The 56890-nt window shown below is 66.9% G+C and carries 51 protein-coding genes and 2 tRNA genes (1 of these 53 cut by a window edge); 37 read left to right on the top strand and 16 right to left on the bottom strand.

Going from position 1 to position 56890, the window contains the following annotated elements:
- From ATO11_RS21975 to ATO11_RS00210, 10 genes are all read left to right on the top strand, one after another.
- A protein-coding gene (locus tag ATO11_RS21975; RefSeq protein WP_165586905.1) for an SH3 domain-containing protein crosses the window boundary here: on the top strand, nucleotides 1-287 show its final stretch. 859 nt of this gene lie to the left of the window's left edge; only the last 287 of its 1146 coding nucleotides appear in the window; the start codon falls outside the window, past its left edge; its stop codon occupies nucleotides 285-287.
- An 80-nt stretch (nucleotides 288-367) separates the two neighbouring features.
- A tRNA-Gly gene (locus ATO11_RS00250) sits at nucleotides 368-442 on the top strand.
- Nucleotides 443-639: 197 nt separating this feature from the next.
- Nucleotides 640-1224, top strand: a complete 585-nt coding sequence (locus ATO11_RS00245) for an ANTAR domain-containing response regulator (protein WP_050528838.1) — start codon at nucleotides 640-642, stop codon at nucleotides 1222-1224.
- Nucleotides 1221-2390 carry an ABC transporter substrate-binding protein gene (locus ATO11_RS00240; RefSeq protein WP_050528837.1) on the top strand — a complete coding sequence of 390 codons (1170 nt, stop codon included), beginning with the start codon at nucleotides 1221-1223 and terminating at the stop codon, nucleotides 2388-2390. Before ATO11_RS00245 ends, ATO11_RS00240 begins: the two co-directional genes overlap by 4 nt.
- A gap of 268 nt (nucleotides 2391-2658) precedes the next feature.
- Nucleotides 2659-4026 (top strand): CmpA/NrtA family ABC transporter substrate-binding protein, encoded by a 1368-nt coding sequence (locus tag ATO11_RS00235; RefSeq protein WP_050528836.1) that lies wholly within the window; start codon nucleotides 2659-2661, stop codon nucleotides 4024-4026.
- Between the two features lie 136 nt (nucleotides 4027-4162).
- Complete coding sequence (locus ATO11_RS00230; protein WP_050528835.1) at nucleotides 4163-5239, top strand: ABC transporter permease; 1077 nt, start codon at nucleotides 4163-4165, stop codon at nucleotides 5237-5239.
- 5 nt (nucleotides 5240-5244) lie between these two features.
- Nucleotides 5245-6948: an ABC transporter ATP-binding protein gene (locus ATO11_RS00225; RefSeq protein WP_050528834.1), complete on the top strand. Its 1704-nt coding sequence runs from the start codon at nucleotides 5245-5247 to the stop codon at nucleotides 6946-6948.
- Between the two features lie 4 nt (nucleotides 6949-6952).
- On the top strand, nucleotides 6953-9385 hold the full coding sequence (nirB, locus tag ATO11_RS00220) for a nitrite reductase large subunit NirB (protein ID WP_050528833.1): 2433 nt from the start codon (nucleotides 6953-6955) through the stop codon (nucleotides 9383-9385).
- Complete coding sequence (nirD, locus tag ATO11_RS00215; protein ID WP_050528832.1) at nucleotides 9382-9711, top strand: nitrite reductase small subunit NirD; 330 nt, start codon at nucleotides 9382-9384, stop codon at nucleotides 9709-9711. Before nirB ends, nirD begins: the two co-directional genes overlap by 4 nt.
- Complete coding sequence (locus tag ATO11_RS00210; protein WP_050528831.1) at nucleotides 9711-12341, top strand: nitrate reductase; 2631 nt, start codon at nucleotides 9711-9713, stop codon at nucleotides 12339-12341. The genes nirD and ATO11_RS00210 overlap by 1 nt, the downstream gene beginning before the upstream one ends.
- Before the next feature lie 15 nt (nucleotides 12342-12356).
- On the opposite strand, the gene ATO11_RS00205 is transcribed toward ATO11_RS00210, so the two are convergent.
- Nucleotides 12357-14714, bottom strand: a complete 2358-nt coding sequence (locus ATO11_RS00205) for a TRAP transporter permease (RefSeq protein ID WP_050528830.1) — start codon at nucleotides 14712-14714, stop codon at nucleotides 12357-12359.
- An 89-nt stretch (nucleotides 14715-14803) separates the two neighbouring features.
- Entirely contained in the window at nucleotides 14804-15856 is a 1053-nt protein-coding gene (locus tag ATO11_RS00200; RefSeq protein ID WP_050528829.1) for a TAXI family TRAP transporter solute-binding subunit, read from the bottom strand.
- A 378-nt stretch (nucleotides 15857-16234) separates the two neighbouring features.
- Between ATO11_RS00200 and ATO11_RS22450 the strand changes: the two genes are divergently transcribed.
- The 5 genes from ATO11_RS22450 to ATO11_RS00180 are packed head-to-tail and all read left to right on the top strand — an operon-like array spanning nucleotide 16235 to nucleotide 20820.
- Entirely contained in the window at nucleotides 16235-16360 is a 126-nt protein-coding gene (locus ATO11_RS22450) for a hypothetical protein (RefSeq protein ID WP_278044272.1), read from the top strand.
- 2 nt (nucleotides 16361-16362) lie between these two features.
- Nucleotides 16363-17292 (top strand): 3,5-dioxohexanoate:acetyl-CoA acetone transferase, encoded by a 930-nt coding sequence (kce, locus tag ATO11_RS00195; RefSeq protein ID WP_050528828.1) that lies wholly within the window; start codon nucleotides 16363-16365, stop codon nucleotides 17290-17292.
- A 1-nt stretch (nucleotide 17293) separates the two neighbouring features.
- Entirely contained in the window at nucleotides 17294-18103 is an 810-nt protein-coding gene (locus ATO11_RS00190; RefSeq protein ID WP_050528827.1) for a glutathione S-transferase family protein, read from the top strand.
- Entirely contained in the window at nucleotides 18100-19719 is a 1620-nt protein-coding gene (locus ATO11_RS00185; protein ID WP_050528826.1) for an alkaline phosphatase family protein, read from the top strand. The genes ATO11_RS00190 and ATO11_RS00185 overlap by 4 nt, the downstream gene beginning before the upstream one ends.
- A 57-nt stretch (nucleotides 19720-19776) precedes the next feature.
- Entirely contained in the window at nucleotides 19777-20820 is a 1044-nt protein-coding gene (locus ATO11_RS00180; protein WP_050528825.1) for a TAXI family TRAP transporter solute-binding subunit, read from the top strand.
- 202 nt (nucleotides 20821-21022) lie between these two features.
- Here the strand turns inward: ATO11_RS00180 and ATO11_RS00175 are convergent, their stop codons facing one another.
- From ATO11_RS00175 to ATO11_RS00165, 3 genes are all read right to left on the bottom strand, one after another.
- Nucleotides 21023-22066, bottom strand: a complete 1044-nt coding sequence (locus ATO11_RS00175; protein WP_050528824.1) for a quaternary amine ABC transporter ATP-binding protein — start codon at nucleotides 22064-22066, stop codon at nucleotides 21023-21025.
- Nucleotides 22067-22069: 3 nt separating this feature from the next.
- Entirely contained in the window at nucleotides 22070-23101 is a 1032-nt protein-coding gene (locus ATO11_RS00170) for an ABC transporter permease (RefSeq protein ID WP_050528823.1), read from the bottom strand.
- 63 nt (nucleotides 23102-23164) lie between these two features.
- Nucleotides 23165-24130, bottom strand: coding sequence for a glycine betaine ABC transporter substrate-binding protein (locus tag ATO11_RS00165; RefSeq protein ID WP_082176066.1), 966 nt, complete (start codon nucleotides 24128-24130; stop codon nucleotides 23165-23167).
- 227 nt (nucleotides 24131-24357) lie between these two features.
- Here ATO11_RS00165 and ATO11_RS00160 point away from each other — a divergent pair, with 227 nt between their 5' ends.
- Nucleotides 24358-25512 carry an aromatic ring-hydroxylating oxygenase subunit alpha gene (locus tag ATO11_RS00160; RefSeq protein WP_050528821.1) on the top strand — a complete coding sequence of 385 codons (1155 nt, stop codon included), beginning with the start codon at nucleotides 24358-24360 and terminating at the stop codon, nucleotides 25510-25512.
- Nucleotides 25509-26411 (top strand): alpha/beta hydrolase, encoded by a 903-nt coding sequence (locus tag ATO11_RS00155; protein ID WP_050528820.1) that lies wholly within the window; start codon nucleotides 25509-25511, stop codon nucleotides 26409-26411. The genes ATO11_RS00160 and ATO11_RS00155 overlap by 4 nt, the downstream gene beginning before the upstream one ends.
- Before the next feature lie 36 nt (nucleotides 26412-26447).
- Here ATO11_RS00155 and ATO11_RS00150 read toward each other — a convergent pair.
- A tRNA-Ser gene (locus ATO11_RS00150) sits at nucleotides 26448-26537 on the bottom strand.
- A gap of 226 nt (nucleotides 26538-26763) precedes the next feature.
- On the opposite strand from ATO11_RS00150, the gene ATO11_RS00145 reads away from it, so the two are divergent.
- The 8 genes from ATO11_RS00145 (at nucleotide 26764) to ATO11_RS00110 (ending at nucleotide 34268) form a co-directional block, all read left to right on the top strand.
- On the top strand, nucleotides 26764-27666 hold the full coding sequence (locus tag ATO11_RS00145; protein WP_082176065.1) for an SPOR domain-containing protein: 903 nt from the start codon (nucleotides 26764-26766) through the stop codon (nucleotides 27664-27666).
- A gap of 70 nt (nucleotides 27667-27736) precedes the next feature.
- Nucleotides 27737-28795 (top strand): D-alanyl-D-alanine carboxypeptidase, encoded by a 1059-nt coding sequence (locus ATO11_RS00140; protein ID WP_050528818.1) that lies wholly within the window; start codon nucleotides 27737-27739, stop codon nucleotides 28793-28795.
- An 11-nt stretch (nucleotides 28796-28806) separates the two neighbouring features.
- Nucleotides 28807-29976, top strand: a complete 1170-nt coding sequence (locus ATO11_RS00135; RefSeq protein ID WP_050528817.1) for a D-alanyl-D-alanine carboxypeptidase family protein — start codon at nucleotides 28807-28809, stop codon at nucleotides 29974-29976.
- Nucleotides 29973-30602: a dTMP kinase gene (gene tmk, locus ATO11_RS00130; RefSeq protein WP_207382924.1), complete on the top strand. Its 630-nt coding sequence runs from the start codon at nucleotides 29973-29975 to the stop codon at nucleotides 30600-30602. Before ATO11_RS00135 ends, tmk begins: the two co-directional genes overlap by 4 nt.
- A 7-nt stretch (nucleotides 30603-30609) precedes the next feature.
- Nucleotides 30610-31734 carry a DNA polymerase III subunit delta' gene (locus tag ATO11_RS00125; RefSeq protein WP_050528815.1) on the top strand — a complete coding sequence of 375 codons (1125 nt, stop codon included), beginning with the start codon at nucleotides 30610-30612 and terminating at the stop codon, nucleotides 31732-31734.
- Nucleotides 31731-32534, top strand: a complete 804-nt coding sequence (locus ATO11_RS00120; RefSeq protein WP_050528814.1) for a TatD family hydrolase — start codon at nucleotides 31731-31733, stop codon at nucleotides 32532-32534. The genes ATO11_RS00125 and ATO11_RS00120 overlap by 4 nt, the downstream gene beginning before the upstream one ends.
- On the top strand, nucleotides 32534-33334 hold the full coding sequence (locus ATO11_RS00115; RefSeq protein WP_050528813.1) for an MBL fold metallo-hydrolase: 801 nt from the start codon (nucleotides 32534-32536) through the stop codon (nucleotides 33332-33334). The genes ATO11_RS00120 and ATO11_RS00115 overlap by 1 nt, the downstream gene beginning before the upstream one ends.
- Before the next feature lie 4 nt (nucleotides 33335-33338).
- Nucleotides 33339-34268 (top strand): AEC family transporter, encoded by a 930-nt coding sequence (locus ATO11_RS00110; RefSeq protein WP_050528812.1) that lies wholly within the window; start codon nucleotides 33339-33341, stop codon nucleotides 34266-34268.
- Here ATO11_RS00110 and ATO11_RS00105 read toward each other — a convergent pair.
- Nucleotides 34265-34753, bottom strand: a complete 489-nt coding sequence (locus ATO11_RS00105) for a hypothetical protein (protein ID WP_050528811.1) — start codon at nucleotides 34751-34753, stop codon at nucleotides 34265-34267. The two genes, ATO11_RS00110 and ATO11_RS00105, sit on opposite strands and share 4 nt — an antisense overlap.
- Nucleotides 34754-34854: 101 nt before the next feature.
- Between ATO11_RS00105 and ATO11_RS00100 the strand changes: the two genes are divergently transcribed.
- On the top strand, nucleotides 34855-35859 hold the full coding sequence (locus ATO11_RS00100; protein WP_050528810.1) for a hypothetical protein: 1005 nt from the start codon (nucleotides 34855-34857) through the stop codon (nucleotides 35857-35859).
- 617 nt (nucleotides 35860-36476) lie between these two features.
- Here ATO11_RS00100 and ATO11_RS21080 read toward each other — a convergent pair.
- Both ATO11_RS21080 and ATO11_RS00095 read right to left on the bottom strand, forming a co-directional pair.
- Nucleotides 36477-36626 (bottom strand): DUF2256 domain-containing protein, encoded by a 150-nt coding sequence (locus ATO11_RS21080; protein ID WP_082176063.1) that lies wholly within the window; start codon nucleotides 36624-36626, stop codon nucleotides 36477-36479.
- Nucleotides 36623-38122, bottom strand: coding sequence for an FAD-binding domain-containing protein (locus ATO11_RS00095; RefSeq protein ID WP_050528809.1), 1500 nt, complete (start codon nucleotides 38120-38122; stop codon nucleotides 36623-36625). The genes ATO11_RS21080 and ATO11_RS00095 overlap by 4 nt, the downstream gene beginning before the upstream one ends.
- 77 nt (nucleotides 38123-38199) lie before the next feature.
- On the opposite strand from ATO11_RS00095, the gene pepN reads away from it, so the two are divergent.
- The 6 genes from pepN to gatB all read left to right on the top strand — a co-directional run bounded on the left by pepN (nucleotide 38200) and on the right by gatB (nucleotide 46025).
- Complete coding sequence (pepN, locus tag ATO11_RS00090; protein ID WP_050528808.1) at nucleotides 38200-40755, top strand: aminopeptidase N; 2556 nt, start codon at nucleotides 38200-38202, stop codon at nucleotides 40753-40755.
- A 4-nt stretch (nucleotides 40756-40759) separates the two neighbouring features.
- Nucleotides 40760-41506 carry an SDR family oxidoreductase gene (locus tag ATO11_RS00085; RefSeq protein WP_050528807.1) on the top strand — a complete coding sequence of 249 codons (747 nt, stop codon included), beginning with the start codon at nucleotides 40760-40762 and terminating at the stop codon, nucleotides 41504-41506.
- Nucleotides 41503-41946, top strand: coding sequence for a hypothetical protein (locus tag ATO11_RS00080; RefSeq protein WP_050528806.1), 444 nt, complete (start codon nucleotides 41503-41505; stop codon nucleotides 41944-41946). Before ATO11_RS00085 ends, ATO11_RS00080 begins: the two co-directional genes overlap by 4 nt.
- A 108-nt stretch (nucleotides 41947-42054) precedes the next feature.
- Complete coding sequence (locus ATO11_RS00075; RefSeq protein ID WP_050528805.1) at nucleotides 42055-42942, top strand: 1-acyl-sn-glycerol-3-phosphate acyltransferase; 888 nt, start codon at nucleotides 42055-42057, stop codon at nucleotides 42940-42942.
- Nucleotides 42943-43161: 219 nt separating this feature from the next.
- Nucleotides 43162-44442, top strand: coding sequence for a hypothetical protein (locus ATO11_RS00070; protein WP_134643041.1), 1281 nt, complete (start codon nucleotides 43162-43164; stop codon nucleotides 44440-44442).
- A 71-nt stretch (nucleotides 44443-44513) separates the two neighbouring features.
- Nucleotides 44514-46025, top strand: coding sequence for an Asp-tRNA(Asn)/Glu-tRNA(Gln) amidotransferase subunit GatB (gene gatB, locus ATO11_RS00065; protein WP_050528803.1), 1512 nt, complete (start codon nucleotides 44514-44516; stop codon nucleotides 46023-46025).
- Nucleotides 46026-46196: 171 nt separating this feature from the next.
- Here the strand turns inward: gatB and cobT are convergent, their stop codons facing one another.
- Nucleotides 46197-48074 carry a cobaltochelatase subunit CobT gene (gene cobT / locus ATO11_RS00060; protein WP_050528802.1) on the bottom strand — a complete coding sequence of 626 codons (1878 nt, stop codon included), beginning with the start codon at nucleotides 48072-48074 and terminating at the stop codon, nucleotides 46197-46199.
- On the bottom strand, nucleotides 48071-48802 hold the full coding sequence (locus ATO11_RS00055) for an aspartate/glutamate racemase family protein (protein ID WP_341271321.1): 732 nt from the start codon (nucleotides 48800-48802) through the stop codon (nucleotides 48071-48073). Before ATO11_RS00055 ends, cobT begins: the two co-directional genes overlap by 4 nt.
- A 163-nt stretch (nucleotides 48803-48965) precedes the next feature.
- On the opposite strand from ATO11_RS00055, the gene ATO11_RS00050 reads away from it, so the two are divergent.
- Nucleotides 48966-49373 carry a hypothetical protein gene (locus tag ATO11_RS00050; RefSeq protein ID WP_050528800.1) on the top strand — a complete coding sequence of 136 codons (408 nt, stop codon included), beginning with the start codon at nucleotides 48966-48968 and terminating at the stop codon, nucleotides 49371-49373.
- Between the two features lie 12 nt (nucleotides 49374-49385).
- Here the strand turns inward: ATO11_RS00050 and ATO11_RS00045 are convergent, their stop codons facing one another.
- A complete protein-coding gene (locus tag ATO11_RS00045; RefSeq protein ID WP_050528799.1) occupies nucleotides 49386-49742 on the bottom strand; it encodes a hypothetical protein in 357 nt (118 codons plus the stop codon).
- A 5-nt stretch (nucleotides 49743-49747) separates the two neighbouring features.
- Nucleotides 49748-50734 carry a cobaltochelatase subunit CobS gene (gene cobS, locus ATO11_RS00040; RefSeq protein ID WP_050528798.1) on the bottom strand — a complete coding sequence of 329 codons (987 nt, stop codon included), beginning with the start codon at nucleotides 50732-50734 and terminating at the stop codon, nucleotides 49748-49750.
- Nucleotides 50735-50881: 147 nt separating this feature from the next.
- Here cobS and ATO11_RS00035 point away from each other — a divergent pair, with 147 nt between their 5' ends.
- A complete protein-coding gene (locus ATO11_RS00035) occupies nucleotides 50882-51433 on the top strand; it encodes a sigma-70 family RNA polymerase sigma factor (RefSeq protein WP_050528797.1) in 552 nt (183 codons plus the stop codon).
- The gene (locus ATO11_RS00030; protein ID WP_050528796.1) at nucleotides 51430-52134 is read left to right on the top strand and encodes an anti-sigma factor; all 705 of its coding nucleotides are present in this window, start codon (nucleotides 51430-51432) and stop codon (nucleotides 52132-52134) included. The genes ATO11_RS00035 and ATO11_RS00030 overlap by 4 nt, the downstream gene beginning before the upstream one ends.
- Nucleotides 52135-52152: 18 nt before the next feature.
- On the opposite strand, the gene ATO11_RS00025 is transcribed toward ATO11_RS00030, so the two are convergent.
- Nucleotides 52153-52785: a J domain-containing protein gene (locus ATO11_RS00025; RefSeq protein ID WP_050528795.1), complete on the bottom strand. Its 633-nt coding sequence runs from the start codon at nucleotides 52783-52785 to the stop codon at nucleotides 52153-52155.
- Nucleotides 52786-52858: 73 nt separating this feature from the next.
- On the opposite strand from ATO11_RS00025, the gene ATO11_RS00020 reads away from it, so the two are divergent.
- Complete coding sequence (locus tag ATO11_RS00020) at nucleotides 52859-53119, top strand: BolA family protein (RefSeq protein ID WP_050528794.1); 261 nt, start codon at nucleotides 52859-52861, stop codon at nucleotides 53117-53119.
- Between the two features lie 325 nt (nucleotides 53120-53444).
- A complete protein-coding gene (locus ATO11_RS00015) occupies nucleotides 53445-53762 on the top strand; it encodes a YciI family protein (protein WP_050528793.1) in 318 nt (105 codons plus the stop codon).
- A gap of 292 nt (nucleotides 53763-54054) precedes the next feature.
- Here the strand turns inward: ATO11_RS00015 and ATO11_RS00010 are convergent, their stop codons facing one another.
- Nucleotides 54055-56154 (bottom strand): tetratricopeptide repeat protein, encoded by a 2100-nt coding sequence (locus ATO11_RS00010; protein WP_050528792.1) that lies wholly within the window; start codon nucleotides 56152-56154, stop codon nucleotides 54055-54057.
- Nucleotides 56155-56156: 2 nt separating this feature from the next.
- On the bottom strand, nucleotides 56157-56801 hold the full coding sequence (locus ATO11_RS21760; RefSeq protein WP_131721693.1) for a hypothetical protein: 645 nt from the start codon (nucleotides 56799-56801) through the stop codon (nucleotides 56157-56159).
- Nucleotides 56802-56890: the final 89 nt, after the last annotated feature.

Raw genomic sequence — 56890 nt, 5'->3', positions numbered from 1 at the left:
CGCTGCCCGAACGCGCGGCGCGACCGGCGCGCGCCCGCCCCGTCCTCGCGGACCGGGCGGCAGACAGCCCGGCGATCATCCCCGCCACCATCAACGGGGACCGCGTTTACGTGCGCCCCGCGCCCAGCCTGTCGGCCACGCCGCTGACGCAGGTGAACCGCGACACTGCCGTGCTTGTCTTCGGCCAGTGGGGCCGCTGGGTACGCGCGCGCGTGATGGCACCGGACGGCCCGACCGACGGCTGGGTCTGGGACAGCTACGTCACCCCGACACCCCCGCCCGACTGATCCGGAAATTGCGCAAGCGGGGGCGATTTTGCGCTTGCAGCCTGCGCGCGTTCCTTCTATTTCGTGCCGTACCCAAGGACGCGGGCGTAGCTCAGGGGTAGAGCATTACCTTGCCAAGGTAAGGGTCGTGAGTTCGAATCTCATCGCCCGCTCCAACTTCCCTCGCGGGAAGACAGACATGACGGGGCCGCTGCCGGGAAACCGGCGCGGCCCCGCGTCGTTTCCGGGACACGCTCCGCGCGCCCCTCGGACTGGTCAAAAATCAGGCACATCACCGCGCCTTTTGCCGCAAGTCGCGCCCGTGACGCGCGCCGGGTTTGCAGCCCATGCCGCGTTGCGGCATGGCTCGGACATGGGCGAGACGCTGACCATAGTCGTGGTGGAGGAAGATCGCGACCGCGCCATCGCGATCGTGGACGCGCTGAAGGACAGTTGCGCCTGCGAGGTATTCGTCATCGGCAATGCCAGCGGGCTGGCCCGCCGGATCGCCGCCCACGCCCCCGACATCGTGCTGATCGACGTCGACAACCCGACCCGCGACATGATGGAGGAACTGACGCTTGCCTCCGGCCCGATGGAGAGGCCCGTGGCCATGTTCGTGTCCGGCGCGGCGGGCGGACTGGCGCAGGCCGCGATCGAGGCGGGCGTGTCGGCCTATGTCGTTGACGGCCTAGCCCCCGAACGCATCAAGCCGGTGATGGACACCGCCATCGCGCGCTTTGCCATGGTCCGCCAAATGCGCAACGAACTGGCCGAAACCCGCCGCGCGCTGGAAGAGCGCAAGGTGATCGACCGCGCCAAGGGCCTGTTGATGAAAGCGCGCGGGATCGACGAGGACGCGGCCTATGCCCTGTTGCGCCGCACCGCGATGGACCAGGGCCGCCGCGTCGCCGATGTGGCCGAGGCGCTGGTGACCGCGTCGGGGCTTTTGGGATGAGGCTCGTCAGCCTGCCCACGGCCTACATGCCGCTAGTCGATGCCGCGCCGCTGATCCTTGCGCAGGAAATGGGGTTCGCGCAGTCCGAAGGCATCGCGCTTGATCTTGTGCCCGCGCCCTCTTGGTCCTCGGTCCGCGACATGCTCGCCTTTGGCCGGGTGGATGCCGCGCACATGCTGTCGCCCGTCCCCGTGGCGATGGCGATGGGGCTGGGCGGGGTCGCGACCTCGCTTGCGGCCGTGTCGGTCCTGTCGGTCAACGGCAACGTCGTGGGCGTGGGCCGCCCGCTGGAAGAGCGGTTGCGCGCGGCGGGCCACCCGTTCGATTTCGCCGACCCCAAGGCTGCAGCCTCGGCGCTGGCCGCCGTGCGCGACCGGCCCATCGTGTTCGGCGTGCCGTTCCCCTTCTCGATGCATGTCGCCCTGCTGGATTACTGGAGCCGCGCCACCGCGCTTGGCGCGGACGGCATCGTCATCCGTACCGTGCCCCCGCCCCTGATGGCCAGCGCGCTGGCGGCGGGCGATGTGGATGCGTTCTGCGTGGGCGAACCGTGGGGGTCGGTCGCAGTGGAACAGGGCGCGGGCGCGCTTTTGCTGCCGGGCACGGCGATCTGGCAATTCGCGCCGGAAAAGGTGCTCGCCGTGCGCACCGACTGGGCCGAAACCGAACCCGACCTTTTGGGCCGCCTGATGCGCGCGGTCTGGCGCGCGGGGCGCTGGCTCGCTGATCCGGACGCGCGCGCCACGGCCGGAGAGGTCCTGTCGCGCAAGGCCTACCTTGACGTCTCTCCCGAACTGATCGACCGGGCGCTGTCGGGGCACCTGACCCTGTCCTCGCGCGGCGAGAACCGGCAGGTGGCGCGGTTCATCGAGTTTCACCACGGCACCGCCACCTTCCCGTGGCGCAGCCAGGCGAAATGGATCGCGGCCCAGATGGCCGCCCTGCACGGCGCCGACCCGACCCGGACCACCGGCGCGGCGCGCGTGTTCCGCGCCGACCTGCACCGCATGCACCTCGGCGCGGCGGGCATCGACATGCCGGGCGCGTCCGAGAAGGTCGAAGGCTCGATTCGCCGCGCGACGCCCGTTGCCTCGGCGGAAGGCGACCTCACGCTCTTGCCCGACGCGTTCTTCGATGGCCGCATATTCGACCCGGCCCGCGCCTGAACGCCCAAAACCTGTGCAAACCGGGGGACGACGCGTCATGAACCCGCCGTTTCCGCGATTTTCCGGTTCACCGACCCGCCCGCCGCGCACATGATCCAACCACCGGCCCGCAATGGCGTGGGTCGCCCGAATTCCTCCCATCGAATGGGTTCTCCCGAGCAAGGTCGCTCACTTTCCGCCGAAACCTCCGGCGGGACGTGCGTGGCCTTTTTCGTTTTGCACCCGGCGGACCTCCTCCCCGCCGGCCGCCAAGAAAGGAAAGACGACCATGAAACCCACTCTCCTGAGCCTCGCGCTCGGCACGGCGCTGGCAGGGCCCGCCTTCGCGGAACTGCTCGACCTCGAAAAGGACGAACTGACCTTCGGCTTCATCAAGCTGACCGACATGGCGCCGCTCGCCGTGGCCTACGAACAGGGCTATTTCCTCGACGAGGGCCTTTTCGTCACGCTCGAGGCACAGGCGAACTGGAAGGTCCTGCTCGACGGCGTGATCGACGGCCAGCTTGACGGCGCGCACATGCTGGCGGGCCAGCCGCTGGCCGCGACGATCGGCTTCGGGACCGAGGCGCACATCATCACGCCCTTCTCGATGGACCTGAACGGCAACGGCATCACCGTGTCGAACGAGATCTGGGAAAAGATGCTGCCGCATATCCCGAAGATGGATGACGGCCGCCCGCAGCACCCGATCTCCGCCGAGGCGCTGGCGCCCGTGGTCGAGGAATACAATGCCGCCGGCAAGCCCTTCAACATGGGCATGGTCTTCCCCGTCTCGACCCACAATTACGAACTGCGCTACTGGCTGGCCGCCGGTGGGCTGGAGCCGGGCTTCTACAGCCCCGAAAACGTGACCGGCCAGATCGGCGCGGACGTGTTCCTGTCGGTCACCCCCCCGCCGCAGATGCCCGCCACTTTGGAAGCGGGCACCATCTATGGCTACTGCGTGGGTGAGCCTTGGAACCAGCAGGCGGTATTCAAGGGCATCGGCGTGCCGGTCATCACCGACTACCAGCTGTGGAAGAACAACCCCGAAAAGGTGTTCGGCATCACCAACGAGTTCGCCGAGAAATACCCCAACACCACGCTCGCGGTGACCAAGGCGCTGATCCGGGCCGCGATCTGGCTGGATGAAAACGACAACGCCAACCGCCCCGCCGCCGTGGAAATCCTCAGCCGCCCCGAATACGTGGGCGCGGATTACGAGGTGATCGCCAACTCGATGACCGGCTTCTTCGAGTTCGAGAAGGGCGACAAGCGCGACATTCCCGACTTCAACGTGTTCTTCCGCTACAACGCGACCTATCCGTTCTACTCCGACGCGATCTGGTACCTGACCCAGATGCGCCGCTGGGGCCAGATCCCCGAGGCCAAGTCGGACGAGTGGTTCCACGACGTGGCCAAGGACGTCTACAAGCCCGAGATCTACCTCAAGGCCGCGCGTCTGCTGGTGGATGAGGGCCTCGCCAACGAAGCCGACTTCCCGTGGGACAGCGACGGCTACAAGGCCGCCACCCCCGCCGAGGACATCATCGACGGCATCCCCTACGACGGTCGCTTCCCCAACGCGTATCTCGAAAGCCTGCCGATCGGCCTGAAGGGCCAGCAGATCGTCGTCGGCAACGAGGTCCAGGGCTGATCCTGCAAGGGGGTCGGCTGAGGATCAGCCGACCTACGACAGCCCCGCACAGATGTAGGTCGGCTGCTCGCCAGCCGACCTCCCCCCGAAACACGCGGCACGCGCCGCGAGGCATCTCACAGGACGCGATCCAACCATGACCGCCATCGACCCCTCGGCCATCGACGCCGCCGCCCGCGAAGAGCGCAAGGCCCGCCTCTTCACCCGCATCAACAAGGCCGACCGCTGGTTCCAGGTGCTGGGGCTCAGCTGGGTCACGCCGGTCCTGAAAGCCGCCGCCGGGGACAACCCGCGCGCGCAGGCGGGCGAAATCTGGCGCCTCCTCGGCGTGCCGATCCTCGCCATCGTTGGCTTCCTCGCCCTGTGGGCTACGCTCGCGCCCACCGTGCAGACCTCGCTCGGCGCGATCCCCGGCCCGGCGCAGGTCTGGGCCGAGGCGGTGAACCTGCATGAGGACGCGGTCGCCAAGGGCGAATCCCGCGCCAAGTTCGAAGCACAAGTTGCCAAGCTGAACGAACGCCGCATCGCGCAAGGGAAAGAGCCGGTCGAACGCGCCTATACCGGCGCACCCAGCTATTACGCGCAGATCTGGACCTCGATCAAAACGGTGTTCTTCGGCTTCCTGATCGCCTCGGTCGTGGCCATCCCGCTGGGCATCGCCGCAGGCCTCTCGCCCACCGCCAATGCCGCGCTGAACCCGATCATCCAGATCTTCAAACCGGTCTCGCCGCTGGCATGGCTGCCGATCGTGACGATGGTCGTCTCCGCCGTCTACGTCACGCAGGACGGGTGGTTCGCCAAGTCGTTCCTGACCTCGGCCATCACCGTCACGCTCTGCTCGCTCTGGCCGACGCTGATCAACACCGCGCTGGGTGTGGCGTCCATCGACAAGGACCTCGTGAACGTCTCGAAAGTGCTCAAGATGAACACCTGGACCAAGATCACCAAGCTGGTCCTGCCCTCCGCGCTGCCGCTCATCTTCACCGGTCTGCGCCTGTCGCTGGGCGTCGGCTGGATGGTGCTGATCGCGGCCGAGATGCTGGCGCAGAACCCCGGCCTCGGCAAGTTCGTCTGGGACGAGTTCCAGAACGGGTCGTCCTCGTCGCTGGCCAAGATCATGGTCGCGGTCCTGACCATCGGGATCATCGGCTTCATGCTGGACCGGCTGATGTACGCCATCCAGTCCCTCTTCACCTTCACCAACCACCGGTAAGCGCCATGGGTATCCTGACACTCGACTCCGTCTCGAAATCCTTCGGCGAAGGCACGGCAAAGACGGACGTTCTGAAGAACATCACGCTGGATGTCGCGGAGGGCGAGTTCCTCGTCCTCCTCGGCTTCTCGGGCACCGGCAAGACGACGCTGATCAACTTGCTGGCCGGGATCGACACGCCCACGACCGGAAAGGCCACCTTCAAGGGAGCCGAAATCACCGGCCCCGGCCCCGAACGCGGCGTGATCTTTCAAAGCTACTCGCTGATGCCGTGGCTGACGGTCACCGGCAACGTGCGCCTCGCCGTCGACAGCGTGTTTCCCAAGATGCCCGCGTCCGAGAAATCGGCGCTGGTCGACAAGTATGTCGCCATGGTGGGCCTCGGCCACGCCGCCTACCGCCGCCCGGCGGAGTTGTCGGGCGGGATGCGGCAACGGGTGAACGTGGCGCGCGCGCTGGCGATGAACCCCGAGGTACTGCTGCTGGACGAGCCGCTCTCGGCCCTCGACGCGCTGACGCGTGCCAACCTCGCCGACGAGATCGAGGCGATCTGGCAGGCCGACCGCAAGACCTGCGTGCTCATCACCAATGACGTGGACGAGGCGATCCTGCTCGCGGACCGCATCATCGCGCTGAACCCCGACGGGACGCTGGGGGAGGAGTTCACCGTCACCATCCCCCGCCCGCGCGACCGCTCCGCGATGAACACCGACGACACGTTCAAGCGCCTGCGCGCCGACGTCACCAAGTACCTGATGGATGTCGGGATCGAGGCCAAGGTCGAAGGCTCCCGCATCCTGCCCGACGTGACCCCGATCCACGGCGTGCCCGCGGCGGTGGTCGAGGCGCAGAAGGGCCTGATCGACAACCGGTTCCTCGACTTCTCGATGCTGCACAAGGTCTACCCGACGCCCAAGGGGCCGCTCACCGTGGTGGAGGATTTCGACCTCAAGATCGACAAGGGAGAGTTCATCTCGCTCATCGGCCATTCGGGCTGCGGCAAGTCCACCGTCCTGACCATGGCGGCGGGGCTGAACGAGATCTCGAAAGGTGCGATCAAGCTCGACGGCCGCCACGTCGAAGGGGCCGATCCCGAACGCGCGGTGGTGTTCCAGTCGCCATCCCTCTTCCCGTGGCTGACCGCCAAGGAAAACGTCAGCGTCGGCGCCGACCGGGTCTATCCCCGCGCCAGCCAGGCCGAACGGCAGGACGTGGTCGAATACTATCTCGAACGCGTGGGGCTGGCCGACGCGATGGACAAGCCCGCAAGCGCGCTGTCGAACGGGATGCAGCAGCGCGTGGGCATCGCCCGCGCCTTCGCCCTGTCGCCCAAGCTCCTGCTGCTCGACGAGCCCTTCGGGATGCTCGACAGCCTGACGCGCTGGGAGCTGCAGGAAGTTCTGATGGAGGTCTGGTCCCGCACCAAGGTGACCGCGATCTGCGTCACCCACGACGTGGACGAGGCGATCCTGCTCGCCGACCGCGTGGTGATGATGACGAACGGGCCGCAGGCCACGATCGGCAAGATCACCCGCGTCGACCTGCCCCGCCCGCGCACCCGCAAGGCGCTGCTCGAACACCCCGATTACTACGCCTACCGGCAGGAGGTGCTCGACTTCCTCGAAGAATACGAACACGGCGCCAAGCCGAAACCGAAACCCACGGCCAACCCGCCCGCGACCGAAGCGGCCGCCGTGGCGGCGGAGTGATCCCATGACACAGAAACTCGTCATCATCGGCGCGGGCATGGCATCGGGCCGGGTGATCGAACACCTGGTCGAGACTGACCCGGACGCCTTCGACATCACGCTCTTCAACGCCGAACCGCGCGGCAACTACAACCGCATCATGCTCAGCCCCGTCCTGTCGGGCGAAAAGACCTATGCCGACATCGTCACCCATGATGACGACTGGTACGTCGCCCACGGCGTGACCTGCCGGTTTGGCGAGGCGGTCACTCGCATCGACCGCGACGCCAAGGTCGTCGAAGGCGCAAACGGCCCCGTCCCTTACGACAAGCTTGTCATCGCGACGGGGTCGGCACCTTTCATCATCCCGGTCGAGGGCAAGGACCTGCCGGGCGTCATCACCTACCGCGACCTCGACGACACCAACGCGATGATCGAGGCCGCCGATGCAGGCGGCAAGGCCGTGGTGATCGGCGGAGGGCTGCTTGGCCTCGAAGCGGCGGCGGGCCTCGCCGAACGCGGCATGGACGTGACCGTCCTGCACCTGATGGGCCACCTGATGGAGCGGCAGCTGGACGAGGCGGCGGGCTATCTCCTGCGCCGCGACCTCGAAAAGCGCGGCATCACGATCCGCACGCAGGCCTCTACCGTCGCGATCCTTGGCGAGGACCGGGTCGAAGGCGTGCTGCTCGAAGACAATACCGGGCTGGAGGCCGACCTCGTGGTCATGGCCGTGGGCATCCGTCCCGAAACCCGGCTCGCCACCGACGCCGCGCTGGACGTGGGGCGCGGGATTTCGGTGTCGGCCCAGATGCAGACCTCGGACCCCGACATCTTTGCCGTGGGCGAGTGTATCGAGTTCGATGGCCACCTCTTCGGCCTTGTCGCGCCGCTTTACGATCAGGCCAAAGTGCTGGCGCAGTCGCTTCTGGACGATGGCGCGGCCTTTGTCGTGAAGGACACGGCGACCAAGCTGAAGGTCACCGGGTGCGATCTGTTCAGCGCAGGCGATTTCGCCGAGGCACCGGGGCGCGAGGATATCGTCCTGCGCGATCCCGGCCGGGGCATCTACAAACGGCTGGTGATCGAGGACGACCGGCTGGTCGGCGCGGTGATGTACGGCGACACCGCCGACGGCAACTGGTTCTTCGGCATGATCAAGGACGGCACCGACATCTCGGAGATGCGGGAGACGCTGATCTTTGGCCCGGCCTATCAGGGGGGCGACACCGCGGACCCTCTCTCAGCCGTTGCAGTCTTGCCGCCTGACGCGGAAATCTGTGGCTGCAACGGCGTTTGCAAGGGCACCATCGTGGACGCCATCGCGGGCGGCGCGACCGACCTTGGCGGGGTGCGCGCCGCGACCAAGGCCAGCGCCTCCTGCGGGACCTGCACGGGGCTGGTGGAGCAATTGCTGCAGGTCACGCTGGGTGACGCGTTCGAAGCGCCCGCCGTGCAGCCGATCTGCGGCTGCTGCGAGTTGACGCATGAAGACGTGCGGCGGCTCATCAAGTCGCGGGAGCTGAAATCGCAGGCCGCCGTCTGGCAGGAGCTTGGGTGGACCACGCCCAACGGCTGCCATGTCTGCCGCCCGGCGGTGAACTTCTACCTGCTGGCCGACTGGCCGCTCGAATACCGCGACGATCCGCAAAGCCGCTTCGTGAACGAACGCAAGCACGCCAACATCCAGAAGGACGGCACCTTCAGCGTCGTGCCGCGCATGTGGGGCGGGATCACCAACCCGACCGAACTGCGCGCCATCGCCGATGCCGCCGACAAGTACAACGTCCCCACCGTCAAGGTGACCGGCGGCCAGCGCATCGACCTCCTCGGCGTCCGGGGGGAGGACCTGCCCTTCATCTGGGCCGACCTGAACAAGGCGGGGCTGGTGTCGGGCCACGCCTATTCCAAGGGCCTGCGCACGGTGAAAACCTGCGTCGGCACCGACCATTGCCGCTTTGGCACGCAGGACAGCACCGGCCTCGGCATCAAGCTGGAACAGGTGCTCTGGGGGTCGTGGACGCCGCACAAGGTCAAGCTCGGCGTCTCGGGCTGCCCGCGCAACTGCGCGGAGGCGACCTGCAAGGATGTGGGCATCGTCTGCGTCGATTCCGGCTACCAGGTGGGCGTGGCGGGCGCGGCGGGCATGGACGTGAAGGAGACCGAACGCCTGTGCGACGTGGTGACCGAGGCAGAGGCCATCGACGTGACCATCGCCTTCGTCCAGCTCTACCGCGAGAATGCCAAGTACCTCGACCGGCCCTACAAATGGGTCGCCAAGGTGGGGCTCGACTGGGTGAAGGAGCGCGTGGTCAACGACCTCGACGAACGCGCGCGCCTGATCGCCGCGTTCGAGTTGTCCCAATCCATCTACCGCCGCGACCCGTGGGCAGAGCACGCCAGGCGCGCGCAGGCCTTCCAGCCGATGGCGGACTTGTCACTGGAGGCCGCGGAATGAGCTGGATCGATATCGGACCCGTGGGCGACATCCCCCTGCGCGGCGCGCGCAAGGTGCGCACCGCGATGGGCTGCGTCGCCGTCTTCCGCACCGGCGAGAACCAGGTCTTCGCCGCGACCGACACCTGCCCGCATCGCGGCGGCCCGCTGTCCGAAGGCATCGTGCACGGCACCGGCGTCACCTGTCCCCTGCACAACTGGGTGTTCGACCTGCAGACCGGGCAGGCGCGCGGAGAGGACGCCGCGATCACCACCTTCCCCGTGCAGGTGCGCGACGGGCGCATCCTGATCGACGGGGCCAAGCTCGCGGCGCGGAGCGCGGCCTGATGGACGGCACCGCCCTGCCAGAAACACGCTCCACCTGCCCCTATTGCGGGGTGGGATGCGGCGTGCTGCTCCGGCCCGACGGGCAAGGCGGTCTAGACGTGCGCGGCGATCCCGACCACCCGTCCAATTTCGGGCGCCTCTGCTCGAAAGGCGCGGCTTTGGGGGAAACGGTCGGGCTGGGCGAGCGACTGCTGACGCCTAAGGTGGGGGGCAAAACCGCGCAATGGGACGACGCGCTGCAAAACGTGGCCGACAGGTTCCGCGACACCATCGCCACCCATGGCCCCGACAGCGTCGCCTTGTACGTCTCGGGCCAGTTGCTGACCGAGGATTACTACGTCGCCAACAAGCTGATGAAGGGCTTCATCGGCTCGGCCAATATCGACACCAATTCCCGGCTCTGCATGGCGTCGTCGGTCGCAGGCCACAAACGCGCCTTCGGGACCGACACGGTGCCCGGCACCTACGAAGACATCGACGCCGCCGACCTCGTCGTCCTCGTGGGTTCGAACCTCGCATGGTGCCACCCGGTGCTTTACCAGCGCCTGCTGGCGGCGCGGAAGGCGCGCGGCACCCGCATCGTCGTGATTGACCCCCGCCGCACGGCAAGCTGCGACGGGGCCGACATGCACCTCGCCCTCGATCCCGGTGCGGATGTCGCCCTGTTCAACCGCCTGCTCGTCGCGCTGGACGACGCGGGCGCGACCGACCCGGACTACCTGCGCCACACCACCGGGCTGGCAGAGGCGCTCGCCGCCGCCCGCGCCGATGCCGCCGCGCCCACGGGCCTGCCCGAGGCGCAGATCGCCGCCTTCTGCGATCTCTTCGCCCGGACCGAGCGGGTCGTGACGCTCTATTCGCAGGGCGTGAACCAGTCGACGCGCGGCGTCGACAAGGTGAACGCGATCCTCAACTGCCACCTCGCCACGGGCCGCATCGGGCGGCCCGGCATGGGGCCGCTGTCCGCCACCGGCCAGCCCAACGCCATGGGCGGGCGCGAGGTGGGCGGGCTGGCCAACATGCTCGCCTGTCACCTCGATCTCGAACACGCCGATCACCGCGCGGCGGTGCGGGAGTTCTGGCAGGCCCCCGCCTTGCCGGATGCTGCCGGGCTGAAAGCGGTCGACATGTTCCGCGCCGTCGGCGACGGGCGGATCCGGGCGCTCTGGATCATCCACACCAACCCCGCCGTCTCCCTGCCCGAGGCCGACGCGGTGCGCGACGCCATCGCCGGCTGTCCCTTCACGGTCGTCAGCGACATCACCGCCCGGACCGACACCGCGCGGCTGGCCGACGTGCTGCTGCCCGCCGCCGCATGGGCGGAAAAGGACGGCACGGTCACCAATTCCGACCGCACGATCAGTCGCCAGCGCCGCGTGCTGGATGCGCCGGGAGAGGCGCGCGCCGATTGGGACATCCTGGCCGAGGTCGGCCGCCGCATGGGCCACGCCCGCGCCTTTGACTATTCCTCCCCGGCCGAGATCTTCCGCGAATACGCCACCCTGTCGGGCGTCGCGGGACAGTTCGGACGGGATTTCGACATCTCGGGCCTCGCGGACCTGACCGACGCGGGCTATGCCACGCTCGCCCCCTGCCGCTGGCCCGTGACGCAAACGCGGCAGGGCGGGCGGTTCTTTGCCGAGGGCGGGTTCTTCCATCCCGACGGCAAGGCGCGGTTGATCCCGGTCACGTGGGCACCGCCCGCCGCCCGCACCGGCCCGCGCTTCCCCTTCCGCCTGAATACCGGGCGGGTGCGCGACCAGTGGCACACCATGACGCGCACGGGCCTCAGCCCGCGCCTGTCCGCGCACCTGGCCGAGCCGTTCCTCGACATCCATCCCGCCGATGCCGCGCGGCTGGGGCTGGCACCGTCGGACCTCGCCCGCGTCACCGCTCCCACGGGCGGCGCGATCCTGCGGGCGCGGATCACCGACGCGGTGCAGCCGGGGCAGGTCTTCGCACCGATGCACTGGACCGGCGAGACCGCGCCGTCGGCCCGGACCTGCGCTTTGATCCCCGCCGCCTGCGACCCGATGTCGGGCCAGCCCGAAAGCAAGGCCGCCGTGGTCGCCGTCTCCCGCTTCGACGCGGCGTGGTACGGCTTTGCCGTCTCCCGCGACGCGATGACACCGGACGCCGCGTACTGGGCCCTGGCGCGCACGACGCAAGGCTTCCGGGCGGAACTGGCAGGCGCGTCGGCGATCACCGACTGGGAGGCCGAGGCGCGGCGATTGTTCGGTGACGCAGAGGCCGAGGTCGCCTCGATCATCGACACCGCGCGCGGACAGGCGCGCATCGCGCTCTTCCGCGACGGGCATCTGACCGGCGCGCTCTTCGCGGCCCCCCGGCCCATGGCCCTGATGCGCGACTACCTCGCCACCCTGCCCGGCACGCCCGCGCCGGGCGTCCTGTCGGGCCGGTCGCCCGCCGACCGCCCCAACCCCGGCCCGGTCCTGTGTTCCTGCTTCTCGGTCGGCACGAACACCATCGCGCGGGCCATCGCGGCAGAGGGGCTGGGATCAGTCGAGCAGGTCGGCGCGGCGCTGGGGGCGGGCACGAATTGCGGCTCCTGCCGGCCCGAGATCGCCGAGATGCTGCGCAAGCTGCAGGTGCGCGAAGCCGCCGAGTAACGGCCCGCGCGCGCCTCACCCCGCCGGTTCGTCCACCGCGCCCGACCGCAGCCGGTGCAGCGCCAGCAGGCCCAGCCCGGCGACAACCGCCGGGGCCCAGACAACCACGCTGCCCGCCATGACCAGCGCCGCCAGCGCCAGACGCGCGATCCATTCCCACGTCGCCAGCGCCACCCGGTCGAACCGCGCCAGCGCGCTCGCCAGCAGCAACAGGGCAAGGAACAGCCGCGCCACCAGCACCGCCAGTTCGGACCAGTTCACCATGCCGTCATGCCCCGGCAGGTAGACCCGCCCGCTGGTGTCGTTGGGGTCGATCACCGCCGCTTCGATCAGCAGAAGCTGCGGGTACATGGCAAAGACGAAGGGGATCACGAACAGCATGATCCCCACCTTCACCGCCGCGAACCCGGTGCGCATTGGGTCCTCCTTGGTGATCGACGCCGCCGCGAAGGCCGCCAGCGCCACGGGCGGCGTGATGGCGGACGCCACGGCGAAGTAGAAGACGAACATGTGCGCGGTGAACACCGCCAGCCCCAGCCCCGCCAGCACCGGCCCCATCAGTAGGGCGACGTTGACGTAAGCGGGCACCGCCGGCATCCCCATGCCCAACAGCACCGCCAGCCCCATCGTCGCCAGAAGCGCGAGGAACTGGAACAGCACCGACCCGTCCTGCCCCAGCCCCAGCGATTTCAGCCAGCTCAGCACGTCGAGAGAGATGAAGATCGGCAGTCCTGTCAGCTTGAGGCAGAAATCGATGATCGAGACGGCAAGGAACATCAGGTAGAGCGTGGAAATCAGCTGCCCCGCATCGGCCAGCGCATCGAACAGCTTGCGCGGGCGGGCGCGCATCGCCGGGTCGACGAACAGCAGGCACATCAGCAAGGCCACCGCCCACCAGCCCGCCGAGCCCGCATCCCCGGCCGAGTTCTGCACCATCTGCAAAAACCACGACAATTCCGTCACCCGGCAGCCGCTTTCGGTGAAGACCCGCTCGGCCCCCAGCAGGCCACCCAGCACCCCGCACCCCACCGCGTCCTTGGTCGTGAGCAGAAGCGCGAGGATCAGGAGGATCGGGCCGAAGATCATGGCGAGGTTCAGAAGGTCCTGACGGCTCAGGTACATCTCGGGCGTCAACTCGCCATAGGCGCGGATCTTCTGCTTCCGCGCCTGGTAGACGACCGACAGGAAGAGGCAGGTGAAATAGGCCAGCGCCGGGATCACGGCGGCAACGATCACCTCGGAATAAGGCACCGCCGTCAGCGCGGCGAGGACGAAGGCCGCGACCCCCATGACCGGCGGCATGATCGACCCGCCGGATGAGGCCGCCGCCTCCATCCCGCCCGCGAAGACCTTTGAAAAGCCGCGCCGGATCATCATCGGGATGGTCAGCACGCCCGTCGACAGCACGTTCACGATGGGCCCGCCCGACACGGTGCCGAACATGGCCGAGGACACGATGGCGGCATGGGCCGGGCCGCCGTTCAGCTTCCGCGTCCAGCGGAAAGCCAGCTTGATGAGCGACTGCCCGCCCGCCGATGCACCGAACAGTGCGCCAAGGATCAGGTAGGGAAAGATCGTGTTCAGGATGATGTCCATGAACCGGCCCAGAAGGCCCGAGGCGTTGTTCACGAGGATGTCGTGCACCCGCGGCCGCCCGTCGATCAGCTGGCGCGGCTCGCCCCCCAGCTTGGTCATCAGGTACTTGTTGATGTCGTCGGCGCCGAACACGTACCAGACCATGACCGTGCCGATGGTATAGCCCGCGACGAGTATCGCGACGAGGACCAGCGGCAGGCCCCAGACCTTGATGTTGTAGCCAAGGAAGATGACGATCGCCGCGCCCATGATGGCGACCAGCCAGCCCTCGGTCGTCGTCACGCATTGCGGGTCATCCACCGTCTTGGGCTCGGGCAGGCCGTACAAAGCCGCCGTCTCCTTTTCGCGCGCGAGGCTTTCGGCGATCAGGCGTTCGCGCTCTCCGGTGATCTGGTCGATCAGGCAGACCGCCTCGATCTCCACAAGGAAGGTCAGGGCAAGCCCGAAGGCCGCGACCAGCAGGGCGATGTCCATGAAAAGGCCGAACCTGCGGCGCGCGGGCGAGCGGTCCTGCCAGTCGCGCCACATCGAATGCTTCAGCACGACGACCAGCATCATCAGGGCGAAGACGCCCGGAAAGAACCATTCGCGCGGGAACTTGCGCAGGATCGCCCAGTCCCACCCGGTGACCCGCGCGACAAGGTCGTCATACCCCGGAATGCCCGGCGTCGCGTTCATCAGGCCCAGCACCACCAGCAACAGCGACGACCAGTAAAGCCAGCCGCGCCGTGGCAGGGGCGGCTTCACCGGTGGGACTTCCGGGGTCTGTTCGGACATCGGCGGCGGTCCTTTCGCGCGATGGCGTGCCGTTGGGCAAGGGGCGGCGTCAGGCGCCGCCCGCCCGTGTCAATGCGTCAGGTCACGGCTCAGGGACGCGCGCAATCCGGCACGGTGTATCCCGCTTCCTCCCATGCCCGGATCGCGCCGGGATGGTATTTCAGCGGCATCGGGCCACACATGCCCGTGGCCGAGGTGTCGGCAATCTCGCCCAGCCCGATATTGCGCATGAAGGGCGCCCTTGCCCGCACCCCTTCGAGGTTGTCGAGCACCGCCTTGGTCAGCCGGTAGGCTAGGTCTTCGTCCATGTCCTTGCGTACGATCTCCCCGCCCACGGTGGCGATCCCGCGGAAGGTGTCGTCCTCGGACACGACGGTTACGCCCTCTGGCTGCACGGCATCGGCGAGCGGCATCTCCACCCGGCCCGATCCGGGTGCCTTCATGTATTTCTGCGCCGCCTCGGATTCGAAGATCGCCCTGGGATAGGACCACATGGTCATCCGGCCCGCCGCCACCGCGCGGGTATGACGCCCGTCGGGGAAGCTCGACGGCAGGATGAAGGCGTCGGCGGTGCCGTCGGTCATCGTCTTGACGCCCTGGTCCCAGTTGACCTGCACGCCGGAATAGCCGTCCCCGTCGTCAAGGCCGGTCGCGATCTTGGCCACGCCCCGCGCATTGGTCAGCGCCGCGCCGCGCGGCGGACCGTTATAGACGGTGGCGCCCGCAAGGTCGTCCCAGCCCTTCACCCTGGAACTGTCATAGGCCGACAGGGTGAAGACGCCGAAGCGGTAGGTGTAAAGCACCGCAAGCCGGTCGGCGAGCTCCGCCCCCGCCTCGGGCCCCAGCTTGGCATAGGGCCCTGCCCCGCGTTGCAGCAGGAACGGCAGGATGAAAGGCGACGCGGTCACGTCGGTCTTGCCCTCGGCGGTGTTCTGCAACGAGTTGGTCAGCGTCTGGCCGGTCGCCACCTGGATGTCGGCCACGCCCGCGGCCGCCGCGAACTCACCCAGCGCCAGCACGGTGTTGCCCGGCACGCCGGTCGCGGCGGCGGTTTCCGCTGTCAGATTGGCTTGCGCCGCCGCCCCGCCCGCACACAGCACGGCGGCCACGGCCAGGCCCGCAAGGCTCTTGGCATAGGTCATTGATCTCTCTCCCTTCGGCGGACCCGTTCGACTGTTCCGTCACGCGGGGCCCGGTCGCGCCTGCCGGCATTTTGCCGGTCTGGTCACGAACCGTAGGGACAGGACCCTCACCTCGCAAGCCCGGCGACCGGCCCGCGGGTCAGGATTTATTGCATCGCACGGCCAAGGAACCGACCGGCAGCCCAAGGTCGACTGTGCAACCTCCAGCCGCCTCCGCATCTCCCCCGATGCCGCGTTCAGCGTGAACGACCGGACTGCCTTCATGGCCTTCACCTTCGTGACCGGCATGATCGGCGCACTCGAAAAAAACCGAACATCGGCACGCTGCGGTTCTTCGCCCCGCGCGAGGTTCTGGCCGATTACGGCACAATTCATTTGATGGAACCGGGCCTTGTTGCCATCGTGGTCATGCTGAAAGCGCCCAAGGGCGTCTGGGGCCTGATCCGCGACCGGTTCGACCTGGACCTGTTCCCCCTCAGCCACCGCGTGCGCAGGAAGGACTGACCATGGCCAAGCAAAAGACGATCATCACCTGCGCCGTGACGGGCGGCATCCACACGCCCACCATGTCCGACCACCTGCCCTATACCCATGACGATATCGCGCGGCAGGCGATCGAGGCGGCAGAGGCAGGCGCGGCAATCCTGCACCTGCACACCCGCGACAACAAAACCGGCCAGCCGGTGGTGGAACCCGAGGCTTATGCCGGCATCCTCGCCCGCGTGAAGCAATCGACCGATGCGGTGGTGAACATCACCACCGGCGGCAGCCCGCGCATGCTGATCGAGGACCGCATCAAGGCGGCAGAGACGTTCAGCCCCGAAATGTGCAGCCTCAACATGGGCTCGATGAATTTCGCCTTCCACCCGCTCGCCGACCGCTACGACAGCTTCAAGTTCGACTGGGAGGAGGAATACATCCGCGGGTCCGAGGCCAACATCTTCCGCAACACCTTCGCCGACATCCGCCTCGCCGCCGACCGGCTGAGGCCGCACAACGTGAAATTCGAACACGAGTGTTACGATGTCGGCCACCTCTACAACCTGAAATTCCTGATGGATCAGGGCATGTTCAAGGCGCCGGTCTTTTTGCAGTTCGTCATGGGCATCCTTGGCGGGATCGGCGCGGATATCGACAACCTCGTCTTCATGAAACGCACCGCCGACCGGCTGTTCGGCGACCAGTACCGCTGGTCCGTCCTCGGCGCGGGCGCGGCGCAGATGGGGCTGGCCACGGCGGCGACCCAGATGGGGGGGCACGTGCGTGTGGGGCTGGAGGATTCGCTCTTCATCCGGCGCGGGGAGCTTGCCACCTCGAACGCCCAGCAGGTCGAGAAGATCCGCCGCGTGATCGAGGACCTCGGCGCCGAAGTCGCCACGCCGGACGAGGCGCGCGAAATCCTCGACCTCAAGGGCGGCGACAGGGTGCAGTTCTGACATGCCGCAGATCACGCCACAGGATCCCGGCATCGCGGGCCTTTCGGGCCGGCACCTGTGGCACGCGCCCATGTCCTCGTGCTCCCAGCGCGTGCGCATCGCGCTGGCCGAAACGGGCGCGGACTGGCACAGCCACGTCATCAACCTTGGCCGCGACGAACATGCCAGCGCCGCCTACCAGGCGATCCACCCGCAAGGCCTTGTGCCCGCCTATGCCGAGGATGGCCGCCTGTTCATCGACAGCGTCGACATCATCGCCGAGGTCGCGCCGGACCTGGCGACCGACGGGATCGAGGACCTTCTGTCACTCGCCGATGCCGCGCAGGCCGACCTGAAACTGCTCAGCCACGAATTCCTCTTCCGCGCCCGCCCCGCACCGACCCCGGAAAAGGCCGAGGCGTTCCAGAAAGACCACCGCAACGCCACCCTCACCCGGTTCAAACGCGACTGGGCGGCGGGGTTCGCGCCCGAGCGGATCAACGCCGCCGTCGCCCGCACCGATGCAGGGTTCTGGACGCTGGAGGAACGCCTCTCCGACGGGCGCAGCTTCCTTGGTGGCGAAACGTTCTCCCTCGCCGACATCGCGTGGATGCCCAACCTGCACCGGATGCGCCTGATGGACTGGCCGTTTGGCCGCTACGCCCACCTGCCCGCATGGTTCGAACGCGTGACACGGCGCGAAAGCTTCACCTCGGGCCTGATGGACTGGCAGCCCGAAGGCGAACCCGCCCTCTTTGCCGCCTACACCGCCGAACGGCGCGCGGCGGGCAGCGACGTCACCTCGGTCCCGCATTTCCGGGGGCTTGGATGAACGTCCTCTGGATCATGTCCGACCAACTGCGCTGGGATTACCTCGGCTGCTATGGTGCGACGCATATCGACACGCCGAACCTCGACTGGCTGGCCAGCCGGGGCGTGCGGTTCGACCGCGCCTACGTGCAATCGCCGATCTGCGGGCCAAGCCGCATGTCGTTCTATACCGGGCGCTACGTGCGCAGCCATGGGGCTACGTGGAACGGCTTCCCCCTGCGCGTGGGCGAGCCGACGCTGGGCGACCACCTGCGGGAGGCGGGCGTGACCTGCGGCCTTGTCGGCAAGACCCACATGACGGCGGATATCGAGGGCATGCGCCGGCTGGGCATCGACCCCGCCAGCCCCACGGGCCGGTGTATCGCCGAAGGCGGGTTCGAGGTGTTCGTGCGCGACGACGGCACCAACCACAGCGCCTATCCCTCCCGCCACGCTGCCGATTACGACGCCTACCTGCGCGCCCACGGCATGGACGGCGACAACCCGTGGGAGGAATGGGCCAACACCGCCATCGACCCCGCCACGGGGGAGATGCGATCCGGCTGGGCGCTGGAGAACTCCCACCTGCCCGCCCGCGTGCCCAAGGAACATTCCGAAACCGCGTGGCTCACCACCCGCGGGATCGAGTATATCGAGGCGCAGGGCGACGCGCCGTGGCTCTGCCATCTCAGCTATATCAAGCCGCACTGGCCCTACCTTGCGCCTGCGCCCTACCACGCGATGTACGGCCCCGACGACATCCCGCCGCCCGTCCGCAGCGCGGCGGAACGCGAGACCGACCACCCGCTGATGCGGGCATGGCTGGGCGCGGCTTACGCGCAATCCTTCTCGCGCGACGCGGTGCGCGACCGGGTGGTGCCGGCCTATATGGGCCTCGTGAAAGAACTCGACGACCAGCTGGGGCGGCTGTTTGACCACCTGCGCGACAGCGGGCGGATGGACGACACGATGATCGTCTTCTGCTCGGACCACGGCGACAACCTCGGCGATCACTGGCTGGGGGAGAAGGACCTCTTCTACGACTGCTCCGCCCGCATCCCGCTGATCGTCGTTGACCCACGGGACGCCGCCGACACGACGCGCGGCACCGCCTGCGAGGCGCCGGTCGAAGGGATCGACCTGCCCGCGACCTTCCTCGACGCCTTCGGCATCGCGCCGAAACCGCATATCCTGGAAGGCCGCTCGCTGATGCCGTGGTTGCACGGGGAGGTGCCCGAATGGCGCGACTACGCCGTATCGGAGTACGACTATGCCACGCGAGAGGCGCGGACCGCGCTGGGGATCGACCAGCGCGATGCACGCCTCACCATGATCTTCGACGGACGCTGGAAATACATCCATTCCGAAGGCCACCGCCCGATGCTCTTCGACCTTGAAACCGACCCGGACGAACTGACCGACCTCGGCGGCGATCCGGCCCACGGCGACCAGATCGCGCGGCTGCGCGAGGCGCATTTCGACTGGGCCCGCCAGCACCATTCCCGCACCACCCTGCCCGCCGAACGGATCGAGGCGATGGCGCGCGGCAAGGAACCGCCGGGCATCTTCATCGGCCACTGGAACCGGTCAGAGGCCGAAGCCGAAGGCCGCCCGCTGCCCGACCACGTGACAGGATAGCAAAGGACAAAACAGGACCGGACCAACCGGACCGCAGACCAACCAAGGGAGGAACACATGAAAAACACACTGATCGCGGGCGCCATTGCCGCCCTGCTGGCCGCCACCGCGCAGGCCCAGACCGTGCTGACGGCGGAAACCGCCTCACCCAACACCGCGCCCGGCGTTTCGGTGATCTCGCTGTCCGAGGTCGCCTCGAAAGCCGGGATCGCCGACATCCAGGTCGCCACCGGCCAGACGCTGACCAACTCGGTCCAGAACGTCGCCGAGGGCAAGACCGACATCGCCGCCGCGCCCTTCATCCTGCCCTTCCTGCTGGCCCGCGCCGTCGGGCCCTATGGCAAGCTGACCAAGGAAGAAGGGGCGGAACTCGTCTCGAACCTCGCGGTACTCTATACCTACCGGATCTCGGTACAGGGGCTTTACGCCTTCGATTCCAGCGGCGTGAAAGGCTGGGACGACCTTGAAGGGCGCACCATCTACAACGGCCCGCCGCGCGGCGCGGCGCTGACGAATGCGCGCCTTCTGATCAAGCTGAACACCGGCATGGACGAAGGCGACGGCTATGACGGCGTTCAGGTGACATGGGGACAGGCGGTCAAGACGATCACCGATGGCTCGGCCGACGCCTTCGTGCTGCCCATGGCCTTCCCCGACGGGCGGATCACCGCCGCGCTCGCCTCGGGCGACATGACGATCTGGTCGGTGCCCAAGGCGACCTATGACAGCGAGGCGTTCCAGAACGTGGGCAAGCTGCCCGGCACCGTGCCGGTCACGCTGCCCATTGCCGACATGGGCTATGCCGAGGGCACCGTGACCATCGTGTCCGAAGACGACATGTTCCGCGGCCCCGGCACCGTGGGCGGCGAGGTCGTGAACAAGTCGATGGATTTCGACATGGCCAAGGCGCTGACGGCGGCCTTCATCGCGGGCCTCGACGACGTCTACCGCGCCAAGGCGCCGTTCATGCCCAACGCATGGCACGGCGAGACCGACATCGCCTTCACCGACATGTGCGGCGCCAACCCGGTCAAGTACCACCCCGGCGCCGTCGCCGCGTGGGAGGAAGCGGGCTACACCATCCCGGATTGCGCCAAATAAGCGCATCGCCGGGGCCGTCCCGACACGGCCCCGGCGCACGGCACAGAGACGCGTCCATATCGACAACCGGCGCAGGATCGAGGTGCCGCGCGACCACGTGCAAGGGCGCGCATTCGAGGCCCGCTCGAAATACCTCAAGCGCCCCGATCATTACACTGCGATGGTGGACAACCCGACAGCCACGCTGGCCGGAAATAACGGCCTAGCGCGCGGCGGTCCGGTCGGTGCTGCGCACGCGCGGCACCAGCGCCTTGACCAGCGTCTGCATGTTGACCTGCCCCAGTACCGCGCCGTCCTCGACCACGCGGTAGACATGGTTTGTGTCGCCATCCGACTGCGCGATCAGCCGTTCGAGGTTGCTGTCCGGTGACACGTCGCCGTCGAACGTATCGCGGTCGACCGGCTCCATGATCGACCGGACGCGCAGCACGCGGGCGCGGTTGATGTCGCTCACGAAGTCCTCGATATACGGGTCCGCCGGGGCCAGCAGGATACCCTGCGGCTCGCCCTGCTGCACCACCGCGCCATCCTTCAGGATCACGAGGTGATCGGCCAGCTTCAGCGCCTCGTCGAGGTCGTGGGTGATGAAGACGATGGTCTTCTGCAATTCCTTCTGCAATTCCAGCAGCAGGTCCTGCATGTCAGACCGGATCAGCGGGTCGAGCGCCGAAAAGGCCTCGTCCATCAGCATGATGTCGGTGTTGGCCGTCAGCGCCCGCGCGATGCCCACGCGCTGCTGCATGCCGCCTGACAATTGCGCGGGGTATTGCTGTTCGTTCCCGGCAAGCCCCACCCGCGCCAGCCAGCGCTTGGCATCTTCCGTCGTGCGCGCCGGGTCGTGCCCCTGCACCGACAAGGGCATCTCGGCGTTCTGCTGCACCGTCCGGTGCGGCAAGAGCGCGAATTTCTGGAACACCATCGACATGCGCTTCTGCCGCATCGCGCGCAGCTCCGCCGGGCCAAGGCGCATCACGTCCTGCCCGTCGATCAGGATCTCCCCGGCGGTCGGTTCGATCAGCCGGTTGAGGTGGCGGATCAGCGTCGACTTGCCCGACCCCGACAGCCCCATGATGACCGTGATCTCGCCCGCCGCCATGTCGACATTGATATCGCGCAGGCCCAGCACGTGACCGTGCCGGTCCAGCAGCGTGGCCTTGTCCATGCCGTTCTCGACAAGCGGCACCATCTCGGCCCCGCGGGGGCCGAAGATCTTGTAAAGGTTCCGGATCGCGACCTTGGCACTCATGTCTCAGTGCCCGCGCTGCTGGTCGACGCGGGCCAGCGCCGCCTTCGACACCCGGTCAAGGATCACGGCCAGCAGCACGATCCCCAGCCCCGCGACGATCCCCACACCCAGTTCAAGGTTGCGGATGCCTCGCAGGACCAGCACGCCCAGCCCCGGCGCCGACACGAGCGAGGCGATGACGACCATCGCAAGGCTCATCATGATCGTCTGGTTCACGCCGGCCATGATGTTCGGCAGCGCCAGCGGCAACTCCACCCGGCTCAGCTTCTGCCACGCGTTCATGCCGAAGGCATTCGCGGCCTCCACCACGTCCTTGTCGACAAGGCGGATGCCCAGGTCGGTCAGCCGGATCACCGGCACGATGGCATAGAGGATGATCGCGATCCCGTAGAGTTTCGATTCCGTGACCGAGAACAGGAAGATCAGCGGGATCAGGTAGACGAAGGTCGGCAGCGTCTGCAACAGATCGAGGATCGGCACGATCAGCCGCTGCGCGGTGTTCGATTTCGACATGCCGATGCCTATGGGCACCCCGAACAGCACCGACAGCCCGGTACAGACGAACACGATGGCGAGCGTCTGCATCGCCACGTCGTAATGGTCGATCACCGCGAAGAAGACGAGCACCGCCGCCACGAAGGCCGTCACCGCCTTCGACCGGCTGACGAGGTAGGACAAGAGCAGCAGCGCCGGGATCATGATCCACCACGGCGTGCCCTCGGCCACCCACAACGCGCCGTCCAGCATCCAGCTCAGCGGTTGCGTGATCGGGTCCAGCACCAACTTCAACTCGGGCCGGATGTCGAGAAAGCCGCGCTCCAGCCCCTCGGTCACGTCGCGGGTCTGGCCGATGCGGTGGCAGGCCTCGTGCAGCACGTCGAGCGACGGGAACGGCAGCACCGGCCCTTCGGCCCCCGCATCGCCGCCCTGCGTCTGCGCCAGAAGCTGCGCCATGGACATCGGACCGTCGGTCTTGTCCGCGTCGCACCAGTCGCGCAATCCCAGCGCGTCGAAGAAGGATTCGTATGCTGCCATGAGGGTCGTCTTCGTCCTGAACGGGGCCGCCCGCGCGCGGCGCGCGGCCCCGTCGGGTCTGCGTTACTTCAAGAGCGCGGCAAGCTTGCCGCGGGCTTCGTCGTTCAGCCAGTCACCCCAGACGTCCTTGTAATTGGTCAGGAAATACACCGCCGCCTCTTCGTAGGACGCGCCGTTGGCTTCCTGCCATGCGAGGATCTCGTTCATCTGCTCGTTGGTGAAGGACAGGTTCTTCATCAACTCGGCCACTTCCGGCTCCCGCTCGACAAAGGCGCTGGTCGCGGTGGTGACGACGTCGGCACGCGGGTAATCCGACAGGCCCGGCGTCGCGCAGTTCTCGTCCGCATTGCAGGTGTGGGTCGCCTCGTCATAAGGCGCGGTTTCCACCTTCACCATCGGGTAGCTGCCCAGCACGCTGGTCGGCGCCCAGTAGTATCCGAACCACGGCTCTTTCGCCTCGTAGGCCGCCGCGATCGAGGTCGCCAGCGTCTCGCCCGACCCGTGCTGGAACCGCTCCAGCCCCGCCGCCTCGGCGTCGGCCGCCTTGAGGTTGTTGAGGTTCGTCACGTCACAGCCCCAGCCCGCCGGGCAATCGTGGAACCGGCCACCCACGGCAGCGGGGTTCGCCAGCACGCCCTCGATGGTCGCAAGCTCGGGATTGGCGTCGGCCAGGTATTTCGGGATCCACCAGCCCTCGACCCCGCCATCGGACAGGACCTTGGACAACTCGATGACCTTGCCCTCGTCCTTCAGCTCGAAATAGACCGGGGTATAGATCGTCCACAGCTCGGTCACGATGTCGGGCTTGCCGGTCTCGGCCAACGACGCGATGGCGGGCACCGTGGTCGTCGGCACGGTCTGCACCGTGCAGCCATATCCCTGTTCCATCAGGAACTTGGCGACATAGGTGACCACCGCGGACGAGGCCCAGTCCATCTCGGAAATGGACACTTCCCCGCAATCGGCAGCCGCCACCGACCCGACCGAGGCGCTGGCCGCAAGCGCGGATGCAAAGACCCAGTTTTTCATCTTTTCTGTCTCCCTGTTTGGCGCGGTCCCCACTCTCCCTGTGGCGCGCGCGTCGGATGGACCGACGGCACCGTCCGGGGACCCTGACGGGTACCATGGCCGGGCGCATCCGCTTTGTCGAACGGATTCCGCAGAGAACCGCCCGCCCCGTGTCGCCCGCGGGCTTGACAGCACGGCCCGCGCGGGTCCAGCGATTGGGGTATCACCTGCCCGCGCCGGAGACCCGCATGACCGCCCTGCCCGATGCCGCCCGCCTCGCCGCGATCCGCTCCGGATACGACCCGGACCCGTCCCGCTCGCTGTCGCTGCGCAAGGACGCCTACACCCAGGCCGACTGGTTCGCCGCCGACCGCGCGGGCATCCTCGCGCGCAGCTGGCAATGGGTCTGCCATGTCGAGAAACTGCGCAAGCCGGGCGCCTTCGTCACGGCCGAGATCGCGGGCCACCCCGTCGCCATCGTCCGCGACCGGTCGGGTACGCTGCGTGCCTTCTACAACGTCTGCAAGCACCGCGCCCACGAACTGCTGTCGGGCGAAGGCGAGACGACGCGCATCATGTGCCCCTACCACGCATGGACCTACGCGCTGGACGGCCAGCTTGTCCGCGCCCCGCATACCGAGAACCTCGACGGGTTCGACGCGCGCGACATCTGCCTCGACGCCGTGCAGGTGGAGGAATTCTGCGGCTTCATCTACGTCAACCTCGACCCCTCCGCCCCGTCGCTCGCCGACCAGAGCGGCGATCTGCAGACCGAGATCCGCCACTGGGCCCCCGACATCGACGCGCTCACCTTCGGCCACCGCCTGACCTATGACATCCGGTCGAACTGGAAGAACGTCGTCGACAACTTCCTCGAATGCTACCACTGCCCCACCGCGCACAAGGATTTCTGCGACCTTGTCGACATGGACACCTACAAGGTCACGACCCACGGCATCTATTCCTCGCACATGGCCGATGCAGGGAAAGGCGCGAACTCGGCCTACGACGTGTCGAACGCCACGGTGCGCACCCATGCCGTCTGGTGGCTCTGGCCCACGACCTGCCTGATGCGCTATCCCGGCCGGTCCTCGATGATCGTGCTCAACATCATCCCCGTCGGTCCCGACCGGACGCTGGAAACCTATGACTTCTTCCTTGAAACGCCCGAACCCGACGCGATGGAACTGGACGCCATCCGCTACCTCGACGAGGTGTTGCAGGTCGAGGATATCGGGCTGGTCGAGTCGGTGCAGCGCGGCATGGAAACACCCGCCTTCACGCAAGGCCGCATCGTCAACGACCCCGACGGGTCGGGCAAATCCGAACACGCCGTGCACCATTTCCACGGGCTGGTGCTGGATGCCTATGCGCGGCTGGACGCCGCGCAAGCGGCGGAATGACCGCATCCCTCTTCCCCGGCTTCACCGAAGAGCGCATCCCCTGCGGTGCGGTCACGCTGTTCGTCCGCCACAACGCCGCGCCCGACCGGCCCGCGCTTCTCCTGCTGCACGGCTACCCGCAGACCTCGGCCATGTGGCACGGCGTGGCACCCCTTTTGGCAGACCGGTTTCACGTCATCTGCCCCGACCTGCGCGGCTATGGACGGTCGGACAAGCCCGCCTCCGCCCCCGACCATGCGCCTTATTCCAAGCGCGCGATGGCGGATGACTTTGCAGCACTTCTCGACCATTTCGGCCACGACAGCGCATGGGTCGGCGCGCATGACCGGGGCGCGCGGGTGGCGCATCGCATGGCGCTCGACCATTCGGGCCGCGTGCGGGCGCTGGTCCTGCTCGACATCGCGCCCACGCGCGAGATGTACGCCAACACGTCCACCACCTTCGCCCGCGCCTACTGGCACTGGTACTTCCTGACCCAGCCCGCGCCCTTCCCCGAAACCATGATCGGCCACGATCCGCGCGCCTTCTGGCTGGGCAAATGCATCCGGCAGGCGGGCAGCACCGGCACCGGCCCCTTCCACCCCGACGCGAAGGATGAATACCTGCGCTGCTTCGACGACCCGGCCGCGATCCATGCCAGTTGCGAGGATTACCGCGCCGCCGCCACCATCGACATCGCCCATGACGACGTCGACGGGGGACGCAAGGTCTCCCAACCCCTGCTCGCCCTCTGGGCGCGGCGCGGCGTGATCGAACGCGCCTTCGACCCGCTTTCGCTCTGGCGGTCGCGCGCCGACGACGTGACCGGCAAGGCGCTCGACGCCTCCCACTACATGGCCGAGGAAATCCCGTCCGAGATCGCCCTACACATGACCCGCTTCTTCACGGCGCGGGCCTGAGGGATCTTCGCTGTCAGGGGGCCGGATTTAAGGGGATGGCGGAGGCTCAGGGATTCGAACCCTGGGGACGCTTTCACGCCCGCCGGTTTTCAAGACCGGTGCATTCGACCACTCTGCCAAACCTCCGCTGGTCGCTGGCGATACTAGCCCGCAAGCGATTCTAAAAGGTCACAGCCGACGAAAATCTGCCCATCCGGTCTCAGGTACTTCCCAGAAAGCGCAGAAATCGCTACACTTCCCGTCAATGAGCACCCGCGCGCCTCGCGCAGCGGAGGCCGAGCAGTACCAACGAAGACAAGAAAAACGCGTCCGCGACCACGCGGGCAATACAGGCAAGAGGCAGATAGTCACCATGTCAGACACGCGTGTTCAGGGGCGCTTCCCGCGCCGGAGCCGGATGTTCGCCGTGCCGCTCCTCGCGGCATCGCTCGCACTCACCGCCTGTGCCGAAGGGCAGGGCTTCTCGTTCAAGAACCTCAAGCGCGACGGCGCCGGTGCCAGCGCCGATGGTGATGTCGTCACCGCCAACCGCTCCATCAAGCTGATCGAACGCGATGTCGAAGTCCCCGATGTCTTCCAGGCGACCGAGGCCGGGCTTTGGGACGGGCGTCCCTCCCTTGGCGGCGTCTGGGTCGCGCATCCCGACGTGGCCGAGCCCGAGCGGGTCATCATCCGCAATTCCAAGAATTCCAAGTTCGTGATCGGGGCCCTGTTCCGCCGCGAACGCGAAGCCCCCGGCCCCCGCCTGCAGGTCTCGTCCGATGCCGCGGCGGCGCTCGGCATGCTCGCGGGCCAGCCGATGAACCTCAACGTGACCGCGCTCCGGCGCGAGGAAGTGGCCGATGACGTGGCGCCCGCGCCCGACACGACCGCCGCTTCCCTCACCAAACCGGCCGAGATCGCAACCGGCACGCTCGACCCCGTGGCCGACGTCGCCGCCCGCGCGCTCGACGAAACCCCGGTGATCGAGGCCGCCGCCTCCGCCGACGCCGTGGCACCCGCCGCGCCGGTCACCTCGGCCCTGTCGAAACCCTACGTGCAGGTCGGCATCTTCTCGATCGAGAAGAACGCCCGCAACACCGCCAGCACGCTCTCGGGCCTCGGCATCGTGCCCACGGTCAAGAAGCAAAGCGCCAAGGGCAAGACCTTCTGGCGCGTCGTCGCCGGCCCCGCCACGACGCAGTCTGAACTGGCCGACATCCTGAAAAAGGTGAAGGCCAAGGGCTTTACCGACGCCTACGCCGTGTCGAACTGACGCCGCGCGCCATGACAGATGCACGAAACGGGGCCCGCGCGGCCCCGTTTTCACGTCCCGAGTCTCGCACATGATCGCGCAAGACGCCCGCGCCCTCTACGTCGTGGACGTGACCGCGGGCCGCATCCTTTGGGATCGGGACGCGCACCGCCCCCTGCCGCCCGCGTCGATGTCGAAACTGATGACCCTCACGCTTGCCGGGGAAGCCCTGCGCGCGGGCCGCATCGACGCACGCACCCCGGTTACCATCTCCGACCACGCCGCATCACGCGGGGGTGCCACGCTTGCCCTTCAACCGGGCGAACAGATACCGTTCATCGACCTCATGCACGGCGCGGGCGTCCTGTCGGCCAACGACGCCGCCACCGCCTTGGCCGAAACGCTCTCGCCCGACGGCACCGAGGCCGGGTTTGCCCGCGCCATGACCATCCGAGCCGCAGAACTCGGCCTCACCCGTTCGGCGTTTGACAATGCCAGCGGCCTGCCCTCGCCCGGCCAGATGATGTCGATGCGCGACCTCGTGGCGCTGGCCCACCACCTGCGCCGCTCTGACCCCGCCACCGCGCGCCTTTGTGCCAAGCCTTCGTACACCTTCGATGGCCGCGCTCTCGCCCACACCCGCAACCGCAACCCGCTGCTGCAGGACGTGGCGGGCGCGGACGGGATGAAGACGGGGTTCACCCGCGCATCGGGGCACGGCCTGACCGGCTCTGTCACCCGCGACGGGCGCGAGATCCTCTTTGCCATGACCGGCCTGCGCACCGAAAGCGCGCGCCGCGACACCGCCCGTGCGCTTGTCGACTGGGCCTTCGCACGACCGAACACGCCCGCACCGGACCATGAGGCATGGCGCGACGATGCACCGCCACCAGCCGACCTCTCCACCCTCACGCCCACGCCGTACCTTCAGGTCGGCGTCTTCGGGGTGGAACAGAATGCGCGGAACTCCGCCCGCCGCCTCGGCGAGGCGGGGCTCGAAACCACCGTTAATAATCGGGGATCGGCGGGAAAACCGCTCTGGTCCGTGACCGTCGGTCCGCTGCTCACGCGAACGGGACTTGCCGATGCCTTGAATTTGGTGAACTCCGGGGGCTTTACTGACGCATATCCCGTAGCCTACCCCGACTGACGAGGACCGACATGCCAAGACTGCTGACACGGGCCATTGCCGCCCTGTCCCTTCTGATCGCGCTCGCCGCCTCCGCGGCCGCCTTCGAAACCCGCGCCAAGGCCGCCTTCGTGCTCGACCAGTCCACCGGCACGGTGCTTCTGAACAAGAACGCCGACGAACCGCTGCCGCCTGCATCCATGTCGAAACTGATGACGCTCTACGTCGCGTTCGAGGCGATTCGCGATGGCCGCCTGTCGCTCGACGAAAAGCTGCCCGTGTCGCAGCACGCGATGGATTACGGCGGCTCGACCATGTTCCTCAACACCCGTGACCGCGTGAAGGTCGAGGACCTGATCCGCGGCATCGTCGTCTTGTCGGGCAACGACGCCTCCGCCGTCATCGCCGAGGCGCTCAGCCCCGACGGGACCGAGGCCGGGTTCGCCCGCTTCATGACCCAGCGCGCGCAGCAACTGGGCATGACCAATTCCTCTTTCCGCAACTCCAACGGCTGGCCCGCCACCGGACATTTCATGTCGATGCGCGACCTTGCGCTGCTGGCCAACCGGCTGATCCTCGATTTCCCGCAATTCTACCCGATGTTCTCGGAACGGGAGTTCCTGTTCGACGGGCGCGCGCCGCAGAACAAGAACAACCGCAACCCGCTTCTGGGCCTCGGCATCGGTGCCGACGGGCTCAAGACCGGGCATACGCAAGAGGCGGGATACGGCCTTGTCGGGTCCGCCAAGCAGGGCGACCGGCGCGTGGTCTTCGTCATCTCGGGGCTGGACAGCGAACGCGCCCGCGCCGAGGAATCCGAAGCCATCGTCAACTGGGCCTTCCGCCAGTTCGCCGAAAAGGACGTGGTCGCCGCCGGCCAGCGCGTGGCCGAGGCCGAGGTCTGGATGGGCGACCAGCCCTCCGTCGGGCTGGTGCCGCACGAAAACGTGCGCCTGCTGCTGCCGGTTCTGGGCGGCGACAAAGTCGAGGCCGAGGTTGTCTACGAAGGCCCGCTGTCGGCCCCCATCCGGCGCGGCGACCCGGTCGCGGTGCTGCTGATCAAGCCGCAGGGCCTGCCGGAACAGAAAATCCCCCTTGTGGCCGAGGCGGACGTGGCCCATGCCGGGTTCATGCAACGCATCACCACCGTGGGCCAGGTCGTGCTCGACCGCCTGCGCGAAGGCAACGAGGGCGCATTTTGACGAAAAAGACCGGCCTCTTCGTCAGTTTCGAAGGGATCGACGGGTCAGGCAAATCCACGCAGGCGCGGCGTCTGGCCGACACCCTGCGCGCGATGGGCCATACCGTCGACCTGACACGCGAACCGGGCGGCTCTCCGGGGGCCGAGGAAATCCGCGCGCTCGTGCTGCAGGGCGATCCCGACCGCTGGTCGCCCGAGACCGAGATCCTGCTCTTCACCGCCGCCCGCCGCGACCACATGGAGCGGCGCATCCTGCCGGCGCTGGCGGCGGGCCAGGTGGTGATCTGCGACCGCTTCGCCGACAGCACGCGTCTTTACCAGGGCGCGTCGCGCGGGGATCGCCGGGTGCTGGTCGACGCGCTGCACGACCTGATGATCGGCCGCGAACCCGACCTCACCATCCTGATCGACATGGATCCCGCAACCGGCCTCGCCCGTGCCAAGGGGCGGCAGGGAGACGAGGAGAGGTTCGAGGATTTCGGCCTCGACCTGCAACGCACCATGCGCGACGGCTTTCTCGAACTCGCCGCCGCAGCACCCGAACGGTTCCGCGTCATCGATGGCCGCGCGGATGAAGACAGCGTGGCCGCCGCGGTGCTGGACGCCGTGCGCCCCGCCTTGCCATAAGGCTCCCATGGCCGAGCCCGAGCTTTACGAACCCGACCGCATCGACGGCGCCCCGCATCCCCGCGAAACCGCCCGCCTTTTCGGGCAGGACGCGGCAGAGGCGGCGTTTCTCGACGCGCTGGGATCGGGCCGGCTGCACCACGGCTGGCTGCTGACCGGGCCGCAGGGCGTCGGCAAGGCGACGCTCGCATGGAAGATCGCGGCCCACCTGATCGCCAACCCGCCCGACGATGGCGGCGGGCTCTTCGGTGCGCCCGAACCCGCCACGTCGCTCGACCTGCCACCCGACCACCCCGTCCTGCGCCGCATCCTCGCCGGGTCGGAACCCAGCCTCAAACTGGTGCGCCCGACCGTCAACGAAAAGACCGGCCGCCCCCGGACCGAGATCGTGGTCGAGGACGTGCGCGACCTCGCCGGGTTCTTCCACCTGTCCGCGACCGAGGGCGGGCGGCGGGTCGTCATCGTCGACAGCGCCGATCTCTTGAACACCTCCGCTGCCAACGCGCTCCTGAAAATGCTCGAAGAGCCGCCCGCGAACGCCGTCCTGCTGCTGATCTCGCACGCGCCCTCGCGGCTTCTGCCCACGATCCGCTCGCGCTGCCGCACCCTGCGCCTTGCGCCGCTCGGCCCCGATGACATGGCCCGCGCGCTCGACCAGGCCGAGGTCACGGTGGACAACCCCGTGGCCGTGGCGGAATTGTCGGGCGGATCGGTCGGCACCGCGATCCGCCTGATCGACGGTGGCGGGCTCGACCTTTACGCGGCCATCGTCAAGCTCGCGGGCACCCTGCCCCGCATCGATCGCCGTCAGGCGCTGGCACTGGCCGATCACGTCGCCCAGCGCGGGAAAGAGGCGCGGTTCGACATGTTCCTGGACATGATGGACCTGTTCCTCGCCCGCCTCGCGCGCACCGGGGCGGCGGGTATCCCGCCCGCGCAGCAGGCCGCACCGGGAGAGGCGACGCTGATGGTCCGCCTTGCGCCCGATGCCGCCTCGGGCCGGGCATGGGCGCAGCTTGCCCAGACACAGGGCGCGCGCCTGCGTCACGGGCGCGCGGTGAACCTTGACCCCGCCGCGCTGGTGCTGGATACGCTTCTGAAACTCCAGGACCCGAACCGGGCGCTGACATGACCCTGCCACTCCTGACCGACAGCCACTGCCACATCGATTTCCCCGATTTCGACGGCGAGCATGCCGCGCTCGTTGCGCGCGCGGCGGATGCGGGCGTGCACCGCATGGTCACCATCTGCACCAAACTGCGGCTCGAACCGCAGGTCCGCGCACTGGCCGAGGCGCACGGCCCCGTCTTCTATGCCGCGGGCACCCATCCGATGAGCGCGGCGTCAGAACCGATGGCGACCGTCGACCAGATGATCGCGCTGGCCCGCCACCCCAAGATGGTGGGAATTGGCGAGACCGGGCTCGATTATCACTACACCGCCGACAGCGCCGAGGTGCAGAAGGAAAGCCTGCACCTCCACATCACCGCCGCGCAGGAAACCGGGCTGCCGCTCATCATCCATGCGCGCGACGCCGATGACGACATGGCGGCAATCCTCACGCAGCGCTTCAGGGAACGCGCCTACGCTTGCGTCATGCACTGCTTTTCCTCGGGGGCAGAGCTTGCCCGCGCCGCGCTCGACCTCGATTTCTACCTGTCGATGTCCGGCATCGCCGCCTTCCCCAAAAGCCAAGCCCTGCGCGACATCTTCGCCGCCGCTCCGCTTGACCGCATCCTTGTCGAAACCGACAGCCCCTACCTCGCGCCGCCGCCCTATCGCGGCAAGCGCAACGAACCGGCCTATGTCGCGCACACCGCCGCCAAGGGGGCCGAGATCTTCGACATGTCGCTCGAAGACTTCGCCGCCGCGACCGAGGCCAATTTCGACCGGCTCTTTTCCAAGGCCGCCGACTGGGCGCAAGCCGCCTGATGGCCGAGTTCCGCTTCACCATCCTCGGATGCGGGTCATCCGGCGGCGTGCCCCGCCTTGGCGGTCACTGGGGCGATTGCGACCCCGCCAACCCCAAGAACCGCCGCACCCGCTGCTCCATGCTGGTGGAACGGGTCACGGACACGGGCACCACCCGCGTCCTGATCGACACCTCGCCCGACATGCGCGCGCAACTCCTCGACGCGGGCGTGGGAGAGCTGGACGCCGTCGTCTACACCCACCAGCACGCCGATCACGTGCACGGGCTGGACGATCTGCGCATGATTGTTTTCAACATGCGCCGCCGCCTGCCCGTCTGGGCCGATGGCGACACGCAGGATGACCTGATCTCGCGCTTCGGCTACGCCTTCGTGCAGCCCAAGGGCTCGGCCTACCCGCCGATCCTCGACCTGCACACCATCGACGGCCCGTTCGAGATCGACGGCGCGGGCGGGGCGATCCCCTTCACCCCCTTCGACGTGGACCATTCCACCATCGGCTGCCTCGGCTTCCGCATCGGCGGGCTGGCCTACGTGCCCGACGTGTCCGAGATCCCCGAGGCCTCTTGGACGCACCTGCGCGACCTCGACATCTGGGTGGTGGACGCGCTCCGCCGCGATCCGCACCCGACGCACGCGCATCTTGCCAAGACGCTCGGCTGGATCGCCGATGCCGCGCCCGCGCGTGCGGTCCTGACCAACATGCATATCGACCTCGATTACGACACCGTCCTGAACGAGACGCCCGCGCATGTGGAACCCGCCCATGACGGGCTGGTCCTGACCCTTCCCGCCGACTGACCCGATGGGCGCGCTTCTCCAGGTCGTGCTGCCCGTCTTCCTGGTGATCGGTTTCGGCTATGTCGCCCGCGCGCGCGGCATCATCTCGGACGCGGTGACCGACGGGCTGATGACCTTCGCCCAGAAATTCGCGATCCCCTGCCTGCTGTTCCGCGCCGTGTCGGACCTTGCCGTGCGCGACTTCGTCAACCTGCCGCTCCTGGGCGGGTATTATGCCGGGGCGCTGCTGATCTTCGCCACCGGCTTTGCCATGGCGCGGCTGGTCTTCGGGCGCGGGACCGAGGACGCGGTGGCGATCGGGTTCGTCTGCCTCTTCGCCAATTCGGTGCTTCTGGGCCTGCCCATATCGGAGCGCGCCTTCGGGGCGGCGAGCCTCACGCCCAACTTCACCATCATCGCCTTCCACGCGCCCTTCTGCTATGGCGTCGGCATCACCTGCATGGAAGTGCTTCGCGCCCGTGGCGCGCCCGGCCCCGAGCAGCTGCGCCGCATCCTCAAGGCGATGTTTTCCAACGCGATCATACTCGGCATCACCGCCGGCCTGATCGTCAGCGTCACCGGCCTGCCCGTGCCTGCCGTGGTGAACGACGCGGCCGACATGCTGGGCCGCGCCGCCCTGCCCGCGGCACTCTTCGGTCTGGGTGGCATCCTCGTGCGCTACCGCCCCGAAGGCGACATGCCCACGATCCTCGCCGTCTGCGCCGTGTCGCTTGTGCTGCACCCCGCCCTGACCTTTGGCATCACCACCACCATCGGCCTGCCGGTCGGAGAGCTGCGCGCCGCCGTCCTCACCGCCGCCATGCCGCCCGGCGTGAACGCGTTCCTCTTTGCCACGATGTATGCCCGCGCCCAGCGCGTCGCCGCGTCCTCGGTCCTGATCGCGACGGGGGCGTCGGTCGTGTCGGTCTGGCTGTGGCTCTTGGTCCTGCCCTAGGGCTGCAGCATCCCCTTGCCGTCGAACCGCGCCTCGTCGGTTCCCAGGTCGTCATAGGTGATCCGCACCGCGACCTCTTTCACCGACCCGCCCGCATGGGCGATATAGGGCAACCCGTCCTCGGGCAGGATCGCGTTCGGCGCGGACGTGTCGTCATGGCAGGCGGGCATCGGCCAGTCCTCGAACGCGCCGCCATTGATCGCCACCTCGATCCGCAAAAGCCCGCAGCGCCACGACCACAGATGCGTGACATAGACAAGGTCCTGCCCGTTGAAGTCGCGCACCGCGATCCAGTTCGCGCGGGTCGCGTTCAGGATCGGGCGCACCTCGGTCGCGGTCAGGAACCGGCCCGTGGGCGTCTGGTCCTCGGCCTCCAGCGTCACGCCGCCTTCGGGCGCCTGCACGGCGGCTTCGACCACCGCCGTGTCGGCGGGTTCCGCACCGACCCCGGAAAAGGACAAAAGAACGAGGATCAGGTGCAGCATGGTTAACCCCTTCGCCATCTTCCCCGTGCATCACCCTTGGGTTGCCTGGGACATTCGGATATGTCTTGGACAATAACACGAAACCGGGCAGACGGGACAACATGGCCAAGATCGAGGGCGAACCGCGCCCCTTCAACGTCGCGATCGTCGCGCAATCGGGGCGGCTGCAATACGAAGCCGTGCTGTTCGCCGCCTCGTTCCGGCGCGCCTGCCCGCGCTTTGCCGGCAAGCTGCTCGTGGCCGAACCGCAACCCGGCCCGCGCTGGCCCGGCAATCCCGGCATCTCGAACCGCGACGTCCGCGCGCTTCTGACCGAACTGGGAGCCGAATTCGTGCCCTTCGAGTCGCGCCATTTCGGCGCCGAATACCCCTATGGCAACAAGATCGAGATGTTGCAGGCCCTGCCCGAGGGCGAGCCCTTCGTGTTCTTCGACACCGACACGCTGGTCACCGGCGACCTGCGCGACGTGCCCTTCGATTTCGACCGCCCCACCGCGTCCATGCGGCGCGAGGGCACGTGGCCGGTGAAAGAGCTGTACGGCCCCGGCCCGACCGCCACGTGGAAGTCGCTCTACGACCGGTTCGGGCTCGATTTCGAAAGCTCGCTCGACACCTCGCATCCCGACGAATACTGGCAGCGCTATCTCTACTTCAACGCCGGGTTCTTCTTCTTCCGCTGCCCCCACGAGTTTGGCACCCGGTTCCTCGACTACGCCCTGTCGATCCGCAACGACCCGCCCGAAGAGCTGGTCTGCCAGCCGCTCGACCCGTGGCTCGACCAGGTGGCACTGCCGCTGGTGATCCACTCCTTCGGCGGCGGGCGCGATACGCTGCCCGCAGGCCTGCTCGACGGGTCGGTGACCTGCCATTACCGCGTGCTGCCGCTGCTATACGCGCGGGAGGCCGACGCGGTGGTCGAAACGCTGGAGTCAGTGGCCGAGCCGCACAAGATCAAGCGCGTGCTCAAGCAGTACGAGCCGATGAAGCGGATGATCTACCAGGGGCGCGGCCAGAAGGTGCGCGCCCTTTTCGACCGCGACGACCTGCCCCGCCGCGAACAGGCCATCCGCAACCGCATCAAGCGCGAAGGTTTCTGGATGCGGTAGGGGCTGCGCGCCTGCGCGGACTCAAGGCCGCAGGCCGCTGCCCCCGCGCGGAATCAAGGCCGCAGGCCGCCGCGCTTCGACGGGCCGCCCCCCGGCACGTCGATTTGGCTGGTCTTGGCGTAGCGCTTGGGCGTCACGCGGACATGGCAACGATAAATCGCTCAGCAGACCCGATGGTTCGACGCACCACGGCCCGTCTGCACCCGTCTCTACATCAACAAAAGGGAAACATCACACACCCCACGCCCGCGCGGAATCAAGGGCTTTAGCCCGCCGCGCATCGACGGGCCGCCCGCACGGCACGTCGATTTGGCGGGTCTTGGCGCATCGCTGGGGCATTACGCGGACTTGGCAAGGATAAACCGCTCAGCACTCCCGTCGGATCGACGCACCGCGGCCCGTTTGCAATCGGTTCACCAACGAGCAATCCGAACCTTCGCGCGCTCCGCCCCCGCGCGGAATCAAGGCCGCAGGCCGCCGCGCTTCGACGGGCCGCCCGCACGGCACGTCGAACTGGCTGGGGTTGGCACACCACCGATGCGGCGCAAGGACTTGGCTGGCATAAAGGAAGAAGCACACCCGTCGGTTCGACGCACCGCGGCCCGTCCGCACCCCGGTCACTTACGGCGAGCAGCCGCCCCGCAAGCCTTGGAACAATACTTCACCTCGTCCCAGACCTTCTCCCACTTCTTCCGCCACTCGAACGGACGCCCGCAGGTCACGCAGACCTTCACGGGCTTCGGCGCGCGCTTGCTCTCGCGTCTCACAGGCCGAGGTCCATCTGCCGCCCATCCCTCTTCGCCGCCCGCTTGCGCGGCGCGCGGTCGTTGACGAAATGGCGATCCTTGCGCGAGGCATGCTTGCGCACCACCTCGTCGGCCTCGGCGCGGAACTCGGGCCCGCGCCGCACCGCCCAGATCCTGCCGCGCGCCTCCCGCGCCGCCTCGACCACGTCGACAACGGGCGGCGGATAGGCGAGGCCCTCGGCCTCCTCCCACCCCCACGGCGCCTGCAGGTACTTGTCGGGTACCTCCGCCAGCTCCGGCACCCAACGGCGGGTGAACACGCCCGTCGGATCCTGGTCGCCGCCCTGCTTCACCGGGTTGTAGATGCGCAGCGTGTTGATCCCCGTCGTGCCCGATTGCATCTGCGTCTGCGCCCAGTGGATGCCCGGTTCGTAATCGGTGAACACCCGCGCAAGGTGCAGGCCCGTCTGCCGCCAGTCGAGCCACAGGTGATAGGACGCGAACGCCATCAGCATCGACCGCATCCTGAAATTCAGCCAGCCGGTTGCCGAGACATACCGCATGCAGGCATCGACGAAGGGCACCCCCGTCTCTCCGGCACACCACGCCCGCAACCGCTCCGGATCGGTCCCGCGCAACCCGTCATAGCCCGAATGCATGTTGCGCCGGTCCAGATCGGGCATGTCTTCGAGCTTCTGAACAAAGTGATCCCGCCATGCGAGCCGCGCCTGGAACGACTTGAGCGATCCGGCCCAGCCCCGCCCCGGCCCTTCTGCCTGCCGCGCGGCGGTGGCCTGCACGACCTCCCGCCCGCTGAGGCAGCCGAACGCCAGGTACGGCGACAGGCGCGAACAGGCCCATTCCCCTTCGACGGGAGAGGACATGGCCGACCGGTACGTCTTCCCCCTCTCGGTCAGGAACCCGCCCAACAGCGACAGCCCCTGCTGCCGCCCGCCCACCTGCCGCTCGGGGCAGTGATCGAGCAGGCCAAGGTCGGGCCACGGGTCCGACGGTGCGTCGACCCACGTGAGGCCCGACGGCACTTCCACCTGCTCCCGCGCCATGAACCGGTTGCGCTGCGCCGCCCACGTGTCACGAGTGTTCAGACGCCGCACGACGCCCGTCTGCTGCACCTCGTCCCACGCGACGCCCGCGCTTTTCGCCCAATCGGCCACGCGCCGGTCGCGGTCATAGGTCCAGAGCGTCCCGGTCTCCTGATGGCTCACCAGATGCGCGATGCCGTGGTCGCGGTGCAAAGCGTCCAGCACCTCCACCGCTTCGCCCACCTGCACGACCAGCTTCCCGCCGATCCCGGCCAGCGCCCCTGCCAGATCGCCCAGCGCCTCGCGCACGAAATCCCATTGCCGGCCCGAGGCATCGGGTTCGGCCCAGAGGCCCGGCTCCACGATGTAAAGCGCCAGCACCGGCCGGCCCAGATCCGCCGCCCGCGCCAGTGCCGGATGGTCGGCAATCCGCAGATCGCGCTTGAACCAGAGAACCGTGATACCGCCCGACATTGAAGCGCCTCCTTTCCCGCACTAGGACATAAGCCAGAACCGAGAACGCGCCAGCCGGACGAAAGGACGCAAACCGCATGAAGGACGCCGCCCCGCAAGAGACGATCCACCTGTCCGAATACACGCCCTTCGGCTTCCTGATCGACGCGGTCCACCTCACCTTCGACCTCTCGCCCAACGCCACCCGCGTCAAAAGCCGGATCGACTTCCGCCCCAACCCCGACGCGACCGACAGCACCTTCTTCCTGCATGGCGAGAAACTGACCCTGATCGAGGCAAGGATCGACGGCACCCCCGTCACGCCCGACATCACCGACACCGGCCTCACCTGCACCGTCCCCGACGCGCCTTTCACGTGGGAGGCCGAGGTCGAAATCGACCCGGCGAACAACACCGCGCTCGAAGGGCTCTACATGTCGGGCGGCATGTATTGCACGCAATGCGAGGCCGAGGGCTTTCGCAAGATCACTTATTACCCCGACCGCCCCGACGTGATGGCCACCTTCACGGTGCGCATCAATTCCAACATGCCGGTGCTTCTGTCGAACGGCAACCCGGCGGGCGAAGGGGACGGCTGGGCCGAATGGCACGACCCGTGGCCGAAACCGGCCTACCTGTTCGCGCTGGTCGCGGGCCACCTCGTCAACCACCCCGACCACTTCACCACCGCCTCGGGCCGCGAGGTCACGCTCAACATCTGGGTGCGCGAGGGCGACGCCCACAAATGCGCCTTCGGGATGGAGGCGCTGAAACGCTCGATGACGTGGGACGAAGAGGTCTATGGCCGCGAATACGATCTCGACGTCTTCAACATCGTGGCGGTCGACGACTTCAACATGGGCGCGATGGAGAACAAGGGGCTGAACATCTTCAACTCCGCCGCCGTGCTCGCCTCGCCCGAAACCGCGACCGACGGCAATTTCGAACGGATCGAGGCAATCATCGCCCACGAATACTTCCACAACTGGACCGGCAACCGCATCACCTGCCGCGACTGGTTCCAGCTGTGCCTGAAGGAAGGGCTGACCGTCTTCCGCGACGCGCAGTTCACCGCCGACATGCGCAGCGCTCCGGTCAAGCGGATCGGCGACGTGATCGACCTGCGCGCGCGGCAATTCCCCGAAGACCAGGGCCCGCTCAGCCACCCCGTCCGCCCCGACCGGTACCAGGAGATCAACAACTTCTACACCGCGACCGTCTACGAAAAGGGGGCCGAGGTGATCAGCATGCTCAAACGGCTGGTGGGGGACGACGCGTACAAGAACGCGCTCGACCTCTATTTCGACCGCCACGACGGGCAGGCCTGCACGATCGAGGACTGGCTGCAGGTGTTCGAGGACGCCACCGAGCGGGATCTCACGCAGTTCAAACGCTGGTACACCCAGTCGGGCACCCCGCACCTGACGGTCGCCGAAGACTGGGCGGACGGCACCTATACGCTCACTTTCACGCAATCGACGCCGCCCGACGCCAACCAGTCAGACAAGCTGCCGCAGGTCCTGCCCATCGCCGTGGGCCTTCTGTCACCCAACGGTGACGAGACCGTGCCCACCACGCTTCTTGAGATGACCGAGGCCACCCAGTCCTTCACCTTCGACGGGCTCTCCTCGCGGCCCGTGCCCTCGATCCTGCGGGATTTCTCGGCGCCCGTCGTGCTGGATCGGGAGAGCAGCGCCTCCGAACAGGCGTTCCTCCTGGCGCATGACACCGACCCGTTCACCCGCTGGGACGCGGGCCGCAACCTCGCGCGCGACACGCTGATCGCGATGGTCACCGAAGGGGCCGCACCGCAGGGCGCCTATCTCGACGGGCTCGCGGCGGTCCTGCGCGACACCTCTCTCGACCCCGCCTACCGCGCCCTGATCCTCGCGCTGCCCTCGGCCTCGGAACTGGCGCAGGCGCTCGACGCGCGCGGCACGGTGCCCGACCCCGACGCGATCCATGACGCGCAGGAAACCCTGCGCCAGACGCTGGCGGAAAAGCTGCAGGACGCGCTGCCGGGGCTTTACGCCGCGCACCAGGTCGACGGCCCCTACAGCCCCGACGCGGCCTCTGCCGGGCACCGGTCGCTTGCCAACGCGGTCCTGTCGCTCATCACCCGGCTCGACAGCGGCGCGCAGGCGCAGACACAGTTCGACGGGGCCGACAACATGACCCAGCAACTCGCCGCCTTCGGCTGCCTGTTGCAGGCCAAACGGGGCGAGGATGCCATCGCCGCCTTCTACGACCAGTGGCAGGCCGACCGGCTGGTGATCGACAAGTGGTTCTCGATGCAGGTGATCTTCGCCGCGCCCGATGCCGCGGCCTCCACCGCGGCGGCGCTGACCCGGCACCCCGATTTCGACGTGAAGAACCCCAACCGCTTCCGCGCCACGCTGGGCGGGCTTGCCATGAACCACGCGGGCTTCCACCGCGCCGACGGCTCGGGCTATGCGCTCTTGGCGGACTGGCTCATCACGCTCGATGACCTCAACCCCCAGACCACCGCCCGCATGTGCGCCGCGTTCCAGACATGGGCGCGCTATGACGAGGGCCGCAAGGCCCATGCCCGCGCGCAGATGGAGCGCATCCTCGCCAAGCCGGACCTGTCGCGCGACACGTCCGAAATGATCACCCGCATCCTGAAGGCCTGACACAATGACCGCAAAGAACCTTTTCATCACCGGCGCCTCCACCGGGATCGGCGCCGCCACCGCGCGCCTCGCCGCCGCCGACGGCTGGAACGTCGCCATCGGCTACCTGTCGTCCAAGGACGCCGCCGAGGCCGTCGCCGCCGACGTGCGCGCCGCCGGGCGCGAGGCGATGATCGTGCCGGGCGACGTGGGCGACCCCGACGCCATCCCCGCCATGTTCAAGGCGGTGGACGCCATGGGCCCCCTCACCGGCTTCGTCAACAACGCGGGCATCGTCGGCATGACCCAGCGGGTCGAGGATTACACCGCCGAGCGCGTCGCCCGCATCATGGCGGTGAACGTGACCGGCTCGATCCTCTGCGCCAGCCAGGCGGTGCGCCGCATGTCGACCAAGCATGGCGGCCATGGCGGCAGCATCGTGAACATCTCCTCGGCGGCGGCCTATATCGGCTCGCCCAACCAGTATGTCGACTACGCCGCCTCCAAGGCCGCGATCGACACCTTCACCAAGGGCCTCGCGCTTGAAGTCGGGCAGGAAGGCATCCGCGTCAACGCCGTGCGCCCCGGCCTGATCGACACCGAACTGCACGCCAAGGGCGGCGAGCCGGGACGCGCCGAACGCCTCGCCCACATGGTGCCCATGGGCCGGTCGGGCTCGGCCATGGAGGTGGCGCAGGGGATCGTCTGGCTCCTGTCGGACGGCGCGTCCTACGTGACCTCCACCACGCTCGACGTGACCGGCGGACGATGACCGACACGCCCGCGCCGCCGTTCCACTTCGAACGGCCCGCCCGCACCCGGCGCAACGTCGTCGTGGTGATCACGGTCCTGTTCGGGCTGGGCGCGGCGCGGGTACTGCTCGACGCGGCATGGGGCATCCTCGCCGTCGGCGCGCTGGTGACCCTGCCCGCTGTCTGGGACATGGCCCGCAACCACGTCGCCACGCTGTCGCTCGATGACCGGGCGCTTGGCTGGTCGACCGCCGGGCAGACAGGCACCGTGCCCCTGCCCGACATCTCCCGCGTCGTGCTCGACACGCGGCTCGATTTGTCGACCCGCATGACGCTGGAACTGCGCGATGGCAGCAAGCTGCGCCTGCCCTCCGAATGCGTACCCGACAAGGACGTGATCGACGCCACCTGCCGCGCCCGCGGGCTCGACGTGCGCCGGAACGCCTTCGCGCTTCTCTAGGGTAACTATATTTGAACGGGCGTCGCGCATCCGGCAAAGGATTGCCAAACGGCGGGCTTTCCGACCGTCGTCATACCGTTGTCACCCGAATCTTGCTTTCATCGGATCATGCAGGACCGGATCGACCCCCTGATCGAAGAACGCGCCCCGTGGGTGTTCCGCACGGGTCCCGGTCACGCGCTCTGCCGCGCGGCGCTGATGAAACTGCTGGGCTATCCGCGCACCGTGGCGCTGGCCGACACCATGGCCGACATGCCCTGCCGCGCGATCATGGACACGATGGCCGAACTGCTGGCCCACGATGTCGACATCACCGGGCTGAAACATGTCCCGGCGCGCGGCCCGGCGCTCGTCGTGTCGAACCACCCCACCGGGATCGCCGACGGCATCATGCTGTACCACGCCCTGCGCGACCGTCGGCCCGATCACTATTTCTTTGCCAATCACGACATCCTGCGCGTCCTGCCGCAGCTTGAAGAGATGATCGCCCCGGTCGAGTGGCGCGCCGACCGGCGCACCGTCGCCAAGACCCGCGCCACGATGGCCTATGTGCACCGCGCGGTGCAGGCGGGCCGGCTGGGCGTGATCTTTCCGTCCGGGCGGCTGGCCAAGCGCCGGGGCCTGCGCCTGTGTGAACGGCCATGGATGGCCTCGGCGGCGATGATCGCGCGGCGGCTGGACCTGCCGGTGATCCCGATCAACATCCGCGCCCGCAACTCGGCGCTCTTCTACCTGTTCGACCTCGTGCACCCGACGCTGCGCGACATTACCCTGTTTCACGAAACGCTGAACAAGGCGCGCCAGCCCTTCCGCATCACCATCGGCGCGCCCGTACCCGCCCGCGACCTGCCCGCCCGGTCCGAGGACGGCATCGCCCTGCTGCGCGACCGGACGCTCGCGCTTGGCGGCGGCAGCGCGCCCGATGTCTCGCTCGTCGACAACACTCGCCGCCCTGCATGGCTGGGCCCGCGCCGCGCGCCGCGCCGGCTCGCCTGACGCGAATCCGCTGCAGCGGGTGACACAGGCGCGCATCAACCTTTCTGCGAAGATTTTAGTCGAAATCCACCTTTAGTAATAATTTAGGCGGCTTCGTGGGCGCCGTGCCGGAAAATGTCAGAAACATTGTCGGGGTCCGGCACCCCCGCGCCCCCTTTCCGCCCCAAAGCAGATGCACAACAGCGTCAGACCGACGAACGAACCTAAGGCTCCTTCCACATGCCCACACTGACAAGGCTGGCCCGCTCCCTGACGGCGCCGCTCCAGGCACTGGCGCGGCATCCATCCAGCACACCGCATCCCGAGCCTTCCCAACTTTCGGCGCCCACGCACCGGCTGTCACGGCTCAGCCCGCGGCTCGTGATCCCCACCTGCGACCGCTCCCGCGAGGAGAAGGAACAGGGCTGGCATCACCGGCAGGGCCTGCACCTGGCCCGGCAGGAACGCTGGGACGACCTGTCCCACCTCTTGCGCCAGTTCGACGGGCTGCGCGCCACGACGCCGGGCGGCACGCCGATCCCGACGCTGCTGGCCCAGGGCGCGCGCGCCGATACCGTGTCGCCCACCCTGCCCTCCGGCGCCCCCGTGACCGAGGCCCGCCGCCTTGGCGTCGCTGCGCTCGACGCGCTCGCCACCGACCGCGCGGACGATTACGGCACCACGCTTGTCGCGGCACTCGCCCATATCGACATCGGCTGGTCCTTCCGGGGCGAAGGCTGGTCCTCGGAAATGGATGCGCGGGACCACGAAAGCTTTGCCCGTCACTTCGATCGCGCCAGCGAACTGCTCGACCGGTTCGACCCCATCACATGCGACTCCCCCGCCCTCGCCGCCGCGCGCTGCGCCGCGCTGCCGGGCGGGCAGGTCCCGACCGACCGCCTGACAGCCGCCTACGAGACGCTGATCGCGCTCGACCCGAACGCTCCGGGCCACATGCGCGCCTATGGCAACCACCTGCTGCCGCGCTGGTTCGGCTCCTATGACCGGCTGAACCTCGAAGCGCGGCGCACGGCGGCGGCCACCAACGACGCATGGGGCAATGGCGGCTACGCGTGGGTCTACATGGACGCGCTGCTGGTCGACGAACGCGCCTACGAGATGCTCGACACCGACTTCTTCCTCGACGGCGTGCGCGACATCCTCACCCGTCGCCCCAGCCAGCACCTCGCCAACCTCTTCGCCGCCTATCTCGGCATCTCGACCCGCGCGGTCGCGCCGAAATCGGGCGATGCCCGCCTGATCGAACGCGCCCGCGCGCGGCTCTCTGCCGGGTTCCGCTGGGTCCTGCACGACCACCTGCGCGAACTGCACCCGCTGCTCTGGGCCGAGGCGGCGGACCGCTTCGCCCCCGTGGCGGGCCTGCCCGACCGCGCCTCGCTGATCCGCCGGGGCCGCGCCGCCGCCTTCAGCCGCATCAGCGAAGCCTTTGCCCATGTCATGGCCGAAGGCCAGATCGTGCGCTTCGACCCCGACGGCATCGTCTACTCCCCCGCCGCCTGACAGGCCTTGCCCCGCTCTGGCGCGTCACCTAAAACCCCGGCCAGTATTCACCCAGCCGGGGACCCGCGCCGATGCTCGATCTCACCTACCAGCCTCCGAAGCCCAAGGTCATCGCCGGGGCGAAATACGACTGGGAACTGGTCATCGGGATGGAGGTGCACGCGCAGGTCTCCAGCGAGGCCAAGCTGTTCTCCGGCGCTTCCACCAAATTCGGGGCCGAACCGAACTCGAACGTGTCATTCGTGGACGCGGCCATGCCCGGCATGCTGCCCGTCATCAACGAATTCTGCGTCGAACAGGCGGTGCGCACGGGGCTGGGCCTGAAGGCGCAGATCAATCTCAAATCGGCCTTCGACCGGAAGAACTATTTCTACCCCGACCTGCCGCAGGGCTACCAGATCAGCCAGCTTTACGAACCCATCGTCGGCGAGGGCGAGGTGTTGGTTGACATGGAACCGGGCATCGCGCGGCTCGTGCGCATCGAACGCATCCACATGGAACAGGACGCGGGCAAGTCGATCCACGACATGGACCCGCACATGTCCTTCGTGGACCTCAACCGCACCGGCGTCGCGCTGATGGAGATCGTCTCCCGCCCCGACATCCGCGGCCCAGAGGAAGCGGCAGCCTACGTCACCAAGCTGCGCCAGATCCTGCGCTACCTCGGCACCTGCGACGGCAACATGCAGAACGGCAACCTGCGGGCGGACGTAAACGTGTCGGTCTGCCGTCCCGGCCAGTACGAGAAGTACCAGGAAACGCAGGACTTCTCGCATCTGGGCACCCGGTGCGAGATCAAGAACATGAACTCGATGCGGTTCATCCAGGCGGCCATCGAATACGAGGCACGCCGCCAGATCGCCATTGTCGAAGCAGGCGGCACCGTCGATCAGGAAACCCGCCTCTACGACCCGGACAAGAACGAAACCCGCTCGATGCGGTCCAAGGAAGAGGCGCACGATTACCGCTACTTCCCCGATCCCGACCTGTTGCCGCTGGAGATCGAACAGGCATGGGTCGACGACATCGCCGCCTCGCTGCCGGAACTGCCGGACGAGAAGAAGGCGCGGTTCATGGGCGATTTCGGCCTCAGCGAATACGACGCCAACGTCCTGACGGCCGAGACGGATTCAGCCGCCTATTTCGAGGCAGCGGCACAGGGCCGTGACGGCAAGACCGTGGCGAACTGGGTCATCAACGAGTTGTTCGGCCGCCTCAACCGCGACGACACCGCCATCACCGACAGCCCCATGTCACCGGCGCAACTGGGCGGCGTGGTCGATCTGGTCGCGTCCGACACGATCAACGGCAAGATGGCCAAGGACCTGTTCGAAATCGTCTACACCGAAGGCGGCGACCCCGCGCAGGTGGCCGAGGCGAAAGGCATGAAGCAGGTCACCGATACCGGCGCGATCGAGGCGGCGGTGGACGAGGTCATCGCCGCCAACCCCGCGCAGGTCGAAAAGGCCCGCGAGAACCCCAAGCTGGCCGGCTGGTTCGTGGGGCAGGTGATGAAGGCGACGGGCGGCAAGGCCAACCCGAAGGTCGTCAACCAGCTGATCGCGCAAAAGCTGAAGGATTGACGCCCAACGAATTTCGAAATTCGTTGCCACCGCGGCGCGCGCCGCGGTGCAAGCGCCCGCGCGGGCGCTTGAGCGATCTTGCAAGATCGCTTCCGGGATTTGTCGAAAAATCCCGGCCCGCCGAACCCGATTGCTCAATCCATAGGGGGGTTCTGTGCAAATTGCACAGAATTATCCCGCCTTGCGCATCCCCGCGAACCGCGCCCGTGCGCGCGGATCGCTGTCGAACAGCGCCGCCAGTTGCTCGGTCATGGCGCCCGCCAGCTGCTCCACGTCGGTGATCGTGACGGCGCGGTCGTAATACCGCGTCACGTCGTGCCCGATGCCGATGGCCAGCAGCTCCACCTGCTTGCGCCGCTCCACCATCGCGATCACGTCGCGCAGGTGTTTTTCCAAGTAATTCGCGGGGTTAACCGACAATGTCGAATCGTCGACCGGCGCCCCGTCCGAGATCACCATCAGGATTTTCCGCGCCTCGGGACGGCCCAGCATCCGGCGATGCGCCCATTCCAGCGCCTCCCCGTCGATGTTCTCCTTCAACAGGCCCTCTTTCATCATCAGCCCAAGGTTCGGCCTCGCCCGCCGCCACGGCGCATCGGCCCCCTTGTAGATGATGTGCCGCAGGTCGTTCAGGCGACCCGGCTGCTGTTCCCGGCCCGAGTTCAGCCACGCCTCGCGCGACTGCCCGCCCTTCCAAGCCCTTGTTGTGAAACCAAGAATCTCGACCTTCACGCTGCACCGCTCCAGCGTCCGCGCCAGCACGTCGGCACAGATCGCCGCGATGGAAATCGGCCGCCCGCGCATCGACCCGGAATTGTCCAGAAGCAGCGTCACGACCGTATCGCGGAACTCGGTATCCTTCTCGACCTTGAAGCTGAGAGGTGTCGTGGGGTTCGCCACGACCCGCGCAAGACGCCCCGCATCCAGCATCCCCTCTTCGAGGTCGAACTCCCACGACCGGTTCTGCTGCGCCTGAAGACGCCGCTGCAGCTTGTTGGCCAGCCGCGACACGGCGCCTTTCAGCGGTTCAAGCTGCTGGTCGAGATAGGCGCGCAACCGTTCCAGCTCGATCGGTTCAGCAAGGTCTTCGGCCCGGATTTCCTCATCAAATTCAGTGGTATAAACCTGGTATTCGGGATCTGCCTCGGAATGGGGTTGCGGCGGGGGCGGCTCCAGCGGGGCCTCGCCTTCCGGCATCTCGGCCTCTTCGCCCATCTCCTGGTCGGCCATCTCGTCCATCGAGACCTGGGCCTGGCTCGCATCCTGCTGTTCGTCCTGCGACTGCTCGGGAGAGGCCTCGGCCTCCTCCTCGCTGTCGTCCTGGCCGGTCGAGTCGGGTTCCTCCTCCTCGTCCTGCGCCGATTCCGCGTCGTCTTCCTGGTCGTCGTCGAACTGGTCGGGATCGTCGCCCAACTGGTCGCCATAGCCGAGATCGGTGATCATCTGCCGGGCGAACTTGGCGAAAGCCTGCTGGTCGGACAGAAGATCGTCAATGTTATCAAGCGCATCGCCCGATTGCTGCTCGATGAAGCCGCGCCACAGCTCCATCACGTTCTGCGCGCCCTCGGGCAGGTCTCGGCCCGTGGCGAGGTGGCGGATCAGGTAGCCCGCGGCGGTGGCCAGCGGCGCCTCGTCGGTCGAGGTGATCTGGCCATAGCCTTTCCGCACCGCTTCCTGCCCGATCTTGGCGTCGATATTCGACGCGGTGCCGGGCATGTCGCGCGCGCCCATCGCCTCGCAGCGCGCCGTCTCCATCGCCTCATAGAGGTCGCGCGCCATGTCGCCGGGCGGGGCGTAACGGGCATGGGTACCCGCGTCGTTGTACTTGCGGTACATCGCCAGCGCGTCAGCGGTGCCGCGCGCCACCAGCACCTCGTCCCGCGTCATCCGCCGCGTGACCTGCGGCAGGCGCATCTGATCGCCGGAAAGGCCAGCGGGATCAACGCTGTAGCTGACCGACAACTCGGGGTCGTCGGCCATGACCTTGGTCGCCTCGGCAAGGGCCTTCTTGAACGGTTCGGCAGGGTTGTCCGTCGGTTTCGTGCTCATGGTCTGTCCGGTGATAGGGCGTCCGGCCCCGAGGCCAGCCGCGCAAGCAGATCGACATGCACATCCAGCGCATCGATCACGGGGTATCCGGGATCGGTGCTGCCGTCAAATGCGAGGTTCAGGTCCGTGCCCGCCAGCACGATCGCCTCCGCCCCGCGATCCATCAGGACGGCCGCGGTGCGGAAGAAAAACGCGCGGTCCTCGGGCGTGCAGCGCCCTGCGACGGCCATGTCCTGGTACCGCTGGCCAACCTCGTCCAGACGGTCATCGGGCGCAAGCGCGCGGGTCCGGGCCAGCTGCCCGTAGGCGCGCGTTTGCATCACCACACGGGTGCCCAGAAGGCCAACACTTCCAAGGCCTTGCGCGACGAAATGATCATCAAGCGGGGTCACGGCAGAGACCAGCGGCAGGGGGCTGATCGCCTGCGTTTCGGCAAAGCAGAAATGCCCGCCGAGGGACGTGATAGCGGCCAGGTCACACCCCGCATCCGCCAGCCGCGCTAGCAGTCGGGCGTTACTCTGCGCCTGCGCCGCGCGGTCATCGGCGAGGTTGTTGCGGATCAGTTCCTGCACGTCGGCATGCACGATGGTGATCTCGGGCACGACGCCCGCCGCCGCGCACCGCGCGGTCAGACGCTGGTAGTAGACCAGCGTCGCGGCAACGCCGATCCCGCCGATCAGGCCGACATGCAATGGCCGGCGCGGCAGGTCTTCAGGCCAGTCTGTCATCGTGTCTTGCTCCCTTCACCAACAGGTAGGGCACCGGTGCGCGGGTTGCCAGAACGCGGCGCGGAGAAAGGCCATAACCGGCTCCCCGCGCCGGGCCGTACCGGGCCGAAAGTTTTCAGAATGATCAATTGATGGGTCACGATTTTGGGGTATCGTTCAAAACATGAGCAGAAAAAGAACGATCAGCGCCGTGGCGGGCCTCTTGTGCCTCGCCTCCGGCGTCGCGGCCCTGCCCCAATCCGCCGACGAACGGGTGCGCGCCTTCGCCGATTGCGCCGGGCGCTACTCGGCCGAGGTGGAGCATGTCTGGCTGATGGGCGGCCCCGCGCGGGACGAGATCATGCAGCGGCGTGAGCTTTTCGCCGAACTGGTGCAGGCGAGCCTGCCGATGGCCGAGGAAAGCGGGATCACCGGGCGTCAGATCATCGCATGGCGGGTGGAAGCAAAGCTGGCGCATGCCGCGCTTCTGCAAAGCGCGACCTTTGCGGGGGACGACGCGGTGTCCGACCGGGCCGACCGGGCGGCGCGCGGATTTGTCACGCAGTGTGACCGGCTGATCCTTGGTGCCTGAGGCGCCGGGCGGTCAGCGCATCAACCGGCGCGCGGCCTGGCCTGCGTCGCAACGCGCGGCGATCCGGCGGGCATAGAACCGGTCGAACAGCGTCGGGTGGGCGGCCACGGTGGCGTTCTGCAGGATGATGAAGGACGCCTCGTACCCGACCCCCATATGCGATCTCACGTAGCCATCGGACAGGTCCGGCGCCGCCGCGCGGGCCGCTGCAAGCCGGTCCCGCCACGCGTCAAGCGGCAGATCGGGAGCGTGGGGGTGCAGCTTTTCGACCAGGCCGACACAGGTGGCGATGCGCGCCACCTCGTCACGGGCATCACATGCCGCAAGCGCCCCGCAGACCGAAACCAGCAGGGCGGCGGCACGGCGCATGGGGCCTACCCCAGGCTGACCGAGGCCGCGCTTTCCGGCAGTTCCTCGTCAAAGCAGCGCTGGTAGAACTCGGCCACCGTCTGGCGCTCAAGCTCGTCGCACTTGTTGAGGAAGGACACGCGGAACGCGTAGCCGACGTTGCGGAAGATCTCGGCGTTCTGGGCCCACGCGATCACCGTCCGGGGCGACATCACGGTCGACAGGTCGCCATTCATGAAGGCCGTGCGGGTGAGGTCGGCGACGGTGACCATCTGCTTGATGGTCTTGCGGCCCTTGTCGGTGTTGTAATGCGGCGCTTTCGACAGGACGATCGCCGTCTCGGCATCGATCGACAGGTAGTTCAGCGTGGCCACCAGCGACCAGCGGTCCATCTGGCCCTGGTTGATCTGCTGGGTGCCGTGGTACAGGCCCGTCGTGTCGCCCAGGCCCACCGTGTTGGCGGTCGCGAAGATGCGGAAATAGGGATGCGGGTGGATCACCGCGTTCTGGTCGAGCAGGGTCAGCTTGCCGTCCACCTCCAGCACGCGCTGGATCACGAACATCACGTCGGCGCGACCGGCATCGTATTCGTCGAACACGATGGCCGTGGGGTTGCGCAGCGCCCAGGGCAGGATGCCTTCCTGGAATTCGGTAACCTGCTTGCCGTCCTTCAGTTTGATCGCGTCCTTGCCGATCAGGTCGATCCGGCTGATATGGCTGTCGAGGTTCACGCGCACGCAGGGCCAGTTGAGCCGCGCGGCCACTTGTTCGATGTGGGTCGACTTACCCGTGCCGTGATAACCCTGGATCATCACGCGGCGGTTGTGGCTGAAGCCTGCAAGGATGGCGAGCGTGGTGTCGGGATCGAACTTGTAGGTCGAATCCAGATCCGGCACGCGGTCAGTCGCTTCCGGGAACGCCTTGACCACCATGTCGGTGTCGATGCCGAACACATCGCGGACATGCACATCAACCGTCGGTTTCATGTCCAGTTCTGCTGCGCCGTCGGCCATCGCTTTGATCCTCTTCCGGGAAGGTCACGTCCGCGCTTCCCTGCCCCATATCGCCGCCAAGGGCAAGGGGCAGGCCCGTCGCGCGGATGTGATGCTCGGTCGCACATTGGCGTTGCGCATCGGACCATTCCGGGCGAACGTCGGCGCATGCGCACGCGGGACGAGATCGACGACCTGATCGCCCAGGTAGCCCTTGGCAACCGCCGGGCGTTTTCCGACCTTTATTCGCACACCTCGGCGAAACTCTTTGGCGTCTGCCTGCGTGTGTTGGGGCAAAGGGACCTGGCCGAAGACGCGTTACAGGAAACCTTCGTGAAGATCTGGCACAATGCCGGGCGATATCACGCGGGGACCTATTCGCCGATGACGTGGCTCATCACCATCGCGCGCAACACCGCGATCGACCGCAAGCGCAAGCTGAAGGCGGAAGCGCGGCGCGACGAGCGCGAGGATGCCGCCGAACTGGTCCCCGACGCGGCGCATGGTCCGGCCCGACTGGCCGAGATCGCGTCGGACATGCGCGCCCTTGCGGCGTGCATGGGTGAATTGCCCGAAGGACGCGCGGAAGCGGTCAGGAGGGCCTACCTCGACGGCGACAGCTATGCCGAGCTGGCTGACCGGTTCGAGGTGCCGTTGAACACGATGCGCACGTGGCTGAGGCGTGCGCTGATAAGTCTGAGAGAGTGCCTGGGCAGATGACCGACGACCGTCCATATCCAGAGGACCCCGATTGGGAGGGACCCGAAGGCGATGCGGCGCGCGCGGGCGAATACGCCCTTGGCCTTCTGCCCGAAGCCGAACGCGTCGCGTTCGAGGACCGGTTGCGCGTCGAGCCGAACCTGCGCCGGCTGGTCGCCTTCTGGGAGGAACGGCTGGTGCCGCTGGCCGATGATATCCCCGATGTCGCCGTCCCGCCGCGGGTCTGGGCCGAGGTCGAGGCCACGCTGTTCGACGCCCGGCCACAGCGCGGCTGGTGGTCGCGCCTTGGCCTTGTCCCGGCCCTTGCCGTCGCAACGCTCGCCGCGGTGGCACTGGTCGTGGTGATGCTGGGCTGGCCCGGCGGGCCGGAACCGCGCGTGGTGGCGGAACTGTCGGGTGACAGCCGCGCCTACGTCGCCTCCGTCGCGGTCGAGGACGACCTGCAGGCGCTGATCCTCGTTCGCACGACACCCACCCCGGCGGCGGGGCGTGACCATGAATTGTGGCTGATCGTCGGAGAGGCAGCGCCCGTGTCGCTGGGCGTCCTGCCGCGCGACACCGACGCCCGCATCGTGATCGACCCGAACACCGCCGCGATCCTCGACGGTGCCATCCTCGCCGTATCGGACGAACCGCAGGGCGGCTCGCCCACCGGCGCGCCCACGGGCGAGGTGCTTGCGCTGGCCGCCGTCACGCTCTGACGCGCGGCGCCAGCCGGTTCATTTGAAGTTGCGGCTGTCCTTGATCTGGTCCCAGGCCCAGACGACTTCCTGCAGCTGTTCTTCCTGCGACCGGTCACCGCCGTTGATGTCGGGGTGCAGCACCTTGATCAGCGCCTTGTAGCTTTTGCGCACCTCGGCCTTGGTCCACGTGTCGCGCGCTTCGAGGATCTCGATGGCGCGGCGTTCGGTCGGGGGAAGGCGGCGGCTGTGACCTGCAGACGTCGCGTTGCGGCCCGGATTCTGCGTGGCGTTCTTGCCCAGCACCTGGTGCGGGTCCTCGATCCCCAGCCGGGCCCATGCGCGCGCCTCGGGGTCGCGGAAATCGCGGGTCTCGCGCTCCCACACCTTGTCCTTGGACATCTGGGCGTTCATCTCGGCCTCTGTCGTGCCGTTGAAGAAATTCCATTTCAAATTGTATTCGCGCACGTGGTCCTTGCAGAACCAGCGATACTCGTCCAGCACGTCGGGCGCCTTGGGCGCGCGGTATTTTCCGGCCTCGGTGCATCCGTCGTGTTCGCATTCGCGTGTCGACGTCTCTGATGCCCCGGACATGCCCCGGCGCCCGCGTGGGTTCTTCTTCTTGGCGCTGGAAACCGACATGTCGAAACCGAAGGGATCGGGTTTGCTCATGGTGCCTCCTTTCCGACTCGGGTACCGGAGTGTAGACAATCCACGGCCCATGGAAAGGGGGAGGAGGCGAAAAATGAGCAGAGCCACGCGGATAAGAACAGCGCTTGAGCAGGCCTTTGCCCCGGTCGAACTGGAGGTCGAGGATGAAAGCGAGGCGCATCGCGGTCATGCCGGGTACCAGGATGGCGGCGAAAGCCATTTCCGCGTCCGGATGCGGGCCGCGGCCATGGCGGGCCAGTCGCGCATCGCACGCCACCGCGCCGTGCATGCGGCCATCGGTCCCGACCTGATGGGCGAAATCCACGCGCTGGCGCTGGACCTCGACGCGCCCTAGGGCGCCTTTGCCCCGCCCTCCCCTTCCCGCTGGTCCTTGAAGCGGCGCGGAAGGGAACTGCGCCAGCCGCTCCGGCCCTTTTCATCGCGCCTCCCCGTGCATCGGAGAATTGCCCGGCCTGCGCGCTCAACCAGAAGGCAATTTACCCTTTCATTGATCGCGTCGAAACGGCTGTTTCGGCCTCGAAACCACTCTGAAAAAACACTTTTTGAGACTTCCGCCGGAAATTTGAGCACTTTTTGAAAAATTTCCGGTGACATTCACCGACCCCAGATTAAGTTGCCCGCGGCATGAAGAATTCGGGACAGAAATCAGGAGGTTCGCGGTGATTTTCGTCGTACAAGCGAAAGACCACGACGATGCGCACGAACGGCGCGTTGCCGTTCTTGCATCGCACCGCGCCTACCAGTCGCGCGCGCCCGGCGAACTGGGCGTTTCGGTGCTGATGGCGGGTCCCCTGACGACCGAAGACGGCGAGATGATGAACGGCAGCTTCTTCCTGATCTCCTCCGCCAACCGAAGCAAGGTCGAGCAACTGGTCGCCGGCGACCCCCTGAACACCGCCAATGTCTGGGAAAGCTTCACCGTCAACCGCGTGCAGGTCCGCCGCAACAACGTCGGCCCGCTGGGTCGCGACACCTGACCGTCCGCCCTCTGCGCCAGACCGTTGCATATGCAACCGCTCCAGGAGCATCTCTTGCACCGGGCCAACATCGCGTTTTCGGGTGATGGTGGCGGAGACGAAGTCCGAAAGGTGCTTTTGATCAGCCACTTAAGTGTTTGTTCTTGTTGAGTTCTGGAGTGCAGCGTGGTGCGGTTTGTGCAGCAAAGTGTGCAGCACAACTCGGTGTACATCGGAAAATGAGCTCATTTCTGAGATTATTATCCCCGGTACGATCCCAGTGGATGAACTGGTGAGAACCTGCCTTCTGGCTTCAAGCAGCCACCAACGATACGACACTGGTCGAGAGCGTTGACGCCGCAAAATCACGAAGTAGCAGAGTGCGGCGATCTGCACGTCCGCCTTCTTGTCCGAGAGTTCGCTCAAGCGTCTGTAGGCGTTCATCCCCCTCAGCATCAGCGAAGAATTCCGAGAATGCCACGACCCGGCCTTCGCTGACAGCGAACGCTTCCTCGACGATGGCTCGCTCCATCGGGCGTGCTCGGGCAATGAGCGCACGCATTGCAGAGGGTTCGGCCTTTTCCAGTGCATCCTCGAAGGCCGTGGCAAAAGTCGTCTTGAACGGAACATCCGTCAACCCGGCTCGTTCGGACACGTAGGTTGCATAGCTGTCCTGCGGCGTGTCTGCGAGAAACGCCCGCAGAGAGTCCGCGGACGACAGGCCAGCCTCAAATAGAAATAACTGCCGACGTGCCATTGCTGTCGGCAACATCAACGTACTCGCATCTTCGACAACTACCGCCTTCGGCTTGGCGCGACGAAGCACGCGCCCCTGATCCAGTTTTTGCAGTAGCGACCGCGTCACATCATCTGCAGCGCCTTCAGCAATCGCGCCATTCAGAATGTCGCGGGCCTCATCGGCACGCTTCAGATCGTCAGCCAGAACCATAGCAAGCTGATTGCGCGCATATGGGTTGCCGGGAAACAGAGAAATCGTTTCCTGAAGGAGCTTCACAGCTTCTTGTGCTCCACCCCTGTCCTCCGCAACAATCTCCGCCAACTGTGTTCGAACAAACGCATTCTCCGGAAAGAGCTGTTGCGCCTCTTTCAACAGTGCAATTGCCTCGTCTGGCTTGGCTCCGCCACCCGCAAGCAAGCTTGCGAGTTGGGTACGCCACTGAACATTCTCTGGAAAACGTCGCAGAGCTTCCCAGCCGACCAACTCGGCATCTTGAACCCGCCCTGCAGTGCGCAGGGCGCGCATCATTAGAGACCAAGCATGCGCGTTGAGCGGGTCATATTCGAAGGCAAGCGCAGCTAATGAGACCGACAGTCTTCCTCTGTCCACTCTTTCTTCCGAAGATCCCTTTTCTAGCAGACGCATTCCTATGTTGCAGGAGGAACGAACCAAGTGGAAAACGTCACCCGTGCAATCTGCGTAGCGCTTATGCCCTTTCATCAGCGTATCTATGCGATCGCTCAATTGAGGCAGCGCCCGTCCAATGTCGCGCAGAATAGCTTCGCGAGCCTCACGTGGAGGTGGCTCGTGTGCCGAACCACCCCTTAGGCGGTTCTCATTTGGATGAATGTCGACATCTTCCCGCCACCATCTGGCAATCGGGAATGTTGTTTCTGCACCATTTGTGCGCTCCGCGAGTTCCCGCTCTGCAGCCGTAACAGCCATCTGAACGCGGTCTCCCCAGAAACCCGCATCACGGGGGAAATCACCCTCAAGGATTCGCCATTCGCGCTCGAAGGCCGCGGTGGTCGGCCGCTGTGTCACAGCCCAACGCGCAAGCCCCTGCAGTGTAAAGTCCTCGTTCGCATCGAAGTCATCGCCCAATGGAAGGCGACGCAGCCCAAGAAGGGCGACCCGAAGGTAGCTGGCATCGTACCGTCCTGCGTCACCGCTCTCCGCGCACACTGACAACCAAAGCGACATGAGCCGACGCGGCTCCAGACCATGATCCGCGGCGACATCCTGGCTGAGTGCCAGGATGCGAAAATATTCGCGACGCAGGTCAAGGCCGCGATCCACGACAAAGTTCTCGAAGAAGCCGCTCCACAGAACGTAACGGCGGTGGAGGTCCACAACCATTTGCTCGGGCAGCAGCCGTCGAATGATCGTGACAAGCGTTACGAGTTTAGCCAGTTCGATCCGAAACGAACGGCCTTCCTGCTGCAGTAGGGTGAGACGGAACTCCTCTAGGAGTTCAGTGCAGCCGCGGTCGAAGCCGCTAACGATATCGGAATCGCGGGCTTCCGAAGCAAGAATTGCATCCACAGCGTCTTCAGGCTCGGCAGCTGAAAGCCGCCCGAGCGACGCCGTCCCATTTAGGAGAACCCGAAGTGCGGCCTTCCCGTCATCCCCTAGCTGGGCTTTCCATTTCTCCAAGGCTGAAGGCGTCGTCATGATCAGACCCCGACTTCGCCAAAATCCTTGCGCCCCGTTTCCGTTCGCAGAGTATCAAGGTGACGATCGCGCGCGGCCTCAATGCCGGGAACATCCGCTCCCGACCATTCGACTAGCCGCTTTACATGTCTCCACGAATAATCGAAGCGGATGTGTAGGATCTCACGTACGCTCGGCTTTTTCGGATTGCGCTCACGCAGGTCGACCGTGAAGCCATGGCTAGTCGAGCGCGGCACAGGAAAGAATGCCGGATTGTCCTGGCACTCAACAACGGTCGCCAAAGAGAAACACCGATCAACTCCCTTTGCACGAGCCTGCTTGATCACTTCGTCGGCAGTGTATTCCATGAGTGCAAACCTGTACGGCTTACCCGGAACGAACGGGTAATGATGGTATAGTCCAAGACGATCAATAATTCTTTGCAGCCAATCTGATTGTTTCAAATCATCCGCAACTTCGCTCTTGAAAGCGGCAAATGAAGGGCGCTCTCCAGAATAATTCAGAAATTGATCTGTTAGAGCCGAGAGCCTGTGTTGATCTCCAGTACGAAGAGCTTCAAGGAGGCTGTCGAAATCGAGGCCTCCGATTGGCGCGCGTGCTGGCTCCAAATGGCGGTCAATCCGCTCAAGACGGATGATCTTCTGCACTGGTTCGACCGTAGCTGGCAGCAGAGCCAGGTCGTTGATTGAACCGCCCCGGGTTTACCGGAGAGTAAAACACTCAAAGGATGAGCCCT

Origin of the sequence: Pseudaestuariivita atlantica (genome assembly GCF_001205715.1) — a bacterium.
GTDB classification, from domain to species: Bacteria; Pseudomonadota; Alphaproteobacteria; order Rhodobacterales; family Rhodobacteraceae; genus Pseudaestuariivita; species Pseudaestuariivita atlantica.
The sequence above is the reverse complement of the archived record's forward strand: the minus strand, read 5'-3'. Positions and strand labels throughout refer to the sequence as shown.

What these genes read in the sequence shown, in the direction of transcription:
- ATO11_RS00245 (WP_050528838.1), top strand. Translation starts at nt 640, where the DNA reads ATGGGCGAGACGCTGACCATAGTCGTGGTGGAGGAAGATCGCGACCGC.
- ATO11_RS00240 (WP_050528837.1), top strand. Translation starts at nt 1,221, where the DNA reads ATGAGGCTCGTCAGCCTGCCCACGGCCTACATGCCGCTAGTCGATGCC.
- ATO11_RS00235 (WP_050528836.1), top strand. Translation starts at nt 2,659, where the DNA reads ATGAAACCCACTCTCCTGAGCCTCGCGCTCGGCACGGCGCTGGCAGGG.
- ATO11_RS00230 (WP_050528835.1), top strand. Translation starts at nt 4,163, where the DNA reads ATGACCGCCATCGACCCCTCGGCCATCGACGCCGCCGCCCGCGAAGAG.
- ATO11_RS00225 (WP_050528834.1), top strand. Translation starts at nt 5,245, where the DNA reads ATGGGTATCCTGACACTCGACTCCGTCTCGAAATCCTTCGGCGAAGGC.
- nirB (WP_050528833.1), top strand. Translation starts at nt 6,953, where the DNA reads ATGACACAGAAACTCGTCATCATCGGCGCGGGCATGGCATCGGGCCGG.
- nirD (WP_050528832.1), top strand. Translation starts at nt 9,382, where the DNA reads ATGAGCTGGATCGATATCGGACCCGTGGGCGACATCCCCCTGCGCGGC.
- ATO11_RS00210 (WP_050528831.1), top strand. Translation starts at nt 9,711, where the DNA reads ATGGACGGCACCGCCCTGCCAGAAACACGCTCCACCTGCCCCTATTGC.
- ATO11_RS00205 (WP_050528830.1), bottom strand. Translation starts at nt 14,714, where the DNA reads ATGTCCGAACAGACCCCGGAAGTCCCACCGGTGAAGCCGCCCCTGCCA.
- ATO11_RS00200 (WP_050528829.1), bottom strand. Translation starts at nt 15,856, where the DNA reads ATGACCTATGCCAAGAGCCTTGCGGGCCTGGCCGTGGCCGCCGTGCTG.
- ATO11_RS22450 (WP_278044272.1), top strand. Translation starts at nt 16,235, where the DNA reads ATGGAACCGGGCCTTGTTGCCATCGTGGTCATGCTGAAAGCGCCCAAG.
- kce (WP_050528828.1), top strand. Translation starts at nt 16,363, where the DNA reads ATGGCCAAGCAAAAGACGATCATCACCTGCGCCGTGACGGGCGGCATC.
- ATO11_RS00190 (WP_050528827.1), top strand. Translation starts at nt 17,294, where the DNA reads ATGCCGCAGATCACGCCACAGGATCCCGGCATCGCGGGCCTTTCGGGC.
- ATO11_RS00185 (WP_050528826.1), top strand. Translation starts at nt 18,100, where the DNA reads ATGAACGTCCTCTGGATCATGTCCGACCAACTGCGCTGGGATTACCTC.
- ATO11_RS00180 (WP_050528825.1), top strand. Translation starts at nt 19,777, where the DNA reads ATGAAAAACACACTGATCGCGGGCGCCATTGCCGCCCTGCTGGCCGCC.
- ATO11_RS00175 (WP_050528824.1), bottom strand. Translation starts at nt 22,066, where the DNA reads ATGAGTGCCAAGGTCGCGATCCGGAACCTTTACAAGATCTTCGGCCCC.
- ATO11_RS00170 (WP_050528823.1), bottom strand. Translation starts at nt 23,101, where the DNA reads ATGGCAGCATACGAATCCTTCTTCGACGCGCTGGGATTGCGCGACTGG.
- ATO11_RS00165 (WP_082176066.1), bottom strand. Translation starts at nt 24,130, where the DNA reads ATGAAAAACTGGGTCTTTGCATCCGCGCTTGCGGCCAGCGCCTCGGTC.
- ATO11_RS00160 (WP_050528821.1), top strand. Translation starts at nt 24,358, where the DNA reads ATGACCGCCCTGCCCGATGCCGCCCGCCTCGCCGCGATCCGCTCCGGA.
- ATO11_RS00155 (WP_050528820.1), top strand. Translation starts at nt 25,509, where the DNA reads ATGACCGCATCCCTCTTCCCCGGCTTCACCGAAGAGCGCATCCCCTGC.
- ATO11_RS00145 (WP_082176065.1), top strand. Translation starts at nt 26,764, where the DNA reads ATGTCAGACACGCGTGTTCAGGGGCGCTTCCCGCGCCGGAGCCGGATG.
- ATO11_RS00140 (WP_050528818.1), top strand. Translation starts at nt 27,737, where the DNA reads ATGATCGCGCAAGACGCCCGCGCCCTCTACGTCGTGGACGTGACCGCG.
- ATO11_RS00135 (WP_050528817.1), top strand. Translation starts at nt 28,807, where the DNA reads ATGCCAAGACTGCTGACACGGGCCATTGCCGCCCTGTCCCTTCTGATC.
- ATO11_RS00125 (WP_050528815.1), top strand. Translation starts at nt 30,610, where the DNA reads ATGGCCGAGCCCGAGCTTTACGAACCCGACCGCATCGACGGCGCCCCG.
- ATO11_RS00120 (WP_050528814.1), top strand. Translation starts at nt 31,731, where the DNA reads ATGACCCTGCCACTCCTGACCGACAGCCACTGCCACATCGATTTCCCC.
- ATO11_RS00115 (WP_050528813.1), top strand. Translation starts at nt 32,534, where the DNA reads ATGGCCGAGTTCCGCTTCACCATCCTCGGATGCGGGTCATCCGGCGGC.
- ATO11_RS00110 (WP_050528812.1), top strand. Translation starts at nt 33,339, where the DNA reads ATGGGCGCGCTTCTCCAGGTCGTGCTGCCCGTCTTCCTGGTGATCGGT.
- ATO11_RS00105 (WP_050528811.1), bottom strand. Translation starts at nt 34,753, where the DNA reads ATGCTGCACCTGATCCTCGTTCTTTTGTCCTTTTCCGGGGTCGGTGCG.
- ATO11_RS00100 (WP_050528810.1), top strand. Translation starts at nt 34,855, where the DNA reads ATGGCCAAGATCGAGGGCGAACCGCGCCCCTTCAACGTCGCGATCGTC.
- ATO11_RS00095 (WP_050528809.1), bottom strand. Translation starts at nt 38,122, where the DNA reads ATGTCGGGCGGTATCACGGTTCTCTGGTTCAAGCGCGATCTGCGGATT.
- pepN (WP_050528808.1), top strand. Translation starts at nt 38,200, where the DNA reads ATGAAGGACGCCGCCCCGCAAGAGACGATCCACCTGTCCGAATACACG.
- ATO11_RS00085 (WP_050528807.1), top strand. Translation starts at nt 40,760, where the DNA reads ATGACCGCAAAGAACCTTTTCATCACCGGCGCCTCCACCGGGATCGGC.
- ATO11_RS00080 (WP_050528806.1), top strand. Translation starts at nt 41,503, where the DNA reads ATGACCGACACGCCCGCGCCGCCGTTCCACTTCGAACGGCCCGCCCGC.
- ATO11_RS00075 (WP_050528805.1), top strand. Translation starts at nt 42,055, where the DNA reads ATGCAGGACCGGATCGACCCCCTGATCGAAGAACGCGCCCCGTGGGTG.
- ATO11_RS00070 (WP_134643041.1), top strand. Translation starts at nt 43,162, where the DNA reads ATGCCCACACTGACAAGGCTGGCCCGCTCCCTGACGGCGCCGCTCCAG.
- gatB (WP_050528803.1), top strand. Translation starts at nt 44,514, where the DNA reads ATGCTCGATCTCACCTACCAGCCTCCGAAGCCCAAGGTCATCGCCGGG.
- cobT (WP_050528802.1), bottom strand. Translation starts at nt 48,074, where the DNA reads ATGAGCACGAAACCGACGGACAACCCTGCCGAACCGTTCAAGAAGGCC.
- ATO11_RS00055 (WP_341271321.1), bottom strand. Translation starts at nt 48,802, where the DNA reads ATGACAGACTGGCCTGAAGACCTGCCGCGCCGGCCATTGCATGTCGGC.
- ATO11_RS00050 (WP_050528800.1), top strand. Translation starts at nt 48,966, where the DNA reads ATGAGCAGAAAAAGAACGATCAGCGCCGTGGCGGGCCTCTTGTGCCTC.
- ATO11_RS00045 (WP_050528799.1), bottom strand. Translation starts at nt 49,742, where the DNA reads ATGCGCCGTGCCGCCGCCCTGCTGGTTTCGGTCTGCGGGGCGCTTGCG.
- cobS (WP_050528798.1), bottom strand. Translation starts at nt 50,734, where the DNA reads ATGGCCGACGGCGCAGCAGAACTGGACATGAAACCGACGGTTGATGTG.
- ATO11_RS00035 (WP_050528797.1), top strand. Translation starts at nt 50,882, where the DNA reads ATGCGCACGCGGGACGAGATCGACGACCTGATCGCCCAGGTAGCCCTT.
- ATO11_RS00030 (WP_050528796.1), top strand. Translation starts at nt 51,430, where the DNA reads ATGACCGACGACCGTCCATATCCAGAGGACCCCGATTGGGAGGGACCC.
- ATO11_RS00025 (WP_050528795.1), bottom strand. Translation starts at nt 52,785, where the DNA reads ATGAGCAAACCCGATCCCTTCGGTTTCGACATGTCGGTTTCCAGCGCC.
- ATO11_RS00020 (WP_050528794.1), top strand. Translation starts at nt 52,859, where the DNA reads ATGAGCAGAGCCACGCGGATAAGAACAGCGCTTGAGCAGGCCTTTGCC.
- ATO11_RS00010 (WP_050528792.1), bottom strand. Translation starts at nt 56,154, where the DNA reads ATGACGACGCCTTCAGCCTTGGAGAAATGGAAAGCCCAGCTAGGGGAT.